The 57,671-nt window shown below is 33.1% G+C and carries 53 protein-coding genes (2 of these 53 cut by a window edge); 37 read left to right on the forward strand and 16 right to left on the reverse strand.

The window, feature by feature from the left end:
• From dnaK to ACT53I_RS01725, 16 genes are all read left to right on the forward strand, one after another.
• On the forward strand, positions 1-1,643 hold the 3' portion of the coding sequence (gene dnaK / locus ACT53I_RS01650; protein ID WP_476078142.1) for a molecular chaperone DnaK. 256 nt of this gene lie to the left of the window's left edge; the window shows 1,643 of its 1,899 coding nt (coding positions 257-1,899); the start codon falls outside the window, past its left edge; the stop codon is at positions 1,641-1,643.
• Positions 1,644-1,775: 132 nt separating this feature from the next.
• Positions 1,776-3,428, forward strand: a complete 1,653-nt coding sequence (locus ACT53I_RS01655) for an ATP-binding protein (protein ID WP_476078143.1) — start codon at positions 1,776-1,778, stop codon at positions 3,426-3,428.
• A gap of 91 nt (positions 3,429-3,519) precedes the next feature.
• Positions 3,520-3,750 carry a hypothetical protein gene (locus ACT53I_RS01660; RefSeq protein WP_124878727.1) on the forward strand — a complete coding sequence of 77 codons (231 nt, stop codon included), beginning with the start codon at positions 3,520-3,522 and terminating at the stop codon, positions 3,748-3,750.
• A gap of 20 nt (positions 3,751-3,770) precedes the next feature.
• Positions 3,771-3,992 (forward strand): hypothetical protein, encoded by a 222-nt coding sequence (locus ACT53I_RS01665; protein ID WP_476078144.1) that lies wholly within the window; start codon positions 3,771-3,773, stop codon positions 3,990-3,992.
• Positions 3,993-4,120: 128 nt separating this feature from the next.
• Positions 4,121-4,891 (forward strand): hypothetical protein, encoded by a 771-nt coding sequence (locus ACT53I_RS01670; RefSeq protein WP_476078145.1) that lies wholly within the window; start codon positions 4,121-4,123, stop codon positions 4,889-4,891.
• Positions 4,892-4,957: 66 nt separating this feature from the next.
• A complete protein-coding gene (locus ACT53I_RS01675; RefSeq protein WP_476078146.1) occupies positions 4,958-5,875 on the forward strand; it encodes a helix-turn-helix transcriptional regulator in 918 nt (305 codons plus the stop codon).
• Positions 5,876-5,920: 45 nt separating this feature from the next.
• Positions 5,921-7,396 (forward strand): DUF2779 domain-containing protein, encoded by a 1,476-nt coding sequence (locus tag ACT53I_RS01680; RefSeq protein ID WP_476078147.1) that lies wholly within the window; start codon positions 5,921-5,923, stop codon positions 7,394-7,396.
• Between the two features lie 284 nt (positions 7,397-7,680).
• Positions 7,681-8,547: a hypothetical protein gene (locus ACT53I_RS01685; RefSeq protein ID WP_476078148.1), complete on the forward strand. Its 867-nt coding sequence runs from the start codon at positions 7,681-7,683 to the stop codon at positions 8,545-8,547.
• A gap of 255 nt (positions 8,548-8,802) precedes the next feature.
• Positions 8,803-10,395 (forward strand): type I restriction-modification system subunit M, encoded by a 1,593-nt coding sequence (locus ACT53I_RS01690; protein WP_476078149.1) that lies wholly within the window; start codon positions 8,803-8,805, stop codon positions 10,393-10,395.
• The gene (locus ACT53I_RS01695; protein ID WP_476078150.1) at positions 10,392-11,564 is read left to right on the forward strand and encodes a restriction endonuclease subunit S; all 1,173 of its coding nucleotides are present in this window, start codon (positions 10,392-10,394) and stop codon (positions 11,562-11,564) included. The genes ACT53I_RS01690 and ACT53I_RS01695 overlap by 4 nt, the downstream gene beginning before the upstream one ends.
• Positions 11,565-11,596: 32 nt before the next feature.
• Positions 11,597-13,288, forward strand: a complete 1,692-nt coding sequence (locus ACT53I_RS01700) for an McrB family protein (RefSeq protein WP_476078151.1) — start codon at positions 11,597-11,599, stop codon at positions 13,286-13,288.
• Between the two features lies 1 nt (position 13,289).
• Entirely contained in the window at positions 13,290-14,684 is a 1,395-nt protein-coding gene (locus ACT53I_RS01705) for a 5-methylcytosine restriction system specificity protein McrC (protein WP_476078152.1), read from the forward strand.
• A gap of 1 nt (position 14,685) precedes the next feature.
• Entirely contained in the window at positions 14,686-17,865 is a 3,180-nt protein-coding gene (locus ACT53I_RS01710) for a type I restriction endonuclease subunit R (RefSeq protein WP_476078153.1), read from the forward strand.
• Between the two features lie 11 nt (positions 17,866-17,876).
• Positions 17,877-18,305 carry a hypothetical protein gene (locus tag ACT53I_RS01715; protein WP_476078154.1) on the forward strand — a complete coding sequence of 143 codons (429 nt, stop codon included), beginning with the start codon at positions 17,877-17,879 and terminating at the stop codon, positions 18,303-18,305.
• A 407-nt stretch (positions 18,306-18,712) separates the two neighbouring features.
• A complete protein-coding gene (locus tag ACT53I_RS01720; RefSeq protein WP_476078155.1) occupies positions 18,713-22,624 on the forward strand; it encodes an Ig-like domain-containing protein in 3,912 nt (1,303 codons plus the stop codon).
• A gap of 236 nt (positions 22,625-22,860) precedes the next feature.
• Positions 22,861-23,916 carry a nucleoid-associated protein gene (locus ACT53I_RS01725; RefSeq protein WP_476078156.1) on the forward strand — a complete coding sequence of 352 codons (1,056 nt, stop codon included), beginning with the start codon at positions 22,861-22,863 and terminating at the stop codon, positions 23,914-23,916.
• A gap of 500 nt (positions 23,917-24,416) precedes the next feature.
• Here the strand turns inward: ACT53I_RS01725 and cysK are convergent, their stop codons facing one another.
• Positions 24,417-25,352 (reverse strand): cysteine synthase A, encoded by a 936-nt coding sequence (gene cysK, locus ACT53I_RS01730; RefSeq protein WP_069798709.1) that lies wholly within the window; start codon positions 25,350-25,352, stop codon positions 24,417-24,419.
• Between the two features lie 327 nt (positions 25,353-25,679).
• A complete protein-coding gene (epsC, locus tag ACT53I_RS01735) occupies positions 25,680-26,504 on the reverse strand; it encodes a serine O-acetyltransferase EpsC (protein WP_476078157.1) in 825 nt (274 codons plus the stop codon).
• Positions 26,505-26,694: 190 nt separating this feature from the next.
• On the opposite strand from epsC, the gene ACT53I_RS01740 reads away from it, so the two are divergent.
• From ACT53I_RS01740 to pafA, 3 genes are all read left to right on the forward strand, one after another.
• Entirely contained in the window at positions 26,695-27,621 is a 927-nt protein-coding gene (locus ACT53I_RS01740; RefSeq protein WP_213188556.1) for a malate dehydrogenase, read from the forward strand.
• 77 nt (positions 27,622-27,698) lie between these two features.
• Positions 27,699-28,214: a hypothetical protein gene (locus ACT53I_RS01745; RefSeq protein ID WP_476078158.1), complete on the forward strand. Its 516-nt coding sequence runs from the start codon at positions 27,699-27,701 to the stop codon at positions 28,212-28,214.
• 33 nt (positions 28,215-28,247) lie between these two features.
• Positions 28,248-29,906: an alkaline phosphatase PafA gene (gene pafA, locus ACT53I_RS01750; RefSeq protein ID WP_476078159.1), complete on the forward strand. Its 1,659-nt coding sequence runs from the start codon at positions 28,248-28,250 to the stop codon at positions 29,904-29,906.
• Between the two features lie 124 nt (positions 29,907-30,030).
• Here pafA and ACT53I_RS01755 read toward each other — a convergent pair whose 3' ends face one another.
• Positions 30,031-30,558: a DUF4136 domain-containing protein gene (locus ACT53I_RS01755; RefSeq protein ID WP_476078160.1), complete on the reverse strand. Its 528-nt coding sequence runs from the start codon at positions 30,556-30,558 to the stop codon at positions 30,031-30,033.
• Positions 30,559-30,561: 3 nt separating this feature from the next.
• Positions 30,562-30,753 (reverse strand): DUF5522 domain-containing protein, encoded by a 192-nt coding sequence (locus ACT53I_RS01760; protein WP_104792305.1) that lies wholly within the window; start codon positions 30,751-30,753, stop codon positions 30,562-30,564.
• Positions 30,754-30,834: 81 nt separating this feature from the next.
• Between ACT53I_RS01760 and ACT53I_RS01765 the strand changes: the two genes are divergently transcribed.
• The 4 genes from ACT53I_RS01765 to hemL all read left to right on the forward strand — a co-directional run bounded on the left by ACT53I_RS01765 (position 30,835) and on the right by hemL (position 34,556).
• Positions 30,835-31,164, forward strand: coding sequence for a hypothetical protein (locus ACT53I_RS01765; protein WP_476078161.1), 330 nt, complete (start codon positions 30,835-30,837; stop codon positions 31,162-31,164).
• Positions 31,165-31,186: 22 nt separating this feature from the next.
• A complete protein-coding gene (locus ACT53I_RS01770) occupies positions 31,187-32,095 on the forward strand; it encodes a 1-aminocyclopropane-1-carboxylate deaminase/D-cysteine desulfhydrase (protein ID WP_476078162.1) in 909 nt (302 codons plus the stop codon).
• Positions 32,096-32,175: 80 nt separating this feature from the next.
• The gene (locus ACT53I_RS01775; protein ID WP_476078165.1) at positions 32,176-33,216 is read left to right on the forward strand and encodes a glucosaminidase domain-containing protein; all 1,041 of its coding nucleotides are present in this window, start codon (positions 32,176-32,178) and stop codon (positions 33,214-33,216) included.
• Positions 33,217-33,257: 41 nt separating this feature from the next.
• Positions 33,258-34,556, forward strand: coding sequence for a glutamate-1-semialdehyde 2,1-aminomutase (gene hemL / locus ACT53I_RS01780; RefSeq protein ID WP_476078168.1), 1,299 nt, complete (start codon positions 33,258-33,260; stop codon positions 34,554-34,556).
• A 152-nt stretch (positions 34,557-34,708) separates the two neighbouring features.
• On the opposite strand, the gene ACT53I_RS01785 is transcribed toward hemL, so the two are convergent.
• The 10 genes from ACT53I_RS01785 to gldB form a co-directional block, all read right to left on the reverse strand.
• On the reverse strand, positions 34,709-36,127 hold the full coding sequence (locus ACT53I_RS01785) for a CCA tRNA nucleotidyltransferase (protein WP_476078170.1): 1,419 nt from the start codon (positions 36,125-36,127) through the stop codon (positions 34,709-34,711).
• Positions 36,128-36,228: 101 nt separating this feature from the next.
• The gene (locus ACT53I_RS01790) at positions 36,229-36,519 is read right to left on the reverse strand and encodes a hypothetical protein (RefSeq protein ID WP_476078172.1); all 291 of its coding nucleotides are present in this window, start codon (positions 36,517-36,519) and stop codon (positions 36,229-36,231) included.
• Entirely contained in the window at positions 36,519-37,067 is a 549-nt protein-coding gene (locus ACT53I_RS01795) for an L-threonylcarbamoyladenylate synthase (RefSeq protein WP_476078174.1), read from the reverse strand. The genes ACT53I_RS01790 and ACT53I_RS01795 overlap by 1 nt, the downstream gene beginning before the upstream one ends.
• Positions 37,052-37,357, reverse strand: coding sequence for a hypothetical protein (locus ACT53I_RS01800; protein ID WP_476078176.1), 306 nt, complete (start codon positions 37,355-37,357; stop codon positions 37,052-37,054). Before ACT53I_RS01800 ends, ACT53I_RS01795 begins: the two co-directional genes overlap by 16 nt.
• Complete coding sequence (locus ACT53I_RS01805) at positions 37,354-37,860, reverse strand: DinB family protein (RefSeq protein ID WP_476078178.1); 507 nt, start codon at positions 37,858-37,860, stop codon at positions 37,354-37,356. The genes ACT53I_RS01800 and ACT53I_RS01805 overlap by 4 nt, the downstream gene beginning before the upstream one ends.
• A gap of 18 nt (positions 37,861-37,878) precedes the next feature.
• Positions 37,879-38,325, reverse strand: coding sequence for an N-acetyltransferase family protein (locus tag ACT53I_RS01810; protein WP_476078179.1), 447 nt, complete (start codon positions 38,323-38,325; stop codon positions 37,879-37,881).
• Positions 38,326-38,331: 6 nt separating this feature from the next.
• The gene (locus tag ACT53I_RS01815) at positions 38,332-39,471 is read right to left on the reverse strand and encodes a trans-sulfuration enzyme family protein (protein WP_476078181.1); all 1,140 of its coding nucleotides are present in this window, start codon (positions 39,469-39,471) and stop codon (positions 38,332-38,334) included.
• 40 nt (positions 39,472-39,511) lie between these two features.
• Complete coding sequence (locus tag ACT53I_RS01820) at positions 39,512-39,859, reverse strand: four helix bundle protein (protein ID WP_476078183.1); 348 nt, start codon at positions 39,857-39,859, stop codon at positions 39,512-39,514.
• 66 nt (positions 39,860-39,925) lie between these two features.
• Positions 39,926-40,249 (reverse strand): gliding motility protein GldC, encoded by a 324-nt coding sequence (gene gldC, locus ACT53I_RS01825; protein ID WP_476078184.1) that lies wholly within the window; start codon positions 40,247-40,249, stop codon positions 39,926-39,928.
• A gap of 94 nt (positions 40,250-40,343) precedes the next feature.
• Positions 40,344-41,324 (reverse strand): gliding motility lipoprotein GldB, encoded by a 981-nt coding sequence (gene gldB, locus ACT53I_RS01830; RefSeq protein ID WP_476078186.1) that lies wholly within the window; start codon positions 41,322-41,324, stop codon positions 40,344-40,346.
• An 89-nt stretch (positions 41,325-41,413) separates the two neighbouring features.
• On the opposite strand from gldB, the gene nadE reads away from it, so the two are divergent.
• From nadE to ACT53I_RS01850, 4 genes are read left to right on the forward strand one after another with little or no spacing between them, the layout of a single operon-like run.
• The gene (gene nadE / locus ACT53I_RS01835; RefSeq protein WP_476078187.1) at positions 41,414-42,205 is read left to right on the forward strand and encodes an NAD(+) synthase; all 792 of its coding nucleotides are present in this window, start codon (positions 41,414-41,416) and stop codon (positions 42,203-42,205) included.
• Between the two features lie 27 nt (positions 42,206-42,232).
• Positions 42,233-42,826 carry a hypothetical protein gene (locus tag ACT53I_RS01840; RefSeq protein WP_476078188.1) on the forward strand — a complete coding sequence of 198 codons (594 nt, stop codon included), beginning with the start codon at positions 42,233-42,235 and terminating at the stop codon, positions 42,824-42,826.
• Positions 42,827-42,832: 6 nt separating this feature from the next.
• Complete coding sequence (locus ACT53I_RS01845) at positions 42,833-43,414, forward strand: ribonuclease domain-containing protein (RefSeq protein ID WP_476078189.1); 582 nt, start codon at positions 42,833-42,835, stop codon at positions 43,412-43,414.
• A gap of 60 nt (positions 43,415-43,474) precedes the next feature.
• Positions 43,475-43,762, forward strand: a complete 288-nt coding sequence (locus ACT53I_RS01850; protein WP_124878722.1) for a barstar family protein — start codon at positions 43,475-43,477, stop codon at positions 43,760-43,762.
• Between the two features lie 95 nt (positions 43,763-43,857).
• Here the strand turns inward: ACT53I_RS01850 and ACT53I_RS01855 are convergent, their stop codons facing one another.
• Together ACT53I_RS01855 and ACT53I_RS01860 are read right to left on the reverse strand one after the other, a co-directional pair.
• Entirely contained in the window at positions 43,858-45,081 is a 1,224-nt protein-coding gene (locus tag ACT53I_RS01855; protein ID WP_476078190.1) for a hypothetical protein, read from the reverse strand.
• 32 nt (positions 45,082-45,113) lie between these two features.
• Entirely contained in the window at positions 45,114-47,714 is a 2,601-nt protein-coding gene (locus ACT53I_RS01860; RefSeq protein ID WP_476078191.1) for a TonB-dependent receptor plug domain-containing protein, read from the reverse strand.
• A gap of 182 nt (positions 47,715-47,896) precedes the next feature.
• On the opposite strand from ACT53I_RS01860, the gene ACT53I_RS01865 reads away from it, so the two are divergent.
• The 10 genes from ACT53I_RS01865 to ACT53I_RS01910 all read left to right on the forward strand — a co-directional run.
• Positions 47,897-48,574 (forward strand): response regulator transcription factor, encoded by a 678-nt coding sequence (locus ACT53I_RS01865; protein ID WP_069797791.1) that lies wholly within the window; start codon positions 47,897-47,899, stop codon positions 48,572-48,574.
• A 27-nt stretch (positions 48,575-48,601) separates the two neighbouring features.
• Positions 48,602-49,621: a sensor histidine kinase gene (locus tag ACT53I_RS01870; RefSeq protein ID WP_476078192.1), complete on the forward strand. Its 1,020-nt coding sequence runs from the start codon at positions 48,602-48,604 to the stop codon at positions 49,619-49,621.
• Positions 49,622-49,810: 189 nt separating this feature from the next.
• Positions 49,811-50,392, forward strand: a complete 582-nt coding sequence (locus ACT53I_RS01875; RefSeq protein WP_476078193.1) for an IS1096 element passenger TnpR family protein — start codon at positions 49,811-49,813, stop codon at positions 50,390-50,392.
• Positions 50,393-50,491: 99 nt separating this feature from the next.
• Positions 50,492-51,841, forward strand: a complete 1,350-nt coding sequence (locus ACT53I_RS01880) for an alpha-amylase family glycosyl hydrolase (protein WP_104792322.1) — start codon at positions 50,492-50,494, stop codon at positions 51,839-51,841.
• Positions 51,842-51,957: 116 nt separating this feature from the next.
• A complete protein-coding gene (locus ACT53I_RS01885) occupies positions 51,958-52,398 on the forward strand; it encodes a hypothetical protein (protein ID WP_476078194.1) in 441 nt (146 codons plus the stop codon).
• A 56-nt stretch (positions 52,399-52,454) separates the two neighbouring features.
• Positions 52,455-53,249: a thymidylate synthase gene (locus ACT53I_RS01890; RefSeq protein ID WP_476078195.1), complete on the forward strand. Its 795-nt coding sequence runs from the start codon at positions 52,455-52,457 to the stop codon at positions 53,247-53,249.
• 184 nt (positions 53,250-53,433) lie between these two features.
• Positions 53,434-55,935: a M1 family metallopeptidase gene (locus ACT53I_RS01895; RefSeq protein ID WP_476078196.1), complete on the forward strand. Its 2,502-nt coding sequence runs from the start codon at positions 53,434-53,436 to the stop codon at positions 55,933-55,935.
• A gap of 131 nt (positions 55,936-56,066) precedes the next feature.
• Complete coding sequence (locus ACT53I_RS01900) at positions 56,067-56,645, forward strand: Crp/Fnr family transcriptional regulator (RefSeq protein WP_476078197.1); 579 nt, start codon at positions 56,067-56,069, stop codon at positions 56,643-56,645.
• A 117-nt stretch (positions 56,646-56,762) separates the two neighbouring features.
• Entirely contained in the window at positions 56,763-57,347 is a 585-nt protein-coding gene (locus ACT53I_RS01905) for a Riean_0653 family protein (protein ID WP_476078198.1), read from the forward strand.
• A gap of 196 nt (positions 57,348-57,543) precedes the next feature.
• A protein-coding gene (locus ACT53I_RS01910; protein WP_476079363.1) for a hydroxymethylglutaryl-CoA synthase family protein crosses the window boundary here: on the forward strand, positions 57,544-57,671 show its 5' end (the start). Its footprint extends 1,198 nt past the window's final position; the window shows 128 of its 1,326 coding nt (coding positions 1-128); it begins with the start codon at positions 57,544-57,546; the stop codon falls past the right edge of the window.

The following is a 57,671-nucleotide window of genomic DNA, read 5'->3' on the forward strand; positions in this document are numbered from 1 at the left end:
GAGTTCCTTATGCTGTAGTAGCTGGACCAAATGATACTGTAAAAGTAAAAATAGACGATAGAGAATATACAGCACAAGAAATTTCTGCAATGATTCTTCAAAAAATGAAGAAAACGGCTGAAGATTTCTTAGGTCAAGAAGTAACCAGAGCAGTAATTACGGTTCCTGCATACTTTAACGATGCGCAAAGACAAGCTACCAAAGAAGCTGGTGAAATCGCTGGTCTTAAAGTAGAAAGAATCATCAACGAACCTACTGCTGCAGCTTTAGCTTACGGTTTAGATAAAGTAGGTAAAAAAGACCTAAATGTAGTTGTTTTCGACTGTGGTGGTGGTACTCATGACGTTTCTGTACTAGAAATGTACGAAGTAGATGGTAACGCATCTTTCGAAGTGAAAGCAACTGATGGTGATACACACCTTGGTGGAGACGACTTTGATAACGTAATCATCGATTGGATGGCAGATGAATTCAAATCTGAAGAAGGAGTAGACCTTAAATCTGATGCAATTGCACTTCAACGTTTAAAAGAAGCTGCTGAAAAAGCAAAAATTGAATTGTCTTCTTCTACTCAAACTGAAATCAATTTACCATATATCACTGCTACTGCAACTGGTCCTAAACACTTAGTGAAAACATTGACCAGAGCTAAATTTGAGCAATTGGCACATGATTTAATTCAAAGAACCATTGAGCCATGTAAAACGGCTCTTAGAAATGCTGGAATGAGCACTTCTGATATTGACGAAATCATCTTAGTGGGTGGTTCTACCAGAATTCCTGCAATTCAAGAAGCGGTAGAGAAATTCTTCGGAAAATCACCTTCAAAAGGAGTAAATCCAGACGAAGTAGTAGCAATTGGTGCTGCAATTCAAGGGGGAGTTTTAACGGGTGATGTAAAAGACGTTCTTTTATTAGACGTAACTCCACTTTCTTTAGGTATCGAAACAATGGGTTCAGTTTTCACTAAATTAATTGAAGCGAATACTACCATTCCTACTAAAAAATCAGAAGTTTTCTCTACAGCAAGTGATAATCAGCCTGCAGTAACCATCAGAGTAGGACAAGGGGAAAGACCAATGTTTAATGATAACAAAGAAATTGGTAGATTTGATTTAGTAGATATTCCACCTGCACCAAGAGGAGTTCCACAAATTGAGGTAACTTTTGACATTGATGCAAACGGTATTCTACACGTTTCTGCGAAAGATAAAGGAACTGGTAAAGAACAATCTATCAAAATCCAAGCATCTTCTGGACTTTCTGATGCAGAAATCGAAAGAATGAAAAAAGAAGCAGAAGAAAATGCAGCAGCAGACGCGAAGAGAAAAGAAGATGTAGAAACCATCAATAAAGCTGATGGAATGATTTTCCAAACAGAAAAACAATTAAAAGAATTTGGAGAAAAATTATCTGCTGATAAAAAAGCAGCAATCGAAGCAGCTCACACAGAATTGAAAGCTGCTTATGAAACCAAAGACGCAGATGCGATTAAACCTAAGTTAGAAGCATTAGACGCAGCTTGGATGGCAGCTTCAGAAGAATTGTACAAAGCGACTCAAGAAGCACAACCACAACCTGAACAAACACAAGGTAACGCTGGCGAAAATGTACAAGATGCAGATTTCGAAGAAGTGAAATAAATCACGATAAATATTAATATCAAATCCCAATCAGAAAAGGTTGGGATTTTTTTGTGAATTTTTTAAATAGATTTTAGGACGTCTTAATTTGGCATTAGCAACTATCAATTTTGTTTTCATAAAAATAGTATCATGAAAACTCAACTTGATTTTAATGTCTTAGATTATTTGGAAAAAATACATCACTCCTCAAAAAATTCTCAACTGCTAGAAACTTCGCTCAATGAAGTTTCAGAGGAGATTTCTGAAATTTCTAATTATTTAATGGTAAACAAAATAGAAGCGGTTCTGTTTGCCAATGCTTTTGTGATGTGGTTTGAAAACAGCACTTTTAAAAATGTTTTTCAACATCTTGGGCTCAAGGAATTTCATGTTTTAAAATATAGAGAAGCCATAGAAAATCTATACGCTAGAAACCTTCTTTACAATAAAGACAAGAAAAAAATCATGAAATATGAAGTTCCGCAATCTATAATTTTTGCCATTTCTAAAGGTAAAATGTTAACCCAAATTCCTCAGACTACTCGTAAAACCTTTGGTTTAATAGATGCTTTAGAAGAATTTGACACCAAGAGCGATGAATTGTTTTCAGAAGTAATTGGCTTTTTTGAATTTAAAAATTACATAGAAGAATTGGTTTCTGAAAATCTTTCTTTTCCTCTTTTTGCCGAAATAAAAAAACTAAAATTAGATGTTTTTGAGACTTATCTTTTATTAGATGTAATTTGGGATGCCATAACTAGAGGTGATAATTTTTTTAATACCAATGTTCAGATAACGATAGATGAATTTTTTCCTAGAAAAAGCAATAGTATCCAAAAATTTAATGAAGTAATTAAAGGCGAAACCAAATTAACCCAACTCCATTTAATAGAACTTTCCAATGAACAGTTTGCAAACAGAACCTTAGCAAAACTTTCCAATGAAATGACAAAATTTCTTTCTGAAAAAGAAGGAATTACCATTGATAATTTTTCTGAAGGGAACAAAAAATTAATTCAGTTTAACCAGATTAAAACCAAAGAACTATTTTATAATCCTAAAGAAATTGCCCAACTCAACATTATAGAAAATGCTTTGCAGATAGATGCTTTTGCACAAATGCAAAAACGATTGGAAGAAAGAGCTTTACCTAAAGGAATGGCGGTTTTATTACACGGATTGCCTGGAACTGGAAAAACAGAAACGGTATATCAACTGGCTAAAAAAACGCATAGAAATATTTATAAAGTAGACATTTCTGAAACCAAAAGCATGTGGTTTGGTGAAAGCCAAAAATTGATCAAAAAAGTCTTTAACGACTACCATCAAATGATGAAAACCGAGAGCAATTGCCCGATTTTACTTTTTAACGAAGCAGATGGAATCATTTCTAAAAGAAAAGAATTAGGAAACAGCAATACAGCGGAAACCGAAAATGCCATCCAAAATATTATTTTAGAAGAAATGGAAAACTTCGAAGGAATTCTCTTTGCTACTACCAATTTGGTGAAAAATATGGATGCAGCATTCGAAAGACGATTTCTTTTTAAAGTACAATTTGATCAGCCTAGTTTAGAAAATGCTGCTAAAATATGGAAAAGCAAACTCTCTTTTCTTACAGATGAAGAAGCTAGAAGATTAGCAGAGCGTTTTCCGTTTTCTGGTGGAGAAATAGAAAATATAACAAGAAAATGCTTCATGCACGAACTTTTAAACAATACTTCCTGTACTTTTTATGAAGTGATGCAGTTTTGCGGTCAAGAAAAATGGAACAATACGGATAAGAGAAAAATTGGATTCTAGATTTTAAAATTTTATTAAAATTAAACGCCATGAATTTTCAAACGACTTCTTTTGACTTTTCTTCACGCTTTCTTTGTTTAAAAAAAAAGTTATGGCACAAATTGTAGAATTTAACGGATTTACGTTTAAGATTAATCCAGAAAACAGAAAAGAATTATTGATTAAAAGAACTACAGCAAAGAACTTTACTTCATTTAAAAGTTTCGAAGCTACCATGCATTATTTGTTGAGTTCTAAAAATCTGATGGTAATTTTTACCGATAATGGTTTTTATGATTCACTGAATCCACTTTCGGGAAATTGGATCAATTTCAGAGTTTAAGAACTGTTTTTATTCAAAATATGCCACAATATCGATTCACTACAATAAGAGATTTGAATACTTTTTCTACGATTCTTCAGAAGAATTGGGTGGTAGAAGTGGAGTGCATTGCGCAAAATAATCCTCTACTTTTATTAGAAGACAGGATTAAAATAGCTGTTGCGGTTGAGCAAAAATATGATACAGTTGGCAGTCCAATTTCCATTAATCTTCATAATTTTAAAATAGAGAAATTGGAATGAAAAATTAAACGCTAATTAAAATTATTGTTCATAAATAAAAATTTTTCTCCAAGTCTTACTTTGTCTGAGTAAGGCTTTTTCTTTGCCAAGAAATATAGACTTCATTAAAATTATAAAAATCCAATACCATGAATTTTTTCAACTATCATCACTTAGATATTTTAGAATATGAGCCATATTTTCAGATAGATGAAGTTCTGCAAATTTCAGAACGTTTAACCTATTATAAAGATGATTTTCGGGAGGTTTGGCTAGATAGAAACCAAAAAATCGTCAAAGAAAAACGATTTGAAAATGGAAATATTTTTTATTTTTTTGAATCCAATAAAATAGAAAATGAAACAGAAGATTACACCATTACCCTCTTTGATGAAAAAGGAAAAGTGACAAATTGTGAGACTTATAAAAGACCAAAATCTCTGTTTTTCCAAAACAGTATTTTCTTTGAACAAACCTTTCATCATTTTACATTAGAGGAAAAAGGTCAGTTGTGTTTTTATAAATATTTTTGGAAAGGTCAGCTTCCCGATGGTTGGTTGAAGACTTCTTTTATCAAAAAAGAAAATGATTTTGAAGAAATCATCATCACAGATAAAAAACAGAATGTAAAAGCTCAAATTTTGAAAATCAATGACTGTGTCTATTCCGAAAGAAGATTTTCTCATTCATTTGATTGTGATTTTTATTTTCTAGGAGCTAAAAAAAGAAAAGCGTTTAAAAATTTCGATGAAGAAGGGAAATTGTTACTCCAAGAATTTGATGACGAAAAAGGATTTAACAGTCAGTTATTTCAATATAGATTTCTGACTGATGGTTATACGGAAGCCAATAAGAAGTGTTTTTTGAATGATAAACTCGTGGAAGAGAAAAAAATCACAATTTGCATTAAAACGACTTAAATTGACGTTCTGTTTGCTTAACTTTGGTTCATAGAAAAAAAATAATGAACCTAAAAACCAAATCTCATGGCCAAAAATGAACAAATGCTTCGCTTAGTTTTAATAGAACAATTATTAAGAAGAAGAAAAGATAGAGGCGCATCTTATGAAGAAATTTCTGATTTTTTAGAAGATAAATTTCAAGAAAAAGGTCTCACGCTTAAATTTACAGAACGCACTTTTCAGCGAGACAAAGTTGCCATTGCAGATGTTTTTGGGATACAGATTTCATTTTCTAGAAAGCGAAATGTACATTTTATAGAGCAAGAAGAACTAGAACTTTCTCAGGAAAGTGTTTTTGACCAATTGCTTTTGGTACAAGCCTATCGTGAAACGCAAGATAAAACAGACGTCATGTTCTTCGAGCCAAGAAGAGCCAGAGGTTTTGAATATTTAAACGGAATTGTGCATGCCATTACTCAGAAAAAAGTCATCACCTTCAGTTACCAAAAATTTTGGGAAAATGAAAAATCTTCCAAAGTAGTAACACCTTATGCATTGAAAGAATTTAAAAACAGATGGTATCTTTTGGCTGCAGATTACAAATCAAAAGATGGTTCTTTTTTCTTGAAAACCTTTGGTTTAGACCGTATTTCTGACCTAGATATTACCACAGCAAGTTTTACAAGAGAAGAAATTAATATTGAAGAAGCATACAAAAATTCTTTCGGTATCATCAGTGCAGACGGAGCTTTGCCTCAAGAAATTCTATTGAAGTTTGATAATGAACAAGCCAATTATGTAAAAGCTTTGCCACTGCATCATTCACAAGCCGTCATTTCTGAAGATGAAAACGAGACGGTTTTTAAAGTTTTTGTAGTGCCTACTTATGATTTCCAAAGAGAAATTCTCTCTTACGGAAAACGGGTGCAAATTCTGGCTCCAGAATCTTTCAAAAAAGAAATGAAAGAAGAAGTAGAAATCATGCTCAAGAATTTTTTGTAATTGCTAAAAAATAAAAAATTAATTATCCAACATTTACCAATAACCATGAAAACACTTTCTAAATCTCGTTTCGTTTCTGGCGTACAATGCGAAAAAAAACTTTGGTATTCCTATTACCGAAAAGACTTACAACTGCCTACTGATGAGCAAACTCAAGCAATTTTTGACCTAGGACATCAGATAGGAAATTTGGCACAAAATAGATTTCCTAATGGTAAAGATGCCACTCCAGAAGATTTTTCGGATTTTTCTCCTTCCATTGAAAAAACCAAACTATGGATTGCAGAAGAGGTAGAAACCATCTACGAAGCTACTTTCACCGCTAAAAATGCACTTTGTATGCTTGATATTTTACATCGAATGAATAGTGAAGTCTGGGCAATAGAAGTAAAAAACAGTACTTCTGTCAAAGATTATCATCTTACCGATGCATCATTGCAATATTTTGTGATGAAAGAAGCGGGTTATGCACCAGATAAGTTTTTTCTGATGCATGTGAACAATCAATACATTAAAAATGGTGAGTTAACAGATGAATTTTTTCATTTGGAAGATATTACAGATAAAGTTTTGTCTAAACAAACTTGGGTAGAAGAGAATTTGGAAAGATTACTTGTAATGTTAGAAAATAAACAGGAACCCAATGTTTCCATCGGTGCACATTGTTCGTCTCCTTTTGCTTGTGATTTCGTACATCATTGTTGGAAACACATTCCCGAAAATTCTGTTTTTGAATTGTATCGTGGTGGCAATAAAGCATGGGAATTGTATGAGCAAGGAATTCTAAAAATTGAAGACATAGAAGATGATTTTCCGCTTACGCATTTTCAACATTTACAAAGAAAAGGATTGAGAAATCAAGAGCAGTACATCAATAAAGAAGCCATCAAGAATATGATTTCTTCTTGGCAGTTTCCCTTGTATTTCTTTGATTTTGAAACTGTTTTTCCTGCCATTCCTGTTCTGGACGGAACGAGACCTTATCAGCAAGTTCCGTTTCAGTATTCCTTGCATATTTTAGAAGAAGATGGCAAACTTTCACACAAAGAATTTTTAGCGCGTCCTGAAGATTTTTCTAATGGTAAAAATCCTCTGAAATTATTGGTTGAGCAACTCAAACAAGATTTCGGAACCGAAGGAAATATTGTAACTTATAATCAGAGTTTTGAAGTAGCAAGATTAAATGAATTGGCAAATATGTTTCCCGAAGACGCTCCGTTTTTAAAAAATTTAGTGAGTAGAGTAGTAGATTTGTTGCCGGTTTTTCAAGGGGGATTTTGTTATTTTCCAGAGATGAAAAATTCTGCTTCTATTAAATCTGTTTTACCAGCGGTTGCGCCAGATTTTACCTATCGAAATTTGGTGATTCAAGAAGGAGGAACCGCCAGTTCGCTTTATCATCAATCAATTCTTCAACAAAAGTTTGTAGAAGAAGATCTTGTAATTCATTTGCTAAAATATTGTGAACTAGATACTTATGCGATGGTGGTTATTTATCAGTTTTTATTAAGTGTAGTCTGAGGAAAGAGCCGAGAATAAAAAGCCAAGAATCAAGTAAAAAGAATCAAGAATCAAGTAAAAAGATTCAAGATTTAAGAGCCAAGAATCGAGATTTAATATACTCGAGATTTAAGATTTTTAATTTTATCAATAGGAACGGGCTTTTTTATGCTGAGTTTAGTCGAAGTAAGCCCGTTTTTTATGGTTATGGAATGAGGTTTTAGCCAAAATTTAATATCCATAATTCGTCATCCATCATCAATAGCCATTCTTCACAAAAATCAGCGAGAATCATCGGTAGAAATTTGCGAAAATCAGCGAGAAACTCCACATCCATCACCACATCAGCACATCATCACATCATCACATCACCACATCATCAAATCATCACATTATTTCTCCACCGCCATATTTTGTCCGTGTACAAACCTACCTTTGATGTACAAAATTTAAAAAAAGACAACATCATGGAAAGAGAAATTGTTTTTGAAGTCCTTACAGAAGACGGAAGCATCAGTATTGAAAGAGCCGAAAATCCAGAAATAGGATTTGACTATTTTCTAAAAACTCAAGAAGTAGAAATTTTTGAGGATGAGACACCAGTAAATCAAACAAACGTTTTTGATAGTTTCTACGAACCTTTTGACGAAATCAATCAAAAATATGCTTGGTATAATTTGCATTTGAACTACATAGATGAAGATTTTAGTGAATATGCAACAGAAGAATTGGTGAAAGTTCTTAATCAAAAACAAATAAAGACTTTGAAAAATCAAGAACTGTTGGAAGAAAAACTCCAATGCTTTTTTAATTGTAATGAAATTCCCGAGAAAAATGGCTTAAAGAGGATGAAAATCAGCAGTTTGGTAAAGGTAACCGAACATGAATTTATAGAGCGCTATTTTGAGGAAGACCAAGAAATTGATAAAAAATATCAATTGAAAGGAACGTATGAAATGTGGACTGAAGAGCAACCTTATTATCTAAAAAATACAGAACTCATCAATTCTAGAAATTCCTTCAAGTTTTTGGGTTACCTAGAAATTTCGGGCAATAGCATTATTCTAAAAGACGAATGGGAAGAAATTTGTTGCGTTTTGCCTTCGGATAAATATTTTATCTCGTTACAACCAGCGCAGATGATTAGAGAATGGGTTGTAATCACCTACTAGTCAAATTCGGGTTTTCTGTGGGGTTTGTTCGTGGTTTCTTCGTGTTTCCTTCGAATCAGCCTCGGAAAAGTACCATAAATTACGAACAAACCACGAACAAACCTAAAACTTGAGTAGAACTTGACCCAAAGAAAACTGCTAAAAAATACCTCTTTTTACGGTTTTCCTTAAGTGAGGAAATAGAGATTTTCATTATATTTACCATTCGTATAAATATTGATTAAAGAAAGAACAAAAACGTTCTATAATGATGTTATGACACAGACCGATATTAAGAAGTTAGAGATAGAACTTTGGGAAGCTGCAGATGAATTGCGTGCCAATTCTAAACTGACGGCATCAGAATATAAAGACCCTCTTTTAGGATTAATCCTCTTGCGTTTTGCACAAAATAAATATGAGGAAGCCAAAGAAAATTTAGAAAAAAATCTTCCTATAAATCCTAGAACAGGACAGAGAAGAACCGCTACTAAAGATGATTATGCAGCAGCTGGAGCCATGATGCTTCCAGAAAAAGCACAATATGATTATCTGGCGAATTTGCCAGAAAGCGAAAACCTTGCCGAAGCCATCAATGAAGCCATGAAGCTTATAGAAGCAGATTATGAAGAATTGGCAGGGATACTTCCTAAAAATTACCAAGACCTTACTCCAGAAGATGATACGGATAATAATCTATTGCCCAATTTGGTAAGGATTTTTAACAGTGATGCAGTAAAAAAAGCGAGAGGAGATGTTTTCGGGAGGATTTATGAATATTTTCTGATGAAATTCTCTATGCAAGGAGCCGGCGCTCAAGAAGGAGGAGAGTTCTTTACACCACCTTCTTTGGTACAACTGATTGTGAATTTTATACAGCCTAACCACGGTATTATTCATGATCCAGCTTGTGGTTCTGGTGGAATGTTTGTGCAGACTGCACATTTTATCAAAAATCACGAAAACAAAAGCGTAAACCAAGCCATCACTGTTTATGGCACCGAATACAAATCTAGCACGGTAAAACTGGCCAAAATGAATTTGGCCATTCATGGCATAGAAGGTAAAATAGCCAATAACAACTCTTTTTACTCAGACCCGTTTGATTTGGTGGGGAAATGTGATTTTGTAATGGCTAATCCTCCGTTTAATGTAGATAAAGTAGATGCTAAAAATAAATTTTTGACAGAAGATAAGCGTTTGCCTTTTGGTGCGCCATTGACGGGGAAAGGTACTATAGGAAATGGCAACTATCTCTGGATACAGTATTTCTTGTCTTACCTTAATGAAACGGGGAGAGCTGGTTTTGTAATGGCTTCTTCTGCTACTGATGCAGGAAATGCCGAAAAAAGAATACGCGAAGAACTTATAAAAACAGGAGCGGTAGAATGTATAGTTTCTGTGGGAAATAATTTTTTCTATACCAGAAGTTTGCCTTGTCATCTTTGGTTTTTTAACAAAGCCAAAAAAGAAAAGAACCAAATTCTGATGATAGATGCCCGAAATGTGTACCGCAAAGTAAGCACTACGATTAATGATTTTTCTGAAGAGCAGTTAGAAGGATTGACGGCGATGCTGCAACTCTACCGTGGCGAAAAGCCAGAACTCAGTGCAGATAATGCTTGGTTTAAGGAGCATTTCCCAGACGGAACCTATCGTGATATTGAAGGTTTGTGTAAGATTGTGACTTTAGACGAAGTTGCCGAGCAAGATTACAGCTTAACACCAGGACGTTATGTAGGGGTGAATATAGACATTGATATGGATTTTGATTACCAAAGCCGTATGCAAGAACTCCACAGCGAATTAGCCACCTTGAACGATGAGGCCAACCAATTGATGAACCAAATTCAAGCGGTGAAATTATGAGAGAGGGTTGGAAACAAGTGAGATTAGACGAAATTGCTAGTGTAACGATGGGTTTATCTCCGAAAGGAGAAACGTATAATGATCAAGGGATTGGATTACCGTTATTGAATGGACCAACTGAATTTGGTGAAACTTATCCAAATTGTACAATATTTACAAATGATTCTAAAAGAGTCTGTTTAGCTGGAGATTTAATTTTTTGTGTTAGAGGTTCTACTACTGGAAGAATGAATTGGGCGGATAGAGTCTATTCATTAGGGCGAGGTGTTTGTTCAATTTCTGGTACGACTAAATTTGATACTATATTTATAAAACACTACCTAACCTATAATTTAGATAAATTATTAAAAATTACAGGTGGAGGTACATTTCCTAATCTTAGAACAGAGGATATTAAGGGATTTCAAATAGTTCTTCCTAAGGAATATAAGAAAATAGCTTCGATCTTATCGGGTTATGATGATTTGATCGAGAACAACCTAAAGCGCATCAAAATTTTGGAAGAAATGGCACAGCAAACCTACGAAGAATGGTTTGTGCGTATGCGTTTTCCTGGGCACGAATCCGCAACGATAAATCCTGAAACGGGATTGCCGGAGGGGTGGGAGAAGGTGAAGTTGGGAGAGGTTTGTAATTTTAGTCAGGGTCTTCAAGTTCCTATTGAAAAGCAGTTTACTCAATTTTCAAATGAATTAATTAGGTTTATTAGAATCGTTGACGTTACTCAAAATACAAATGATATTAGATATATAGAATCTCCAAAGAGTTTAAATCAATTTGTACATTTTAAGGATGTTTTTATGGTGCGTTATGGAGCACCTCAAGTAGTCACGAATTATCATGGTATAATTGCAAATAATTTTTTTAGAATTAATATAAATGATGAAAATAAATTAAAAAGAAAATTTTTATTCTCCTTTCTAAATAGAAATGAAATAAAAGAAAATTTACTAGCAATGTCAGTTTCTGCTACAATGCCTGCAATTTCTTTTAAATCTTTTTCGACTTTAGATATTATCTTGCCTGAAATTGAAGTTCAAGCTAAATTTCATAAATATGTAGATACAACTTATGATTTAATATTAAATCTTCAAAACCAAAACCAACGTTTACGCGAGGCGCGGGATATTTTATTGCCACGCTTGATGATGGGGATGGTGGAGGTGTAGAAAATTAACCAACCAAAAAACTAATATTACTTATGAATAATATAAAAACACTATACAAATATTTAATGCTTGATTTACAAGCAAGCAGATCTTACTGGTATAAAGATTATAAAAAAATCACAATTGCAATAAATGAATTGAAGAATAAATTATCTTCTGATCCTAGTTTAAAGCTAAATGATGAAGCGTGCTATCAAGGCAATTCTTATTTTAAAAATTGGGATGACTTTTTAAGTAAAATGTTTGCTAACACCGGTAATGGAATTGCTAGTAATGGTCAATCGGTTTTTAGTACTGAAATGAAAAATAAAGCACTAACTAATTCAAGCTTTATTGATTCGCTAACTAATCTTGTAAAGGATTCTAGTATTATAAATCATAATTATTTCGCTTCTGAATGGTTCCAAGTGTTTCAAAAAAAGAACCCGGTTCAGACTAATAGAGCAAGCGCAGCTTGTAATATTAAATTATCAAGTACAGTTGATGAAGGAAAATTTAATGTGATCTTTGATTGGTTTATTAAAAATAATTACGTAACTACTTACTCTGGTGATAATAATTGGTATGATAAAAATATTTTTTTAGTAGAAGAAATACGTAATGGATTAAAAGAAAATGACTCTTATATAGATTTCAAAACGAGTGATAATCTCGAGATAGATGACTATTGGGTTAATATATTTATTTGGATGGCTTATGAAAACATAGCTAATCCTTTCAATTTAAATAAACAGCTAATAAAATATGGAGCGCCAGGAACAGGCAAAACTTATTTGTCAAAACAAGTTTGTAAGCTACAATTTGATATTTGGAAAAATACGTTTGGTGCACAAAGTAGTTTTGTTATTCATGAACATTTAGAACTAGTTCAATTTCATCCAACCTATTCCTATGAAGATTTTGTTGAAGGTTTAAGGCCAACCCATAATAATGGTACAATTCAGTTACAACTAAAAAATGGGATATTTAAGCAGTTTTGTAAAAATGCTGCGAAATGGGAAAGGGATTTGTATTTGATTGATCACTCAAAATCATTTTGTGAATGGACTGTTAACGATGTTAAAACATCCGATCATAAATGTTTTGAATCTGATTACTGGACTTATATAAAAGAGTTAGATGATAATTTAAAAATAGAAGATGTAATTCCTCCTTACTTTTTAATTATTGATGAAATCAATAGAGCAGAATTAAGTGCCGTTTTTGGAGAGCTAATGTTTTGTTTGGAATATAGAGGGGCTACTAATTCAATAAAAACACAGTATAGCGAATTGAATACTAAAGAAACAGCGATAATAGAATTTCAAGATAAATATAAGTTTTTTGTTCCACACAATGTTTATATTATTGGTACAATGAATACTATAGATCGTAGTGTAGATTCGTTTGATTTCGCATTAAGAAGACGTTTTAGATGGGAAAAAGTAAGGCCTGATATGGATTTATTACGTGTACATATTACTTCCATTAATAAAGAATGGATTGGTCTCGTAGAAAATGTAAAAGCCTTAAATGAATTGATTAAAAATGAAGAGCTTTTAGGTGAAGATTATCAACTAGGGCATGCTTACTTCTGGAATTTAAAATATTCAAGAGATTTATCTCTAAAGCAATTAAAAAATCAAATTTGGGATGATAGACTTGGTTCCTTGGTTGAAGAATATCTACGTGGTAGTGGTCGTCAAGATTTAGTTTCTAATTTGAAGAAAAAATTCATTGGTTAATATGTCTGTTTGGCTATATGATATTATTAAAGGTTATGATGAAAGTTATTGCTTAAAAGATAACCAACAGTATGCTATTGAAGATGCAAAGTTCAGAAATTTATCAAGACCTATAAATGATACGATTGTTTTAAATTCCAAATCCAAAAGGAATCATTTTAACAACGATCGAGTTTTTACTTTTTTAAGAAACATAGAAAAGAATCTCAATCAACAGGTTAAAAATTCCAACTTAATTTTATTTAACGAAAAAGAATATGAAAACAATACAGATCAAAGGTTTATAACGTTGCGTGGTAATCGATGGGATAATTTTGGCTTAGAAACAGGTAATATTATCGGACACTTAAGTTATAAAGACCATCATATAAATATTGGTAGTCGATTTGGTGATGAATTTCTAAAGTATATTATTGCTGATGCAGATGGATTTCTTGAAATTGATAATTTAGGTGCCATAAATAAGCAAGGAAATAATCATTGGTTATTACAATATTATTGGGTGATAAAATTAAAAAAAGCATTTAGATTAGGATTACCTAAAGTATATGAAAAACACACCGCGATTAGTTCAAAAGTAAAAGGTAAGATCGATGTTGTGCATTTCGAATTAAATAAAACTATAGCGAAATATAAAACCACATCCCGAAATCACAGCTTTTTTTGTAATCAAAACCTCTTAATATTAGAAGCATTTAAAAAAGTTAATAAAGAATTTTTATCAAAAGATTTATTCGTTATAAAACAGGCTTTTAGTGTTGTTGGTAGAGGAGAAAAAAGAAATAAAAAAGAGCTTTTAAATGTTAAAAAGTTTACGAATCCTTTCTATTCAGATTATAATGAGGTGCTGTCGATTTCAAAAATGTTGTTAGAAAATGGAACTGTAGACATTGGAACAAATGCGAAAATGAGTGGCTTTTTATTTGATGTTTCTATGCTTTTTGAATATTTTATCAGAAAACTTTTAAAAAGAAATGGATTTGAAATTCATTCAAAAAATGAAAATATCTATAAAATTCCAACAGGAACAAACTATACAAGAAATTTGTTTCCAGATTTAATAGCAACTTTTGGAAATAAAACGTTTCTCCTAGATGTGAAATATAAATCATTTGATAATCGATACGGCGTAAAAAGAGAAGATTTATTTCAACTTTATACCTATTTGGGCCAAATTTCAAATAATATTAATGTTGATTACATTGGATTTGTATATCCTACAAATGACAAAACAAAAGAAACCATAACAAATGAATCAGTGACTGTTTTCGGAAAGAAAATAAGTTTTATTGTTGTATTTTTATATGTACCTAAAGGTAGTAAGAACTTCTATTTAGATTTTTCCACTTCAATTTCTCTTTTTATAAAGGATTTAAAGAATTTAAAAACCAACTAACATGTCCTACGAATACTCAGAAGATCAATTGATAGAACAAGCTACAGAAGATGTGCTAAAAGAATTAGGCTGGACGGTGGTAACCGCTTGGCAAAATGAGACTTTTGGCGAACTGGGCTTATTAGGCAGGGATAATAAAACAGAAGTGGTGCTAGAGCGTGATTTGTATGCTGCACTAAAAAAATATAATCCTCATCTTCCAGAACAAGCATATAAAAAAGCTGTAGAGAAAATTACGCAAAAAGAAGCAGATAAATCTTTAGCCCAACTTAATAAAGCCAAATATGCACTGCTCAAAAACGGAGTAGAAGTAACCTATACCAATCAAGAAGGAAAAACAGAAAAGAAAACACTTAAAGTATTTGATTTTAACGATTTTAAAAACAATACTTTTCTAGCGGTTCGTCAGTTAGAGGTTTCTGGGGAGTTGTACAATCGCAGGCCAGATGTAATAGGATTTGTGAATGGTTTACCCTTGGTATTTTTTGAGTTAAAAGCACATGCGGTAGATTTACGTGCAGCGTATGAAGATAATCTAAAAGATTATAAAGAAAGCATTCCTCATCTTTTTTATCATAATGCTTTTATTATTTTGTCTAATGGTACAGATGCAAAAGTAGGAACGGTTACAAGTTCATACAAATATTTTCTAGATTGGAAACGTATCACGGAGGAAGAAGAAGGCATCGTAAGTTTAGATACATTATTGAGAGGGACTTGTTCACCAAAATATTTGATGGATATTTTTGAGAACTTTTTGCTTTTTGATGAAGGTGGAGGTGATCCAGTGAAGTTAATGGCAAAAAATCACCAGTTCATCGGAGTAAATAGAGTTTTAGAAAATGTAAACAATATAGAAGACTTAGAAGGGAAATTAGGGGTGTATTGGCATACCCAAGGTTCTGGTAAAACGTATTCTATGGTTTTTCTATGCGAAAAAATTCATCGTAAACTAGGAGGTAGTTATACGTTCTTGATTGTGGTAGATAGAACAGAGCTTGAAAATCAAGCGTATGATACTTTTTCTGGAGTAGGAATCGTAAATAATAAAAATATTATTGCAGGAAAGAAAGTAGGTATTTCTGGTAGAGAGCATCTTAGAGAATTGTTGAGTGACAATCACCGTTATGTATTTTCTTTGATTCATAAATTTTCAATTGATCCAGAGGTAGAATCAGAATATCCTTTAATTACAGATAGGAAAAACATTATTGTAATTTCAGATGAGGCACATCGTACTCAAGGAGGTAAATATGCTAGGAATATGCGTTTTTATGGCTTGCCAAATGCTTCTTATCTAGGTTTTACAGGTACGCCAATCATTAAAGAGGAGGAAGAAATTACCAAGAATATTTTTGGGGAGTATGTTTCGGTGTATGATTTTAAAAGAGCGATAGAAGATGAGGCAACTTTACCATTAAAATATCTGAATCGTGGCGAGAAGTTAGATATTCAGAATCCAGAAATTGATGAGGTAATGGCAGACATTCTAGAGAATGAAAACTTAGATGATGACCAACGCAGAAAACTCACCTATCATTTTCAGAAAGAATATCCTATCCTCACCGCAGAACCTCGTTTGAGAACGATTGCCAAAGATTTGGTATGGCATTTTAACGAGAGAGGGTATCAGGGTAAAGCCATGTTGGTAACCTTAGATAAACCTACTGCGGTAAAAATGCATCTTTATATTTCGGAATATTGGCAGGAATATTTGTCAGAACTTAAACAGCAAATAGAGATAGCCAAAGATTTACAAGAAGTGCAAGAACTCAAAAGAAAATACCAAAAAGCAGAGGAAACCGAAATTTGTGTAGTGGTAAGTTCTGAACAGAATGAAATAGATAAATTCCGAAATTTAAACTTAGATATAGAACCTCACCGCAGAAAAATTGTAGACCGTGATTTAGAAAAGCAATTTAAAGATGAGGAACATCCTTTTCGTTTAGCTATAGTCTGTGCAATGTGGATTACAGGTTTTGATGCACCATGTGTTTCCACCGTTTATTTGGATAAACCGATTAAAGGACATACCTTGATGCAAACAATAGCTAGAGCAAATAGGGTGTATGATGACGAAAAAGAAAATGGTTTAATTGTAGATTACGGAAATGTTTATAAACAATTAGAAAAGGCTTATTCTATATACGGTGAGGGCTCTAAAGGGCATGGTAAGAATAATGGAACACTTCAAGAAAAACCACTAGAATTATTAGAAGGTATGGTAGTAGAGCTAAGAGAAGCCATTAATCAAGTCACACAATTATTAGAAGAGCTCAATTTTGATCTTAAAACCTTAATAGATTCTTCGCCGATGCAAAAAATTGCCGCCATAAGAAATGGAGTAAATGCAGTTTGTCTCAATGAAGAAACACGGACTAAATTTGAAATGGCAGCAAGAATTGTATTCAGAAAATATAAAGCTCTGTATCCAGAAAGATTGGTGATGAGGTACACCAGAAAATACAATGCAATTGATGCCATGTACAATGCCCTAAATCAAAAAACCAAATCAGCAGATATTTCTGAGGTAATGGGTAGGCTACAAATGGTGGTTGATGAAAATGTGATTGTCAAAAGAGTAGAAGAACCTTCTCAATACGAAATAGATTTATCTAATCTGGATTTTGATAAACTAAGAAAAGCATTTCAAAAAGTACCGCGCAAAAATGAACTAGTTTATGACCTAAATGAGGCAGTAGAAAAAAAACTAGAAAAAATGCTTCAAGAAAATCCATTGAGGATGGAGTTTTATGAGCGTTATAAAGAAATCGTAGAAGAATATAATAAAGGTAAGAATGAAGTAGAGTTACAGAGAAGTTTTGAAAAACTTACTGCTTTTATTCAAGATTTAAGTCATGAAGAAAAAAGAGCATATCTAGAAAACTTAGATGAGCAGACGCTTTCTATTTTCGATTTATTAGTTCAAAATAAAGATTTGACAAATAATGAAAGAGAGAAAGTAAAAAAAGTAGCAAAAGAAACATTAGATGTTTTAATTAAAGAAAAACTCAATGTGCCCAATTGGAAAGAAAGTAGGGAGCTAAAAGCCAGTATAAAATCTACTATTTATAACCATCTATTGTATCTTCCTGAAGAGAAATATAATGATGAAGAGGTAAGTATGAAAAGTATTGCGGTCTATCAGCATGTGTATTCTTATTCGGGATTCAGATACTAAAAGTCGATCTAATGTCTCAAAATTATTACATGCTTAACATGCAAAAACTTCTTTTTATGATTGAAGACTTACATAAAAGAGGATACGAAAGCCTTAAAGCAATTCCTTCTTTATCTCCTTCTGGAATGGGTTGGCATTTAGAGTTGTTTAATGCAGATTGGAGTCAGAAAGAATCAGCATCTAAGTGGTTAGAGCATAATTTAAACATTGAAGAAAAAGAAATAACAGAATCTAATGTAGAATTAGCCGATCTTTTTGAAAGAGAATTTCTGAATTTTCTCAAAGACTGCAAAATAAAAAATCAGAAATATGTACAATGGTATGTTTGTATGCTTAGTCAATTGGATAGAGAAGAATTGCCTTATGCTTTTTCTGATTACTACAATGATAGGGATTTTTGGCAAATTTCTCAAGGAAAAAAGATTAAGTCTTTTAGATAGAAAGAATACAATAATTATTGTTAAACCGCGCCCAATTGGGCGCGGTTTTTTGTTTTTTAATGGGCTTTAAAAGGTCTTATTATGGCTTATTTTTTTAAAGTTTTGACATTCATAAATGTAAATTACGCATTTTGTATTAGTGTATCCTATGGTGATTGTTATAATTTTGTAATGCAAAAAACAACCATAAACTAAAATACACATGATGAAGAAAAAACATTTACTAATCTAACACAAAACCGAAATGTTAATTTATATGATATCATTAAATAGAACATTTCAAGAGTGATGGGTCGCTTAAATGAGTTGGTTTTAAAAAATACTTTAAGGTAAGAATCATTTCATTTTTGAAAGTTTTTTAGGGAAATAACCCCGAGGATTATTGTTAATCAAAAAAAACTTTTGTTATGAGTTTAAAAAATTATTTTCTCAAAAGACTCTGTTATTTCTTAGTGATACTCACGTCTTTTTATGGATTTATTTTCGCGCAGACTATTACGGTAGATGGAGATCCAAGTGATTGGCCTGCAGCGCTTAATGGAAATGTGGTCAAAGCTTTTGTGCATGATCGTGCAAACGTAAGTGATGACAATAAATTTGATGCTTCCAAAGATACGGAGGATACACCTTTGTGGGATTGGTCGATAGGTCAAGTTAACGATAAAGGTGATATAACCAATGCTGGTGCAGTGCTTATTAATGGTGATGAACTCTATTTCTTTGGAGATAGAACTGCTATTAATGGTGATGCTCAGATTGGTTTTTGGTTCTTTCAAAATGGTACTCGTCCAGTAGGAACTACTTCTGGGAATTTTGCGCCAGAACATGCTATCGGTGATTTACTTATTTTAAGTAACTTTACCAATGGAGGCGGTCAGGTAACTATCAGAGTTTATCGTTGGGTAGGTTCTGGAGGTTCAGAAGGTTCCCTCGATTTGGTGACTAGAACGAGTAAAGCCGTGGTTAATACGCAATATGTTTCGGCGCCAAGTTACCCTGGTTGGACTTATCAAGGAAAAAACGTGCCTTCTGTAGGTACGCCTCCACCTAATACTTATGCTACAGGTTCTTTCTTTGAAGGTTATGTGAAATTAGAAAGATTAATTGAAACCTGTTATGCCAGTTTCTTAATGGAAACAAGAAATTCTGCTAGTGTAGATGCTGCATTAGAGGATTTTGCATTTGGTGAATATAATGGAAAACCACAAGCGCCTAAAGTAACTGCAGGTTCTATTTGCGGACCAGGAGTTGTACAGCTTTCAGCGGAATGTTCTAGTACAGATAATGCTGTAGTAAGATGGTACGATGCGCCAACTGGTGGTAATTTATTATTTACAGGATCTAATTATGCTCCAAATATCACTCAAACAACTACCTATTATGTTGCTTGTTTCAGAAGCGATGGATTAGGTTGTGAAAGCGCTAGAACTCCAGTTGTGGCAACTGTCAATCCAAAACCAGAGGTCTCCTTATCTTTTGATCCTATTAAATGTAATGGAGATAATACTACTTTAGTTGCAAATGTGACTTCTGGAACTGCTCCATATACCTATTTATGGAGTAATGGAGAAAAGGCTTCTAGTATTTCTGTAAAAGCGGGAACTTATAGTGTGGTAGTAACTGATTCTAAAGGTTGCGAAGTTTCAAAAGAAATTACGATTTCAGAACCTAGCAAACTATCCATGGAAGTTTCTTATACTCCAATTTTATGTAACGGCGGCAAATCAACCGTAACAGTATCAGCCAACGGTGGAACAGCACCATACACAGGAACCGGAAGCTGGGAAGTTTCAGCAGGAACTTACACTTACACAGTAAAAGATGCTAATGGCTGCGAAGTTTCAAAAGAAATTATGATTTCAGAACCAAGCAAACTATCCATGGAAGTATCTTACACTCCAATCTTATGTAACGGAGGCAAATCAACCGTAACTGTAACAGCTAACGGTGGAACAGCACCATATACAGGAACAGCAAGTTGGGAAGTATCAGCAGGAACTTATACTTACACAGTAAAAGATGCTAATGGTTGCGAAGTTTCAAAAGAAATTATGATTTCAGAACCAAGCAAACTATCCATGGAAGTATCTTACACTCCAATATTATGTAACGGAGGCAAATCAACCGTAACAGTAACAGCAGACGGTGGAACAGCACCATACACAGGAACAGGAAGTTGGGAAGTATCAGCAGGAACTTATACTTACACAGTAAAAGATGCTAATGGTTGCGAAGTTTCAAAAGAAATCACGATTTCAGAACCAAGCAAACTCTCAATGGAAGTTTCTTACACTCCAATCTTATGTAACGGAGGCAAATCAACCGTAACAGTATCAGCAGACGGTGGAACAGCACCATACACAGGAACAGGAAGTTGGGAAGTATCAGCAGGAACTTATACTTACACAGTAAAAGATGCTAATGGTTGCGAAGTTTCAAAAGAAATCACGATTTCAGAACCAAGCAAACTCTCAATGGAAGTTTCTTACACTCCAATCTTATGTAACGGAGGCAAATCAACCGTAACAGTATCAGCAGACGGTGGAACAGCACCATACACAGGAACAGGAAGTTGGGAATTATCAGCAGGAACTTATACTTACACAGTAAAAGATGCCAATGGATGCGAAGTTTCAAAAGAAATCACGATTTCAGAACCGAGCAAACTCTCAATGGAAGTTTCTTACACTCCAATCTTATGTAACGGAGGCAAATCAACCGTAACAGTATCAGCTAACGGTGGAACAGCACCATACACAGGAACCGGAAGTTGGGAAGTTTCAGCAGGAACTTATACTTACACAGTAAAAGATGCCAATGGTTGCGAAGTTTCAAAAGAAATTACGATTTCAGAACCGAGCAAACTCTCAATGGAAGTATCTTACACACCAATCTTATGTAACGGAGGTAAATCTACCGTAACGGTAACAGCTAACGGTGGAACAGCACCATACACAGGAACAGGAAGTTGGGAAGTATCAGCAGGAACTTATACTTATACTGTAAAAGATGCCAATGGTTGCGAAGTTTCAAAAGAAATCACGATTTCAGAACCGAGCAAACTATCTATGGAAGTATCTTACACTCCAATCTTATGTAACGGAGGCAAATCAACCGTAACAGTATCAGCAAACGGTGGAACAGCACCATACACAGGAACAGGAAGTTGGGAAGTATCAGCAGGAACTTATACTTACACAGTAAAAGATGCCAATGGTTGCGAAGTTTCTAGAGAAATTACCATTACTCAACCTACACCTCTAGAGCTTACTATAGTTGCAGAAAAATTAGTTTGCTATGATGGCAAAGTTCAACTTACTGCTAATGTAAGTGGTGGAACTTCACCTTACACTTATTCTTGGTCTAATGGTGAAACTACTCAAATGATTACAGTAGGAGCAGGTTCTTACACCGTAACTGTAAAAGACGCCAATGGTTGTATGATTTCTAAAAATGTAGAAGTTAAAGTACCAACTTGTGACGGATTCACTACTGTTACTCAAGGAGGTTGGGGTGCCAAAGCCGCTGGTAAAAACTGGGGTGCTTATAGAGATGCTAATTTTGCAGCAGCATTCCCTACTGGTTTAATGGTAGGAACAGCCCTTAGAAATCTTAAACTTTCTTCTGCAAAAGCAGTAGATGATTTCTTACCAAGTGGTTCTTCACCTAGAGCATTAGAAAATTCATATGTGAATCCAGGTCAAACTTATCAAAACGTATTTGCTGGTCAAGTAGTAGCACTTACTTTGAGCGTAAGATTTGATGAATGGGATGCTAATTTCTCTTCTAACAGTATTAAACTAGGAGATTTAATTGTAAACTCTGGAACATTTGCAGGCTGGACAGTTTATCAAATTCTAGCTGAAGCCAATAAAGTTCTCGCAGGCGAAGCGTCTATGTATTCTGCAAGCCAATTGAATGCAATAGTAGATGCCATCAACAATAATTATGACAATGGAAAAGTAAATCTAGGTTTATTATCTTGCCCTTGTCCTACTGTTGAAAAACCTGTCGCTAAAGTGGCTGCTTCAGCTAAATATACACCAGATGTAATCGCAAATCAAGAAGCAGTTCTTTATCCTAACCCTTCTTCTGGTGAATTTAATTTAAGATTTGATGCTCCTAAAGACAGTAAAATTTTAGTTCAAATCTACAATGCTCAAGGAACGCTAGTTGCCGACTATAGCAGCAAAGTAGTAAGAAATAATAATAAAGCTTCTCTTCATGTTAACAATTCTAATTTAGCCGCTGGTCTATATCTAGTAAAAGTGAAAACTTCTACCCAAGAGAAAACCATCAAGCTAATCATTAGAAAATAAGTCTAATTTTTTAAAATGGAAAGTCCCGCAGCAATGCGGGATTTTTTTATTTTTATTTGGGCGGCATTTCCGTCTACAGCTCCCGCTTTTTTTCTGTCATAACGAGCAGAATAAACCTAAAGAGCAGTAATTCTTTCAAAATTTCTAGAAATTTGAAACCACCATCATACAGAAAAAAGAGCTCCGCTTTCGCCGGGCCGCAAAAAAATCTCCGTAAATTTCCCTATTTTCGCAGTATGATTTTCACAGAAGAAACTACACTAGAACATCTTTGCATCAATTACGTGGGAAACCAAACGCATCAAGAAGCTTTGGTAACCACAGATTCAGAAGTTTTCATCACAGATGAGATGAAAGCATTGCTCAAAGATTATTTCCTTAAAAATTTTAAACCCGAAATCTTTTTCGAGTTTTTCCATAGTTCTAATATCGAAAATAACGAAGTGTTTACTTACGTTTCAGAGATTTTTGAACAACCAGAATTGTTAGAAAACCAATCCAAAAAATTGGCAAAACTGCTGTACGAACATTCTACCAATCCTAGAACCAAAGGTGGAGAATTTTATGTTTGCTTTTTCAAAGATTGCATCGTAAAAGGAGAAAGATATGACGCAGTCGGACTTTTTAAATCCGAAAACAAAGACACTTTCTTGAAAGTTTCTACCAAAAACGATGTCACACTGAGCGGAGTCGAAGTGTTTGAATTGGAGACTTTACAAGGAATCAATTTGAATAAAGTAGACAAAGGTTGCTTAATTTACAATACCAATAAAGAACAAGGCTATCTCATGTCTATTATTGACGGTACTTCTAGAGCCGAAACCAGTTATTGGATGGATGATTTCTTGCAAGTTCGTCAGCGACAAGACGAATATTTCGAGACGCAAGAAACGCTTACACTTTACAAAGAATACATCACGAAACAGCTTCCGCAGGAATTTGAAATCACCAAAGCAGACCAAGCAGATTTCTTGAACAAATCGCTTACATTTTTCAAAGAAAAAGAAGAATTTAAGATGGAAGAATTCACAGGAGAAGTTTTGGGAGACCAAGAAGTTATTCAAAGTTTCAATGCCTTCAAAACACAATACGAAGACGAAAGAGATTATGCTTTGTCAGATGAATTCGCCATCAATGATGCGGCAGTTAAGAAAAACGCTAGAATTTTTAAAAGCGTCATCAAACTAGACAAAAACTTCCATATTTATATTCACGGAGACAGAAAACTGATCCAACAAGGACAAGACGAAAACGGAAAATATTATATGCTCTATTTCGAAGAAGAAAACTAAAAAAAATATCTCGCTGATTTAGCAAATTTAGCAGATTTTAAAAAAAAATGTTCATCAGTATAATAAGCTAGAGTTTAAAAAATAAAGGACAAAAATTTACTTTTTTGTCCTTTTGAATTTCTTATTTTCAATCTTTTCTTTTGTCTCTTTTGCGGTTAATTAATTTAAAAAAAAAACATCGGCTTAATCTGCACAATCAGCGAGAGACAAAAAAACGAGGAAAAAAATACTTTTTTTTCCTTTTGAATTTCTTATTTTTCAATTTTTTCTTTTGTCTCTTTTGCGGTTAATTAATTTAAAAAAAACATCGGCTTAATCTGCAAAATCAGCGAGAGACAAAAAAACGAGGAAAAAAATACTTTTTTGTCCTTTTGAACTTCTTATTTTCAATTTTTTCTTTTGTCTCTTTCGCGGTTAATTAATTTAAAAAAAACATCGGCTTAATCTGCAAAATCAGCGAGAAACAAAAAAACGCTCCAAATTTTTGGAGCGTTTTCAATTTATTTCAATTCAGATTCATTTTCTTGAAACAAATCTGGAACTGACCAATATCTTTCGCCAGTGTCATAATTAAAGGTCAAAACTTTAGCGCCTTTTGGTAATTCTGGTAATTTTTTCGCAATTGCAGCAAGAGAAGCACCGGTAGAAATTCCTGCTAAAATTCCTTCTTGAGCAGCTAATTTTCTAGCAAAATCAAAAGCTTCTGCTTTTTCTACTTGAATTACACCGTCTAGAATTTCAGAATTCAGCACTTTTGGCACGAAACCAGCACCAATTCCTTGCAAAGGATGTGGACCGGGATTTCCACCGCTTAAAACTGGTGAATCTGTAGGTTCTACGGCATAACTTTTCAGATTCGGGAATTTCTCTTTTAGTACTTCTGTTACGCCGGTAATGTGACCGCCAGTTCCTACACCTGTAATCACGTAGTCAAATCCTTCTGGGAAATCTGCCAAAATTTCTTGAGCAGTAGTATTTTTATGAATTTCTGGATTTGCATCATTTTCAAATTGCTGTGGAATCCATGAATTTTCAATTGTAGAAGCTAGTTCGTAGGCTTTTTTCACCGCACCATTGGTTCCCAATTCTCTAGGAGTTAAAACAAATTCAGCGCCATACGCAGACATTAATTTTCTGCGTTCCACAGACATAGATTCTGGCATTACCAAAACTAATTTGTAACCTTTAACCGCGCAAACCATTGCTAAACCAACACCTGTGTTTCCCGAAGTAGGTTCTATAATCAGGGTATCTTTATTAATTTTTCCTTCTTTTTCCGCCGTTTCTATCATCGCAAGAGCAATTCTGTCTTTGATGCTTCCACCAGGATTTTGGCGTTCTAGTTTCATCCACACTTCTACATCACTCCCGAAAATCTTATTTAATTTTACCAAAGGAGTGTTGCCAATCACTTCTAGTACATTATTAACTTTCATATTTTTTAAATTTTAAATATTATTAATTTGGGCAGCTAGAACTTCGTTCGTAAATTTCAATAAAAGCATTCGCTCTTATTTCATTTATGCCTTCCACTCCCGCTTTTTTAAAATTTTTTCCTCACTAACTCTCCTAAAGGAGAGAACCAAAAAATTTTAAAAAGAGCTCCGTTCAAGTCGGGCTGCAAGTTTCGTTATCTTAATTAAATTCAGTTTTTTATTTGCCTCAACCTCTATATTTACCTCTACCACAACCTCAACTTCAACCTCTACCTCAACCTCAACCTTTACCTTTACCTTTACCTTTACCTCAACCTTAGCCTTTACCTAAATAAAGTAGTTAATTGGTTCATCACCCGGAAATTTGTTTCTCACCGTCACTTGACCTTTATGAAAAACCACCGAATTTTTCGGTAGACTGTCTGTAATCCAAACGTTTCCACCGATGATGCTGTTCTCGCCAATCACAGTTTCTCCTCCTAAAATAGTAGCATTCGCATAAATAACTACACCATTTTCTATGGTAGGATGTCTTTTGGTATTGGCAATTTCTTTAGAAACAGAAAGCGCTCCCAATGTGACTCCTTGATAAATTTTGACACCATTTCCAATTTCTGAGGTTTCACCAATTACAATTCCCGTACCATGATCGATGAAGAATGGCGAACCAATGGTAGCACCAGGATGAATGTCTATTCCTGTTTTGCTGTGCGCCAACTCTGTCCAAATTCTAGGAATCAACGGAATTTTTTCCAGTTGCAATTCGTGAGCTAATCTGTAAATTGCAATCGCATAAAAACCGGGATAGGAAAAAGTGACTTCTTCTACAGAGGTTGCAGCTGGGTCATTTTCTAGTGCAAAAGCGGCGTCTTGTTCTAAAGTTTTATAAATTTCTGGAAATTTGGTGAAAAAATATTCTCCACATGCTGTGGCTTTTTCTTTGTCATCAAAAACAGAATACAAAATCTTGATAAAATCTATTTTAAATTGCTGTAATCTATTGGCAATTTCATTTTCTGAAGCACATCTTTGAAGCTCTAGAAAAAACACGAATCTGAAAAAATCATCGATAAAGGTTTCGATTTTCTTTTTATCTAAATCATATTTTCTGTTAGAATATCCGTCTTGTAAATGCTTCAAAAAATTTTCCATCCTTCAAAATTTAAAACAAAGGTAAGCAATGTCTCTGTTTTTGTCCTTGATTTATGGTAATTTTTACATCTATTTACACGATTGAAAAATTTTAAAATTAGGATGTAATTCATATCAAGAAAATTGTCTAATCCTCAAATAATCATTAAATTTGAGCAACTTAATTTTAAACTTTAAAAAAATAAAAAAAATGAAAGTAACTGTAGTTGGAGCAGGAGCTGTAGGTGCATCTTGCGCAGAATATATTGCTATGAAAAACTTCTGTTCAGAAGTAGTTTTAGTAGATATTAAAGAAGGTTTTGCTGAAGGTAAAGCAATGGATTTAATGCAAACTGCTTCTTTAAATGGTTTTGATACTAAAATTACGGGAACAACTGGTGATTATAGTAAAACTGCCGGTTCAGATGTAGCGGTAATCACTTCTGGTATTCCTAGAAAACCAGGAATGACTAGAGAAGAGTTAATCGGTATCAATGCAGGAATTGTAAAAGATGTAACGGCTAATTTAGTAAAACATTCTCCTAATGTAACCATTATCGTGGTTTCTAACCCAATGGATACTATGGCTTACCTAGTTCACAAAACTTCTGGTTTACCAAAACATAAAATCATTGGAATGGGAGGTGCTCTAGATTCTGCAAGATTCAAATACAGATTAGCAGAAGCTTTAGAAGCTCCAATTTCTGATGTAGATGGAATGGTAATTGCAGCACACTCAGATACTGGTATGCTTCCTTTATTATCTAAAGCAACTAGAAACGGTGTTCCTGTAACTTCTTTCTTATCTGAAGAACAACAAGCTTATGTAGTAGAAGAAACCAAAGTAGGTGGAGCTACATTAACTAAATTATTAGGAACTTCAGCTTGGTATGCACCAGGTGCAGCAGTTTCTGTAATGGTTCAGGCAATTGCTTGTGACCAAAAGAAAATGATTCCTTGTTCACTTATGTTAGACGGAGAATACGGACAATCTGATATTTGCTTAGGTGTTCCTGCGATTATCGGGAAAAATGGAGTAGAAAAAATCGTAGAAATCGAATTAACTGAAGCAGAAAAAGAAAAATTTGCAACTGCTGCAGCAGCAGTAAGAGAAGTAAATGGAGATTTAAAATTCTAAAAAATCTTTTTTTGAAATAAATAAAACGCATCTTTTAGGTGCGTTTTTTTATTGTAATTTTGAGAAAAACTAATTTTATGAAAAAAGAGTTCATCGTTTTCTTTTTCTTTATTTTATTCGGAAGCTTTTCAGCGCAAGATGATTGTGTTTTTAATGATGATTATGAAGGCTTAACCAGAGAAGTTCTTACAAATTATAATAAAAATTTGAAGATAAAATTTAATCCCAAAAATAAAATAACCACAACTCAACTTAATACTGGAGAAATTCTTAATTTATCAATTGGAGGTTGTGACCATTTTAATTATTTTGGGGAAATTACAAGTGAGATTGATTTTAAAAATCAAAAACAACTTCAAGAGAAACTTATTTGGATGGTAAATCATTTTTTCGGAAAGAAATTTGGTGATGATTACCAAAAAATCATTAAGAATCATCAATTTAAATTATCTCAAAATTCTACTTCTACTAAAAAGATTTTTGAAATAGAATTTAAAGACCAAAAAGAATCTAATATCATTTACGAAACTTTTATTTTTGAAAAAATTAACTCAAAAAAAACTAAAATTTCAACTTCAGTTTACATGAACTAAGTATCTTTGTCACAATTAAAAATTTCTAGAAAAATGCTTAGAAAAATTAGCACTCTTGCATTGGTAACATTGGCTTTGTTATCTGTAGATGCACAAAAAAATAAAAATACTCAATACAATGATGGTGTAGAAAGACCAAAATTGGTGGTAGGAATTGTGGTAGACCAAATGCGTTGGGATTTCTTGTATAAATATCAAGCAAAATATGGAAACGGTGGCTTCAAAAGATTATTAAATGAAGGCTACAGTTTTAATAATGTGATGATAGATTACATTCCTACGGTTACTGCATTAGGTCATACTTCTATTTATACAGGTTCTGTTCCATCGATTCACGGAATTGCTGGAAACGATTGGACTGATAAAGAAACAGGTAAAAATGTTTACTGTACCACAGATGAAACGGTAAATGCTGTAGGAACAGAAGCTAAAAAAATAGGTCAGCATTCCCCTAGAAATCTTTGGAGTAGTACCATTACAGACCAGTTAGGAATTGCAACCAATTTTCGTTCAAAAGTAGTGGGCGTTTCATTAAAAGACAGAGCTTCTATTTTACCAGCAGGTCATAATCCTACTGCGGCTTTTTGGTTTGATGAAACCACAGGGAATTTCATTACTTCTGATTATTATTTGAAAGAATTACCACAGTGGTTGAATGAATTTAACAAAGAAGAAAACGGTAAAAAATTAGTTGCAAAAGGTTGGAAAACATTACTTCCTATCTCAGAATATTTCGAAAGTACAGAGGATAATGTTGCATGGGAAAGCCTTTTAGGAAGTGCTAAAACACCTACTTTTCCTTATGAAAATTTAGCGAAAGATTATGATGCAAAAAAAGGAGTCATCAGAACCACACCTTTTGGAAATTCTTTAACCCTAAAAATGGCAGAAGCTTCTATCGATGGTTACGGAATGGGTGAAGACCAAATTACAGATTTCTTAACAATTAATATCGCTTCTACAGATTATGTAGGTCATGCTTTTGGCCCCAATTCTATAGAAATAGAAGATACATATTTAAGATTAGATCAAGACTTAGAAGCGTTTTTCCAACAGTTAGATAAAAAAGTAGGAAAAGGAAACTATTTAGTATTCTTATCTGCAGATCATGGTGCTGCACATTCAGAAGGTTATATGCAAGCCAATAAAATGGCAACAGGTTTCTTTGGTGAAGGTTTAGAAAAAACACTTAATGATGAACTTGAAAAAAAATATGCAGGAAGTAAATTGATTTTAGGAATTGATAATTACCAAGTTTATCTTAACCAAAATGTTATCAAGGAAAAAGGATTAGAAGCAGATGAGGTAAAGAAAACCATTCTTGGTTTGCTGAATAAAGATAAAAGAGTATTGTATGCAGTAGATTTAGAAGAAGTAGCAGAAGCCGCAATTCCTGAACCGATTAAAACCAGAATCATCAATGGTTATAACTGGCAAAGAAGTGGAGATATTCAAATCATTACACATGACAGCATGTTGCCAACTTATGCTAAAAAAGGAACTACTCACAGTGTTTGGAATTCATACGATGCTCACATTCCATTAATTTTTATGGGTTGGAAAGTTAAAAATGGACAAAGTGCAAAACCATATCACATGACAGATATTGCACCAACTCTAGCTCAAATGCTAAAAGTTGAAAATCCAAGTGGGAACATAGGAAATCCTATTACAGAAGTTTTAGAGAAATAATAGATTTTCATCTAATACTATATTTTAAAATCGGGAACTCTTCTTTAAAATAAGAAAAAACCTACGGCGCGAGCAAAGCTCGCGCCGTAGGTTTTTGAATAATAATATTAAAGTGAAAAGGATTTTACTTTTTTACAGGCGGATAATTGGCCATAATCTCTGCTACAATCGCTGGAATTTGTTTTTGTTTAGATTTAGGAGAATCTACATTGATTCCGCTTCCTACACCTTGCCAAACTAATTTTCCAGTTTTAGCATCTACGATGTCAATAATCAAACTTCCTCTGTTGTAGTCGGTAGTCCAAGCTCTGCTCATTCCAACTCCCCAACCAAAAGGTCTTCCCCAACCGTAAACACCGAAACTAGGTTCTATTCTAGTATCTTCTATTTTTTTATGAGAAGCTTTTAGGTTTACAACTAAATCAGGAGTTTGAGAGGCTGATAAACCTTTCATTTGTAGGTTTTTAGCTACTTCGTTTAAAACACGGTCTTTGTCTAAATCATTCAGTTTTAAATCATCTACTCTAAACTGATATGTTTTATAAGAACTAAAATTGGCAGTTTCAGCATAATCTGTTCTCACATTAAATGGTGAACAAGACGTAATAAAAAGTGCTGCTGAAGCCAACAAAAGGAAAAAATATTTCTTCATTTTTTATGATTTATGTGGTTTTTTCTCAATTTTTTTAAAAGAATCAGTCTTTTTATCATAACCATAAGGACAATGTTTACAACCACTTTTACAGCAATAACCGCGTTTTAAGTGGTATCTTTCGGTGAAAACTTTGTAGCCTAATTCATTATAATAAAAATCTTCGCCTTCTACTAATTCTTTATCAAATTTCATTCCATAAAATTACAAAAAATTCAATCATATTTTTAAATCATTGTGATAATTGCTCCTTTTAACTTTTCATATCTTTGTTCTATGATTATTTTGAGTTTACGCCTTCTCCGAAAGACTAGAATCAACGGAATTACCATTTTTCCGTTCATTTTTCTTCGTGAATCATCGTTTAAGGAAAATAAAATACTCATTAATCACGAAAAAATACACATTCGTCAGCAATTAGAACTCCTCATTATTTTCTTTTATTTGTGGTATGTAATAGAATATTACTATTGGTATTTTAAGTTAAAAGACAAACATTTGGCTTACCGAAATATCAGTTTCGAAAGAGAAGCTTACGCTATGGAAGAAGATTTAAATTACCTCGAAACAAGAAAAATTTGGAGCTTTTGGAAATACAGAGTGTGATTTTTAATGAAAGCATAAAAACATGAATTTACCCAAAAATAAAATTCCTATTGTAGAAATTCCTATCGGAAAAAAAGTAAGACTTTTCATCAAAAGAGAAGACCTTACTCATCCCGAAATTTCAGGAAATAAATATTGGAAAATGTTCTATAACGTCAAAAAATATTTAGAAAAAGAAGTTTCAGAAAGGAAAATCATCACTTTCGGAGGGGCTTTTTCTAATCATATTGCAGCAGCTGCAGCTTTGGGAAAAGAATTTGGCATCGAAACTCTAGGAATTATCAGAGGAGATGAATTAGAAAACTCTTGGCAAGAAAATCCCACCCTTTCTTTAGCGCACAAAAACGGAATGACTTTCAGATTTGTAACCCGAGAAACTTATAGAGACAAGGAAACTTTGATGAAAAACCTTCAAGAAGAATTTCCCGAAAGTTTGGTAGTTCCAGAAGGCGGGACTAATGAAAATGCGGTGGAAGGAATTCAGTTTATGCTCAATGAAGAAACTCAAGATTTTGACTATCTTTGCAGCGCTATAGGAACAGGAGGAACCCTTTCAGGAATTTCTAAATTTGCTGAAGAACATCAAAAAGTGTTAGGTTTCAAAGCGGTAAAAGATGAATCTTTAGAAAAAAGGATTTTAAATTTTTCTAAAAGACAAAATTTCACCATTTTTGATGCATCAGATGGAGGTTTTGGCAAAATAACAGACGAAAATATACGTTTTATAAATAAATTTTATCAAGATTTTGGCATTATTTTAGAGCCTGTTTACACTGGAAAAATGCTGAGGAAGATTTTTGAACTCATAGAAGAAGATTATTTCCCAGAATATAGCAAGATTTTAGCTTTTCATACAGGAGGTTTGCAAGGAATAAAAGGCGCAAACGAAATGTTGAAAAAGAAAAACAGAAATTTAATAAAAGTTTTATAGATATTGAGTTCAGTAGGAACGAAAGGTTTGTAGAAAAACATCATTATCAATAGGAAGTTCCGTAGGAACGACACATAAATATGAAGAAACTCATTTTAATATTTTCAATTGCCTTGTTTTCAAATATCCAAGCCCAAACTTGGAAAACCGAAGACCAATACATTCAGCGATTTGCACAATATGCTGTAGAAGAAATGGAATTATACAATATTCCCGCTTCTATTACTTTGGCGCAAGGACTTTTAGAAACAGGTGGTGGCCAGTCTAGATTGGCACAAGAAGGGAAAAATCACTTCGGGATTAAGTGTAAAGAAAACTGGACGGGCAAAACTATGAGTCATACTGATGACGCACCAAATGAATGTTTCCGTGTCTATGAAGATCCTAGAGAATCTTACAGAGACCATTCTTTGTTTTTGGTGAATCGTCCTTTTTACAAAAATTTATTTCAACTTGACCCTAAAGATTATAACGCTTGGGCTCATGGATTGAAAAAAGCAGGTTATGCGACCAATCCTAGATACGCTTATATTTTGATCGATAAAATTCAGAAATATAAACTTTTTGAATTTGACTATATCAAGAAGGAACAAGTGACCGAAAAACTTTTGGCTTTGTATCCCGATTTGGTGAATGATAAAGAGTTTTTAGCGAAAAATTTACCAACTCCTAAAAAAGAAGAGGCTCCAAAAGTCGTAATCGATGCTCCAGAACCTGTAAAATTGACCAAAGAAGAAGTTTTATTATCGGTTCTGATGAAAGCACATCCTAATGAAGCTTTGAGATATATTGTAATTCCGATGGAACCAGATTATGACGATGCTTCGGAAGTAAACTTACAAGATATTTCTAAAAAATATGGCGTTTCTACTTCTAAATTAATGAAATGGAACGAGCTTTCTTCTCAAACTTTGAAAGAAGGACAAATTCTCTTCCTCGAAAAGAAAAATTCTAGCGGAAGTGTAGAAACTTATCGCGCCGAAAAAGGAGATAATATGTATTCTATCGCTCAGAAATTTGCAATAAGACTCGATAAACTTTATGACAAAAACCGCATGGAATATGGAGATAAAGTAAAAGAAGGTCAATTAATTTATCTTAAAAATAGAAAACCTAGATAAAATCATTTAACTCATAATTTATAACTCATAACTTTCAAAAAATGTTATATCAAAGAAGTTCGGCTTTATTTGAAGAGGCGTACAAATATATTCCAGGAGGTGTTAATTCGCCAGTTCGTGCATTCAAATCTGTAGGAGGAGTTCCTATTTTTATGAAATCTGCGAAAGGTGCTTATTTAACAGATGCAGATGACAGAACGTATGTAGATTACATCAATTCTTGGGGACCAGCAATTGTAGGTCACGCTCATGATGAGGTAGTAGAAGCGGTAAAATTACAAGCAGAAAAAGGCTTTTCTTTTGGTGCGCCTACAGAATTAGAAACCGAAATTGCAAAATTTATCATCGAAAATGTTCCGAATATTGACCAAATCAGAATGGTTTCTTCGGGTACGGAAGCTTGTATGAGCGCCATCAGATTAGCAAGAGGTTATACAGGAAGAGAGAAAATTATCAAATTTGAAGGTTGCTATCATGGTCATTCAGATTCATTTTTGATTAAAGCAGGAAGTGGAGCTGCCACTTTTGGGAACCCAAATTCTCCAGGAGTAACTTCTGGAACGGCAAAAGATACACTTTTAGCAAAATACAATGATATAGAACAAGTTCAGGATTTGTTTCGTCATAATCAAGGTGAAATTGCCGCGATAATTGTAGAACCAGTTGCTGGAAATATGGGTTGCGTTTTGCCAGAAAATAATTTCCTTCAAAATCTAAGAAAAGTTTGTGATGAAAATGGCGCTTTATTGATTTTTGATGAAGTAATGACGGGTTTCAGATTGGCTTTTGGTGGCGCACAAGAATTGTACAATGTAAAAGCAGATATCGTGACTTACGGAAAAGTTATTGGCGGCGGAATGCCAGTTGGTGCTTTTGCTGCAAGAAACGAAATCATGAATAAACTTTCGCCAAGAGGTGATGTTTACCAAGCGGGAACTTTAAGTGGAAATCCTCTCGCAATGAGAGCAGGTTTAACTACACTTCAATTGATCAAAAACAATCCTAATTTCTACGAAAAACTCAATAAAACTACAGAAACGCTTGATTTTGAAATTGGCAAAATTCTCAATGAGAAAGGGATTGCCCATAAAATCAATAGAAAAGGAAGTATGATGAGTATTTTCTTCCATACGAATAGGGTTTCTAATTTTGAGGAAGTTGCAGATTCTAACCATTCACTTTTCAATAATTTCTTCCATCAATTGTTGGCTCAGGGAATTTATCTTCCGCCAAGTGGTTATGAAACGTGGTTTATTTCAGACGCAATAAACGATGTAGAAATTGATAAAACGCTTGAAGCCGTTAGAAATTTTGATTATTCTGATAAAGTAGAAGACTAAAATAAAATCCCTCAAATTTTTGAGGGATTTCTCTTAATATTCTTAATACCTTAATTGAAAACTTAATGGTAAAATATTTTTTTTCTCGCAGATTAAGCAGATCAAGCAGATTTTTTTAATTATAAACTAAATCAGCGCAATCAGCGAGAGATTTATAATTCCAAGCCTAAAAAAAGTTTCGCTTCGTTAATCACGAAATTTCTAGCTTCATCTTTATCATTGGCAATTTCACCTTCTAAAATCGCTTCTTTCACTTTTTCTTTTAAAATTCCAATTTCACGACCAGGTTTCAATTGGAACATTTCCATAATTTCTTCACCAGAAATCGGCGGTTGAAAATTTCTAACGTGGTCTTTTTCTTCCACTTCTTTGATTTTCTTCGCTACATATTCAAAATTTTTCTTAAATTTTTCTTGTTTCGAAGCATTTTTCGTGGTGATGTCTGCTTTACATAGCGTGAACAGATCTTCTAAATCTTCACCAGCATCAAAAAGCAATCTTCTCAAGGCAGAATCCGAAGTTCCATCATCAATCAAAGCAATCGGTCTGGATGAAAGTTTTACCATTTTTTGAACATATTTCATATCAGTTCCTAATGGTAATTTTAGTCTTGTAAATAGATTTTTCACCATCTTAGAACCTAGAAATTCGTGTCCGTGGAAAGTCCAACCAATTTTTTCTACAAATTTTTTAGTCGGAGCTTTTCCGATATCGTGCAATAAAGCAGCCCATCTCAACCAAAGATTATCGGTGTTTTTAGAAATATTGTCCACCACTTCCAAAGTATGCCAAAAATTATCTTTGTGCGTTTGTCCTTCTACTTCTTCAATGCCTCTTAAAGCGGTCAATTCAGGAATAATTTTTTCTAAAAGGGTAGTTTCTTCCATCAATTTTAAACCAACCGAAGGTTTTTCGCTCAACATAATTTTGTTGAATTCTACCATAATCCTTTCCATCGAAACAATTTTGATGCGTTCCGCTTCTTGTTTAATGGCTTCGAGAGAATTTTCTTCAATATTGAAATGTAAAACCGATGCAAATCTGATGGCTCTCATCATTCTCAGCGGATCATCAGAATACGTTTGTGCAGGTTCTAGAGGCGTTTTCAGAATTTTATTCTGCATGTCTTCTCTTCCGTTAAAAGGATCAATCAGTTCTCCAAAATTTTCAGCATTCAGAGAAATTGCGAGAGCATTTACGGTAAAATCTCTGCGTTTTTGGTCGTCTTCTAAAGTTCCGGTTTCTACCGCCGGTTTTCTGGAATCTTCGGAATAACTTTCTTTTCTGGCACCTACAAATTCTAAATCCAAATCTTGGTATTTAATCATTGCGGTTCCATACGTTTTGAACACAGAAACCTTCAAATCTCCGAGTTCTTTTCCTACCGCTTTTGCAAGTTCTATTCCGCTTTGTTCGGTTACGAAATCGATGTCTGTTGGTGCTTTTCTTTGCATCAACAAATCACGAACGTAACCGCCAACAATATAAACCGTTTGGTTATTTTCTTGAGCGACTTTAGAAATGATTTTAAAAAGTTTGAAATTTTTATTTTGGGTTAAATTGATTTTCATTTTTGTATAAAAACTCTCGCAGATTGAGCCGATTTTGCAGGTTTAATCTGCGGTTTCTGCTAAATCTGCGAGAAATTAATTTTTTGCAAAGATAGTGTTTTTTACTTTTTTGATTCTCTATATTGAAATTTGTTATTTCTAAAAACTAGAAAATAATTCATATCTAAAGCATCATAAGAATTTTTGATTTCTGTAACCTCAAACATTTTTTCGTTATCAGAAATTTTTATTGGATGTTCCCAATCTATAATAACATAGTTTGGTTGAGATTTTTTTACATTTTCAATTGATGAATTTTCAGGCAAATTGTCTGCCCAATTGATAAATTTATTTTGATTTCCATTACAAGAAATCAATAAAACTAAAATCAATAAAATTTTTAAATATTTCATCACTCTCTTAAAACTTTCACTCTTCCGTCACTCCAAACTTTTATCACTGATGAACCAGAATATTTAGAAACGATTTCGCGGTTTTCTTCTACTGCGTAATCTACCGCATCAATCAGTTCTTGCGAAATGTCAGAAAATTTCAATGGCGATTTGTCTCCGCTAAAATTGGCAGAAGTAGAAACCAAAGGTTTATTGAGTTTAGAAATCAATTTTTTACAAAAATCATCTTTCACCAATCTAATGCCAATACTTCCATCTTCAGCTAAAATTTCTTTAGGCAGATTTTTAGGATTTTCATAAACAATGGTAACTGGTTTTTCAGACAAATCAATAATTTGCCACGCCATTTCTGGAACATCTACCAAATTTTGTAATCGGCGTTCGTTTTCCACCAAAATAATCATGGATTTGGTTTTCTCACGCTTTTTGATTTCAAAAATTTTGTTGATGGCTTCTACGTTGGTTGCGTCACAGCCAATTCCCCAAATCGTATCAGTAGGATAGAGGATAACGCCGCCGTTTTTCAATATTTCTAGTGCTTTTTCCATAATTTTTTAAACTCGTTCTTATTGATTTTTTTCAAATATTCATTTAAATAATAAATGCCAATACTTAGTACTAACGCAAATAAATAATCCCCAATAAAATTTCTGTTCCATTCATAATTAAAATCTGTATGTTCAACAAAAAATAACTTGTAATAAGTTAATGGATAGCCTAAACTTAAATTAGGAGCATTGTTTTTATATATTGATTGTGCTAAATCATCAAAAATTGATAAAAATGAAAATGTTGAAAACAACAAAATTGATAATATGAAAACCTTTATGTATTTCATTTTAAATTCGGCAAATATCTTTCTTCAACGATTTTTAAATGATGGAAATTGTGTCCCACGATTAATCTTCCGATGGTTTCTACAGAAATTTCGTTTCCATTAGCTTTCCCCGTGTTGGAAAGTGCTACATTTTGTAAATTTTCGAAGAAAATGATAGATGTTTGTCTCACAATTCTGAATTCTTCTAATAAACTTGCCAAAGTTCTCTCATTGGCAAAAGAATTCTCTACAAATAGATTCTCGTCAAAACCAGATAATTCGGTTTGGTCTTTTCTGGCAAAACGAAGCGCTCTGTATTGGAAAATTTTTTCGGTGTCTATTAAATGAAGAAGCAATTCCTTGAGAGTCCATTTTCCTTCTGCGTATGCAAAAAGTGATTTTTCGTTGTCTAAACCAGAAAAAATCTGAATCGTTTCTGCTCCAGAATTGATCATTTCTTCCAACCAATTATCAGATGGAATTTGGTCTAAATATCTTTGAATATATTTTTGAAATTCAGTCATAACTATGTTTTAATAAGGTTAAGATGGATTGGTCCATTCATAAAAATTGGCGTGAGTATATTGCTCAAAACCACAACTTGGATAAAGTTGGTTGCCAATTTCGTTGGTTTTATCGGTTTCTAAAAGAATTCCGCAAGCTTTTGTTTCTATGCAAATTTTTTTTGCGCTTTCTATCAAAGCTTTAGAATGACCTTTTCCTCTGTGATTTTCATTGACGAATAAATCATTTAAAAGCCAATATCTTTTCATTCTTGTAGAAGAAAACAATGGATACAATTGAGTAAAACCCGTCAAAATTCCGTTTTCTTCTGCTACGAAAATTTCAGAATCTTGGTTTTCTAATCTTTCTTTTAGAAAATTCTCAGCACCTTCAATATCACTTTCCTTGTGATAAAAATTTCTGTATTGGTCAAATAAATTCGACAGTTGAGGTAAATCTTCTAAAGTCGCTTTTCTCGTCAACATAGATTTTTAATTAAAAGCTTGTTCTATATCCGCAATTAAATCTTCTGCATCTTCAATTCCGCAACTTAAACGAACCAAATCATCGGTAATGCCTAATTCTGCACGTTTTTCTGCAGGAATGGAAGCGTGAGTCATGAGTGCAGGATGATTTGCCAAAGATTCTACACCTCCCAAACTTTCGGCTAACGTGAAGACTTTCAATTTTTCTAAAAATTTGATAGAATCTTCCTTTTTACCTGATTTGAAAGTAAAAGAAATCATTCCACCGAAAGTTTTCATTTGTTTTTTTGCCAATTCTAACTGAGGATTGCTCGTTAAATTTGGATAAAAAACTTGATCTACTTTCGGATGATTTTGCAAAAATTCTGCAATTTTTTGTCCGTTTTCAGAATGTCTTTGAACTCTTAAAGCCAAAGTTTTAATACCTCTCAAAACCAAATAAGAGTCGTGAGGTCCTAAAATTCCGCCACTTGCAAACTGGATGAAGTGTAATTTTTCTCCTAATTCTGGAGTTTTAGCAATTAACGCTCCTGCAATGACATCAGAATGTCCGCCTAAATATTTGGTAGCAGAATGCATCACAATATCTGCACCTAAATCCAAAGGCGTCTGAATATAAGGTGTTGCGAAAGTATTATCCACCGCTAAAAGAATGTCTTTTCCTTTGATGAGTTCTGCAACTTTTTGAATGTCAACTAATTTCATTAAAGGATTGGTAGGTGTTTCTAGCCAAACCAATTTGGTTTTTTCGTTGATGAGCGGAAGAATATTTTTAGGATTTTCAAGATTTACGAAGTGAAATTTCAGTTGATATTTCTCAAAAAGTCTTGTAAACATTCTATAACTTCCGCCGTATAAATCGTCTACAGCGATGATTTCGTCTCCTGGATTTAATAATTTCAAAACGCAATCTATTGCTGCTAAACCAGAACCAAAAGCCAAACCTCTAGCTCCGTTTTCTATGGAAGCGAGTGCGTCTTCTAGTGCTTGTCTGGTAGGATTTGCCGCTCTAGAATATTCGTAACCTGAGTGTTGACCAGGCGAAGATTGTGCAAATGTAGAAGTTAGAAAAACAGGAACATTTACAGAACCTGTCACTTTTTCGTGGCTTTGATTGCCGTGTATTACTTTGGTATTGAATTTCATATTCTTAATGAGATAATTTGTTAATTAGGTAATGAGATAATTAATCTCTTTTATTTTTTGAGGTAATGATTATCTTGTTTGTTATATTTTCAATTTCTTTCAAATCTGTAATTAATTGATCACAATTTGGATAAGTTTTTGAAAATTTACACAGCAATAACCAATAGCCTGTTTCTTCAATCTCTTTTGCAGAGATTTTAAATTTATGAATAAAATCATTTTTACTTTCCGCATTTTGTGCTTCCCTTATATTTGCTCCTATTGAAGTGCCGGATTTTAGAAGTTGATTAGAAATGACGTACTTTTTTAAATTTTCTAATTGTTCACAATAATTAATAATGTCTAAAGCGAACTGAAAAGATTTTTCTAAAATAATGTTTGTTTTCATGAGATAATTATTAGTTTAAATCTAAATTAACAAATTATCTAATTATCTCATTCACAAATTATCACATTATTTAATTTTACTCATAAAAGCGAAATCTTCCGCAAATTCTTGAATTTTTTCGGCTACATCATCTTCGCCAGTTGCTCTTTGATAAGTATGACCAAGAGAAACAAAAATTTGATGAAGGAACATTTTCATTTGATCTACAGGCATATCTTTAGTCCATAAATCGATACGTAATGCTTCCATTGCTTTTTCGTCCCAAACTGAAATCATGGTGGCTTTGGTTTCTTGATTTTCTACACCACCATCTTGTGCATTCCATGTCATTCTTTCTGGAACGTGGTTTTCGTCTAATTCTACGTTGATTGTTATCTGTGTTTGTCTCATTTTTGTAATGTTATAAAATTGTAAAGTTGTGAAGTCGTAAAGTTGAAATCTAAAAAAGCGATTTTACAACTTTACAAATCTTCGATATTACGAATTAATTTTTAGGTTTATAATTACTATTGTTAAAAATTTCTGTTGCTGGTAAATGCAAGAATTTTTGCAAAGTTACCTCAGGATTTTTTTCTAAATATTGTCTGCAAATCTGCCAACCGATAAAAGCGCCCACTCTTGGTGAAGATTTTGGGTCTATTTCGGTGTAAAATTTTGAAAATGGAGCTTTTGCCAAAAATCTTTCGTCTAATCTATTGTCATCGCTAAAAAGCAGATCGTTTTCTACAAAATAATTCCAAACATTTTCTTCATTAGAAATCGCCCAAGATTGTTGGTCTTTAGAATAATGCATTTTGAATTGATCCATCGTTTCAGGAAGAAAAGCGTCTTGGAGAATCATTAATTTTCCAAAATTGATGATTTTGTCCAAAAATTTATTGTGGTCTGGAGTTGCAGGAACATAATCTGCAGCGATGGTTTCTGCTACTTTTGGCAAAACGTTTTGAGGCGTCATTTCTTTTCTCATGTAAACATCTATCCCTTCATAAAACTCTGATTTTTCGCCTAAAAATGCAGATAAATCTATGAACAGTACACCTTCATTTGGAACATATAAAATAGGTTCTTCATACAATTCTGTTGCCGAAGAAAACACGTAAACTTGTGGGTTTTGAAATTCAGGAAAATAGTATTTTATATGTGCAAAAAGTGTAGCCAATTGTTTTTCTAAATTCGCCAGATTATTTTTATTTAAGGCGTCTTTATAGACTCTTTTTTCGATGGCATCTGAACGTTTTTTCTCGTAAGTAGCATCAGGAACTTGTGGCGCCAAGAAAAAACCGAAATCTTTTTTGAAATTCTGAAACGGAATTTTATCATTATAAAAAGCTGCAGAAATATCAGTGATTTTTACAGGTTCAGTAGTTTTGATTTCTACATTCCAACGGTTTTCTGCCTCTTTATTACAAGAAAAAAGAAGTAGGGAAAAACTGAAAAGAAGAGTGTATGCAATATATTTTTTCATGGGCTAAAACATTTGACCAAACTAATCTGTGAGTTCGGTAAAATTTTAATTATTTTTACAAAAAATTAGTTTCGCAAAAATACAATAAAATGCAATCAGAAAAAATAATTGAAAGAATAGTTTCTTGGCTGAAAGATTATGCCGAAAAAGCAGGTGTAAAAGGTTATGTAATTGGAGTTTCTGGTGGGGTAGATTCTGGTGTAGTTTCTACACTTTGTGCCATGACTGGATTGAAAGTTTTGGCAATAGAAATGCCGATTCGTCAACAAAAAGATCAAGTTTCTCGTGCTTTAGAGCATATAGAATTTCTGAAAAATAAATTTCCAAATGTGGAAGGTTTTTCGGTAGACTTAAATGAACCTTTCGCAGCGTTATACAAAACTTTTGATGTAAAAGATAATGAATTTCCAGCCGAAAAATTGGCTTTTGCTAATACCAGAAGCAGATTGAGAATGCTGACGCTGTATTATTACGGACAAATCAATGGACTTCTCGTTTGTGGAACTGGAAATAAAGTAGAAGATTTCGGGATTGGTTTTTACACGAAATACGGAGATGGTGGAGTAGATGTTTCGCCGATTGCTGATTTATACAAAACCGAAGTGTACGCTTTGGCAAGAGCTTTAGATTTGCCAGAATCCATCAAAAATGCGATTCCTACAGATGGACTTTGGGATGTGGATAGAACTGATGAGCAACAAATTGGGGCAACGTATCCTGAATTGGAGAAAATCCAAAAAGAATGGGGAACGAAAACCGAAGCAGATTATTCTGGAAGAGACTTGGAAGTTTATAAAATTTTCAGCAGAATGCACAAAGCAGCACAACATAAAATGAATCCAATTCCTGTTTGTGATATTCCTGAAGAATGGAGAGATTAATTGAAAATTGATAGTTGAAAATTGAAAATGAATTTTCTCAAAACCAAATATTTTACGCCTATTGCTTTTCTGATTTTCTTTATGCCTTTTTTGGAAAGATGTATGAAAAAAGAGGTTGTTGAATTTGATGAAAATATTGATTCCGTTGCTATATTTCAAAATACGGATAAAGTTTCTAGTATAAGTAAGTTGTCAAAAATTGATTCTACAAGAATTAATTTAAATGAAAATAAAGAAATTGAAAACGAACTAATTTCAGAAAGTAGTAATAATTTAAATGCTTATGAAGTTGCGGAGTTTTTACCTTCTGAAGTTTTTAATAAAGAATTTGAAATTGGGAGTTTATTTTTTGGATATAGTTTCTACACCTATATTTTGTTACTTTCAATTTTAATGATTGTTTTTTCTTGGCGAAGAAAATTTTTGAGGGTTAGGAATTTGGCAGTTGCAAACATTATATTACTTGTTATTTCTACAATTTTATTAGTGAAATCAGGAGTAATTGATGAATTTGAAGATATAAAATACGGAACGTATGTTTTTATAATGTATTCAATATTAATAATATATATTTCAAATAAAGAAAATTTAGAACCAAAAAAACTTGAAACCATAAACTAAATATTTATGCAAAACAAAAAATCTTTTCTCTATATTTTTCTGGCATTTTTAGCTGGAATGTTGATTATGTATCTTTTCAATAACTACAAAATTGAGAAGAAAACAGAACAGAATAATCAAGAGATTTCTTACCAAAAATCTGAAAATCAGAATCAAGACAATTCTTATTCTTACGAAGATTCATCAAAGAAAAACAAAGACAATTTCGAAAGAGAAACTTCTGATTTTTCTAATGAAAATAATGATTCAAGTAATCATATTGATGAACTTACCAATGATGAATTAGTGGTGAAATATCTAAAAGAACACGGGGAATTACCCGATTATTACATCACAAAATCAGAAGCAAAATCTATGGGTTGGGTTCCAAGCAAAGGAAATCTTTGCGAAGTTGCTCCCGGAAAAGCTATTGGTGGTGATGTTTGGACGAACCGACAAAAATCGCTCCCAACAAAATCCGGAAGAAAATATTTCGAAGCAGATCTTAATTACAATTGTGGGAATAGAAATGCAGATAGAGTGGTTTTTTCTAATGATGGTTTGGTTTTCGTAACATTTGATCATTACAGAAGTTTCGAGGAAAAATAAATTTGCTGGAAGTTGGATGTTGGAAGCGAGATGTTTACTAACTTTGAAACTTGAAATAAAATTATGGAAGTATATATAGATTTTTTAGAAATTGGTGATTACGAGGATTTTTATGCTCAACTCAAAGAAAAATTGACTTTACCAGAGCATTTCGGGGATAATCTTGATGCGCTTTTTGATGTGATTACAGGCGAATTAGAAATGCCGCTACATTTAGAATTTGTAAATATGAGCGTAGAGCAATTAGAAATTTTCGAAGATTTACTCACTACTTTAGAAGATGCCGAAGATGAGGTAGAAGATTTTACTTTTGCCTATTATCTAGAGCAATACGAAGATGAAGAATAATTTTAATTAACATTTTGAGACATAATAAACTGCGCCCCGAAATTCTTCGGGGCGCGGTTATTTTTAATTCATTTGATATGAGATTGACTGCTAAATTATTTTAAAAGAGATGTTAAATCTACACCTTCTACAGTTGACCAATTTCCGCCAGTGATAGAAACTTTAGCTACTGCAGAATTGGTAATTGTTTTTGGAGCAGTAGAAGTGAATCCAGAATAACCCCAAACTCCTGCATTGTCAGAATTTACAACATTAATAGGAGTTACCGCAATTTTTCCAGCGATTACTTGGCTTACATCCGTTGGTGAATCTTGGATAAGAACTGGATATGCATTTTTACCACCCGTATTTTTGTAACCTTCTATGTAAACATTTGAAAATTTACCATTTCCATGTTTTTTAAATTGGATTGCTGAAATTTCAGAAGAACCAGCAACTTCTGGATTTGTACCTGCCGCTCTAATTAATGTAACACCTGCTACTTTAGGGAAGTTAGCATCAGCATTGTTAGAAGATTCTATTTCCATACCGAAGTTTCCTGTTCCTGTTTGGTAAGCGAACCAATTGCTGTTGTCTTGTCCGTACCAACCATCTTGCCAGTCAAAAGAATCATCAAAATTTCCGTAAGAAATGAAGTTTTTAGCAGAAACAGTTCCTCCGAAAAATTCTACGCCATCATCTGTACCTTTGTAAGAAACGATGTTTTCTACAATAGTTCCAGAACCTACAGCATAGAAAGTAATATTATTAAATTCTGAGGTTCCATCTCCAATTTTTTTACCACCATATTCTACTCTAATATATCTGTAAACACCTGAGTTAGAACCTACATCAGTACCTCCATAAATTTGATTTAATCCATCTTCAGAAGTTGCAGTAGAGCCACCTCCGTTAGCTTTGATAGGAGCATCACCGTAGATTGTGATGCCGCACCAATCTCCAGGTTTTTTAGATTCTGTAGTGAAAACGATAGGTTCAGTAGCTGTACCTTCCATATATGCTTTTGCACCTTTTAGGATAATTAAACCACTGGTTGTAGTAGTTTTAGCATAAAAAGTAGCTCCTGGTTCTATAGTAAGTTTTACTCCGTCTGTTATTCTTACCAATCCATCTATATAGTAAGTTCCTTTTTTGATGGTTAAGTCTTTAGTAATTGTTCCATTTAGTGTTCCAGAACCAGACATTACAGAACCAGTAGTAGTTCCTGAACCATCTGTAGTAGGTTTGTCTGAATCTTCTCTAATTTCTACAGTACAAGATTGCAATGAAATTGTGAAAACTGTAGCTAATGCTAATAATTTGAAAATGTTCTTTTTCATATTAATTGATAATTTTTATTTTTACTTATTTATTAAAATTTAATTCCGAAACTTAAGTTGTAAGAAATTCCTTTTTTATAGTCCTCCAACAATAAATTAGGAGTTGAGATATTAACGGTGCTTTCGTCGCCCATTTTTAGTTTGTAAGTTTGGTTAAGGATGTTGTAAACGCCTAATTTCACATCTACTTTTTTAGAAAGTTCAGATTGGAAAATGAAATCTAACTGATGAAAAGGTTGCTCGTAAACATGATCTAATCCTCCGAAACCAACTGCATAGATTTTTTCAGCAGAAGTATTGTAAACCAAAGAAGCGGTTCTCTTTAGATTTTTGGCATTTTTGAAATCATATTTTAAATCAACATTTAGCATCCATGGAGCTGCACCTTGTAATCCTCTTTTTTTGCTAAAATTGGTTTCAGATTTTTGAGCGTCAGATTTTTCTACATCAGAATAGATATATGTGAAGTTTGCTCCCAAGTTTAATCTATTCAGATTTTCTGAAATTCTGCCTAAGTTAAAAGAGCCTTCTAATTCTACTCCTGCAAGTTTTGCTTGTTTAGCATTAAAGAAAGTAGTAGTAGTTCCATTAGAGTTAGAAGAAGATATTAAACTTCTTTCGATGGCTCTGTCTACAACTTTTCCGAAAAAGTTAACTGCGAAAATTTCACTTGATTTAGGGAAAATCTCATACTTTAAGTCAAAGTTGTAGTTCTGACTATTATCTAGACCTTTAAAATCTTTGCCAAAACTGGTATTCGGAATATTATAGTTCCCCAAAATGGTATTATTATCTGGGTTAATATATTCAATAGGCATGGTTTCGATAAGAATAGGTCTGGTAATCGTTTTACTTACCGCAAGTCTTAAATTAGATTTGTTATTCAGCGCTTTTTTAACAGATAATGAAGGCAAGAAATAATTTTGATTCTTGGTAATGTTTCTGAAATTACCATTGATGTTATCTGTAATCAGTTTATATCTGGTAATGGTAATGTTATTTTCTGCTCTAATTCCCGCAAGAATATCCCAAGATTTATTAGGCTTGAAATTTAAATTCGCATATCCAGCATTTACAAACTGATAAAGGAAAGCTTTGTAGTTTGGTTGAGCACTTTCTTGCCATTGGAAATTCCCATTAGCATTTGCGGTGGCAAAACTACTGTCTGGAGAATCTATGTTGATAATATCTTGAACCCCAGTTGTTGTAGAATAAATAAAACGGTAAGACATGGTTCTGCTGTCTGCAAATCCATTATAACCAGCAGAAATGGTAACAGGGTAGTAATTGTCTTCTTGTTTTTTGCCAAGATTTACTTGGTATTCTGCCATTGCTGAAAAATAATTTACACCACTTAAATCCAGATATTGTCTGATGAGGTTGTTTCCACCGTAACTCATCAATAATTGATTGTCACCCGTTCTGAAACCATAAAAAGTTTTTCTGTCTGGCTGTTGGAACCAGTTATTTACCCAGCTTCCACCTGCTTTGAATTGATGTCTGTCTCCTAATTTTTGAGAAACTAACAACTGTACATCTGTTAACCTAGAAAGGTCTTGCTGGTTAGTACGGAAGAACATAATATCTTGGTCCTTATTATCTCTGTAGCCATCATAATCTTGAATTTGGTTAAAAGAGTTTTGTAAAAAAGTACCGTTTAAATCTACTTTAGTTCCAGCTTTTTTATAGCTTAAACCAATTAAAGCAGTAGATTGAATGTTGTAATTGTATTCTCTTTTGTAAAGTTTGTTTTTATAAACTCCGTTCGTGTCAAAAGTGTTATCGTTTCCTTCTTTGTAGTTATATTCACTACCTTGAGTAAGGTTAAAAAGGAATCCTAAATTTCCACCATTTTTGAATTTTAATCTCTGTGAAGTTGTAAATCCTATGGATGTATTAGGAAGAGATTTTACATTGTCTACATTCCAAGTATCTTTAAATGAAGTGTTAGGAATGTAAGCTCCACTTGGTCTGTAACCATTTACTTCTGCAGGAAGTTCTCTGTCTTCAGCATTTAAGCCCATGAAACCTGACATGTTATAAGCATTCTGATTAATTTTAAAATTATTTCTAAAAGTGCTTATAGAATTTACACCTACCGAAAAATCCATTTTAGTGAAAGAATTCTCGGGAACTAAAGTTTCTATGTCAAAAGTAGCTCCTGCGAAATCTCCATAAAGATTGGCGTTATAGGTTTTATAAACATCAAATTTCCCTACGATGTCAGTTGGGAATTGTTTTAATTCAATGATTTTCTGGAATGGGTTATTAGATGGAGTTGCTAATCCGTTAACTAATAATGAGTTATATCTTTCTTCTAATCCTCTCACGAATAAACCTCTAGATTCTACTGTGTTTATCCCTGTAATTTTGGTAAGTCCTTGTTCTAGGTTAGAAATCCCTTTTCTAGAAATTTCTTCTGCACCTATAGATTGCTTTTGTACTATAGCTTTTCTTTGTTCGCCTAAGATAGCGCTTTCAGATTTTTTATTGGTATTGCCTCTCAATTGAACTCCTTCTATTACTTTTTCGGCTTTCGTTTTGGTAGAATCCGTTTTAGTAACTTGAGAAAAAATCATTTGTTGCGATGCCATTAAAAATAGGGCTGCTAAACTTATTTTTCTATAATTCATTTTTTTACTTCTTATTTGGCGCAAAGAAATAAAGAAACACGTGCAAGTCTGGTTTAGCAAAAATTAATTTTGTTTTAAGAAATCTTTACCAAAAATTCTTTTATGTTAAATTATTGTGAAGTTTTAAATAATTATGTTTCCAATGTAAATTTTCATTAATTTTGAGAGGTTAAAATGTATAGATGAAAGGAAAAAAGATTCTTTTAATAGATGATGAACAAGATATTCTAGAGATCTTGTCATACAACCTCGAAAAAGAAGGATATCAGGTTTTTACAGCTAATAATGGCAATGAAGGCATCGTAAAAGCCAAAGAAATAATCCCAGATTTAATCTTACTAGATGTAATGATGCCAGAAAAAGATGGGATAGAAACGTGCCAAGAAATGCGTCAAATAAAAGAACTTCAAAAAACATTAATTGTTTTCTTGTCTGCTAGAAGCGAAGAATTTTCTCAGTTAGCAGGTTTTGATGCAGGAGCTAATGATTACATTGTAAAAATTATCAAGCCAAAAGTTCTTATTTCTAAAGTTAATGCACTTTTACAACTCACTACTCAAGTTGCAGAACAATCTAAATTAATAGAACTAGGCGACTTGGTGATTGATAAAGATAATTTTAAAGTCACCAAAAACGGCGAACATTTCCTACTCCCGAAAAAAGAATTTGATTTGTTGTATCTTCTAGCTTCTAACACCCAAAAAGTTTTTAAAAGAGAAGAAATTTTAGACAAAGTTTGGGGAAATGATGTGATTGTAGGAGAAAGAACCATAGATGTACACATCAGAAGATTGAGAGAAAAATTAGGAGATAATTCTATCCAAACCCTCAAAGGAATTGGCTACAAATTAGTAGTGTAATTCTACCTTTTTCTCAGAAAATGTAATATGAAAATCAATAGACTTTCACTTTTTGCAGCATGTATTCTTACTTGCGCTATGGCAATTGTAGCGTTGGTTTTCAATTACGTGCAAGAAAAAGTGATTGCAGACACTCATTCTTTTTACTTTTATTTAAGCATCAGTCTCGTTTTTATTGCATTGCTTAATTATTTCGTGTTAGAATTACTCTTTAATTCTTACGGAAAGAAACAAATTAAGCGAATTTCTGATATTCTCCCCGAAAATATTCTTCAAGAAGAGGAAAATGTAAATTTCCAACAATTAGGTGAGAGAATCCAAAAAAACGTTTCAGAAATCGACATGATGAAGGAAATGGAAGATTACCGAAAAGAATACATCGGGAATGTTTCTCATGAGCTTAAAACGCCTCTTTTTTCCATTCAAGGTTATGTAGAAACGCTGAAAGATGGTGCAGTAGAAAATCTCAACATCAGAGATAAATATCTAGAACGCATCGGGAATTCTGTAGAGCGATTACTGAACATCGTCACTGATTTAGACCAGATTTCTAAATACGAAGCCGCAGAAATTTCCATCAACTATTCTGTTTTTGATATCAATGCTTTGACAAAAGAAATCTTCGATTTATTAGAAATCGAAGCGCATAAAAAATCCGCAAAATTAGTTTTGCAGACCTCACAAACTGCGATTATGGTAAGAGCAGACAAGCAAAAAATTTCTCAAGTACTTACCAATCTTATTTCAAACGCCATTCATTATTCTAATAGGGAAGAAGCTTTGATTAAAGTAATCACCAAAACTGAGCAAGAAAAAGTGAAAATTATTGTGCAAGATAACGGAATGGGAATCAAGCCAGAAGTCTTGCCTAGAATTTTCGAAAGATTTTATAGGGTAGAAACCAGCAGAAACCGTAAAGACGGCGGTTCTGGGCTAGGTCTTGCCATCGTAAAACATATTCTAGAAGCTCACCATCAAAGCATTACTGTAGAAAGCAAATATCTAGAAGGAACGCTCTTTACTTTTTATCTAGAAAAAGCTTTGTAGTATTAATAATTTCTGTATATTGGCACCAGAAAACGCTGGGAATTTAATAAAAACTTTTTTGAATAAAAATTTATTTTTTTAGAAAGTCAAGTTTCTTTTGTTTTATCTTTGTAACCGAAATTTTAAACATCAAAATCAATAAAAATACTTTAATACAATTAGCTTCTAAATATTAGTAAAAAGTAAAATATGGTTTATAAAATTAGAGTAATTCTAGATTCAAAAGACAATATTTTTAGAGATATTGAAATTAAAGAAAAGCAAACCCTTTGGAATTTACATAACGGGATTAAAAGTGCTTTCAGTTTGCAAGGTGACGAATTGTCTATGTTCACTATTCTAGACGAAGAAGGAATGGAAGTAAAAACCGTTCCACTAGAAGACATGAGCGATGATGGTGACGGAGAAATCATGTCAGATGTTTACCTGATGGAAGCCTTCGAAGAAGTAGGGGATAAAGTGCAGTTTCAGTATGGTCTAATCGATTTATGGGAGTTTTTCTGCGAATTGGTAGAGATTATAGACGAGAAACCTGCCGTAAATTATCCTATTACCGTTTTTAGATTTGGTAACGTTCCATTAAAGGCTCCTGGGAAATCTGGTGGCGCTTCTGGTAAAGCATCAGTTGCGACAGCTTTCATGGATGATGATTTTGCAGATTTAGACGCAGACTTTAAAGATGATTTTGATGACGAGTTTGCTACGGAAGACGAAGACGAAGATGATGGTTTTGGCGATGATTTCATCGATGATGGAGGTGATGATGATTAAATAATATTGAAATTTATGATAAAAATCCGGAAAACTTTTCCGGATTTTTTATTGGTTTTAGCATACAATCACTACATTTGTTTCGCTAAAATTTCAACTATGAAAAAGCTATTTTTATCTGCAATGTTAGGCTTGTCACTAATCTCTTGCAGCGCTTTACAAAATCAGAAAACAATGACAACTGACTGGAAACACACCACCAACATTTATGAAGTAAACGTAAGACAATTTTCTAAAGAAGGAACCTTCAAAGCTGTAGAAAAAGAATTACCAAGACTTAAAAAAATGGGTGTAGAAACACTTTGGTTTATGCCAATTACACCTATTGCTCAAAAAAATAAAAAAGGAACACTTGGCAGTCAATATGCTGCACAAGATTATACCTCTATCAATCCAGAATTTGGAACTTTAGAAGATTTCAAAAGTGTAGTAAATGAAGCTCATAAAATGGGTTTTAAAGTCATCATCGATTGGGTGGCGAATCATACAGGTTGGGATCATGTTTGGACCAAAACCCATCCAGATTTTTATTTGATGGATCCTAAAACCAACGATTTCCAAATCGCTTCTGGAATGGATGATATCATAGAACTCAATTATCAAAACCCAAAAATGCGTGAAGCCATGATTGAAGCCATGAAATATTGGGTAAGAGAAACGGATATTGACGGATTCAGATGTGATTTAGCTTCTTGGGTAGAAGTAGATTTCTGGCAACAAGCAAAACCAGAAGTTGAAACCATAAAACCACTTTTTTGGTTAGGAGAATATGATGAATTAGACAATCCAGATTATGCAACAGTTTTTGATGCGAGTTACAGCTGGAAATGGATGCACCTAACCAAAGAATTTTATCAGAAAAAATTACCACTTACGGATTTAACAAATCTATTGGCGCAATATTCTGCCATCGGAAACAAAAGCATGAGAGCTTGGTTTACCACCAATCATGACGAAAATACTTGGAACGGAACAGAATATGAAAAGTATGGTGAAATGGCAAAAACTCTAGCCGTATTTTCTGCTACTTGGAATGGAGTCCCATTGATGTACAACGGTCAAGAATTACCATTGTTAAATAAGAGATTAGAATTTTTCGAGAAAGACCCAATTCCTTGGAATGGCGAAAATAAATTAGAAAATTTCTACAAAAAATTATTTGAACTTAAATCTAAAAATCCTGCTTTGAGAGGAGGCGATGATCAAGCAACTACACAAATTTTGAAAACCAGCGCTCCAGATCAAGTTCTTGCTTATCTTAGAAAAAATGGAAATGATGAAGTTTTGGTAATCCTTAATTTATCAGATGCTCAACATTTGAAAGTGCAGATTTTAGACGAAACGGTAAAAGGAAAATTCAAAAGTATTTTTTCTGGTTTAACCACAGATTTTGATACGAAGCCTACCATAGAAATGTACAAGTGGGAACATATTGTTTTTGAGAAATAAAAATTTGTCAGATGTCAGAAGATGGATGTTTGATGTGATAATAAAATCATTAGAGTCGGGCTTTAGCCCGACTTTTTAATAAATAATTCATTTAGACTTTAGTCAAAAATTATATTATGAACAAAGCTGAACTTTTAGAATTGGTAAAACAGAAAATTTCTGAAAAAATACAGAAATTAGAACAATTGATTGCCGAAACCAGAGCTTCTAATAATGATACCAAAAGTTCTATGGGAGACAAGTATGAAACTTCCCGAGAAATGCTTCAGCAAGAAATTAATAACCTTCAGCTTCAACTGAATGAACAACTTAAATCTCAACAGGTTCTTAAAAATATTCAGCCTATTTCTCATAAAAACGTCAATTTAGGAAGTTTAGTGGAAACAGATAAAGGCAAATTTTTCATTGCAGTTTCTTTAGGAGAATTGAGTTTTAACCAAGAAAAAATATTCATCATTTCAGCAGAATCTCCATTAGCAAAAGCCATGAATGGTAAAAAAGAAGGTGAAATTTTTAAACTGAATAATTTAACTCAAACCATTAAAAATATTTGGTAAAAATTTCATTAATTTGTAGAAGTCAACTCAGAACTTAGAACCTAGATTGAACCATTATGCAAAACTACCTCGATTTACTCCAGCATATTTTAGACCACGGAACCGATAAAACCGACAGAACAGGAACGGGAACCAGAAGCGTTTTTGGTTACCAACTGCGTTATAATTTGTCTAAAGGTTTTCCTTTGGTAACGACCAAAAAAGTGCATTTGAAGTCTATTATTTATGAATTGTTGTGGTTTCTAAAAGGTGATACCAATATTAAATATCTTACGGATAATGGGGTTTCTATTTGGAATGAATGGGCAGACGAAAACGGAAATCTTGGTCCAGTTTACGGAGCACAATGGAGAACTTGGGAAGGCAAAGATGGAAAAGTGGTAGACCAAATCGTAGAAGTAGTAGAGCAAATTAAGAAAAATCCAGATTCTAGAAGACTCATCGTTTCTGCTTGGAATGCAGCAGAAATTCCGAATATGGCTTTAGCGCCTTGTCACGCGTTGTTTCAGTTTTATGTAGCAGATGGAAAATTGTCACTACAATTGTATCAAAGAAGTGCTGATGTATTTTTAGGCGTTCCTTTTAACATTGCGAGTTATGCTTTGCTTTGTATGATGGTGGCGCAAGTTTGTGGTTTAGAAGTAGGAGATTATGTGCATACTTTCGGAGATGTTCATATTTATAACAACCATTTTGAGCAGGTAAAATTGCAACTTTCTCGTGAACCGAGAGCATTGCCAACTATGAAACTCAATCCAGAAATTAAAGATTTATTTGATTTCGATTTTGAAGATTTTACGTTAGAAAATTACAATCCACATCCTGGAATTAAAGCGCCAGTAGCGATTTAAAAGATAATTCATTAAATATTTGAGAATCAAAATTTATTTCCTCTAAGATTTAGAGAGTAAATTTTGATTTTTTTTTAGGATTTTGCCAAAGTTAATTTGAGAATAATTTTAACTTTGGCAAAGTTTTTATACGTAACAAAGAGTACATAAATGGGACTAATTAACCGAAATACAAAATTTTAAAATGAAGAAACTACTCATTGCAGCCTTTTTTTTAGGGCTTTTTTCTACTGACAATTTCACTTTTGCACAAACCGAAACTTCTGGCAGAACTGGTGTTTACAGAGCTACTCATACCAAATCTACAGAGTTGAAACACACCAAATTGCGTGTGAATTTCAATTTTGAAAAAGAACAAATGAACGGCGAAGCTTGGATTACTGCTTCTCCATTTTTTTATGCTTCTAATGAATTGGTTTTAGATGCTAAAGGAATGATTATTAATGAGGTAGCATTAGAAAAAAATGGTGCGAGAACACCTTTGAAATATGATTATAAAGAAGATATTCTAAAAATTTCTTTGGATAAAACTTACCAAAAAAATCAAGATTATACGGTTTATATCAAATATGTAGCGAGACCTAATGAAGTAAAACAAAAAGGTTCTGCTGCCATTAACGATGCGAAAGGACTTTATTTCATCAATGCTCAAGGAAAAGATGCAGATAAACCTACACAAATCTGGACTCAAGGCGAAACAGAATCTTCTTCTTGTTGGTTTCCTACTATAGATAAGCCCAATCAGAAAACTACGCAGGAAATTTACATGACGGTTCCTAAACAATATGTAACTCTTTCTAACGGAATTTTAAAAAGTTCTGAAAATTTAGGCGAAAACCTGAGAACGGATCATTGGGTAATGGACAAAAAACACGCTCCGTATTTATTTTTCATGGGAGTAGGAGAATATGCCGTGATTAAAGATAAATGGAGGAATATAGACGTAGATTATTATGTAGAAAAAGAATATGAGCCTTATGCAAAACAAATTTTTGGGAATACTCCAGAAATGATAGAGTTCTTTTCTAAAAAATTAAACTATGATTTTCCTTGGCAAAAATACGCACAGATTGTAGGTAGAGATTACGTTTCTGGTGCTATGGAAAATACTACTGCAGTGATTCACGAAGAATCTGCACAGCAAAAAGCAGGTGATTTAGCAGACGAAAACAAGTGGGAAGATGTAATCGCTCACGAATTATTCCACCATTGGTTTGGAGATTTGGTAACCGCAGAAAGTTGGAGTAATCTTACGGTAAATGAGAGTTTTGCAGATTATTCAGAATATCTTTGGAACGAATACAAATACGGAAAAGACGAAGCCGATTATAAAAGATTAAAATCACTCAGAAATTCTAAAGCAGACCCAAGAAATTTTGGAAAAGATTTAGTGAGATTTAATTATGAAAGCAGAGAAGACATGTTTGATGGCGTTTCTTATAATAAAGGAGGCGGAATTCTGCACATGTTAAGAAATTATTTGGGAGATGATGCATTTTTCGCTGGACTTTCAGATTATCTTAAAACCAATGAATACGGAACTGGAGAAGCGCATCAGCTGAGACTTTCTTTGGAAAAAGTTTCGGGAAAAGATTTAAATTGGTTCTTTAATCAATGGTATTTCGGGAAAGGTTATCCAAAGTTAGAGGTTAAATCTACTTTTGACCCAATGAAAAAACAAGTCACCGTAAATGTTGCTCAAACGCAAGAAGAAAAATTTGAGTTTCCATTGTCGATTGATGTTTTAGAAAATGGTAAAATTTCTAGAAAAGAAGTTTGGGTAACGGCAAAAGCGAAAAATGACTTCGTTTTTGATGTGACTAAAAATCCTGAATTGATTAATGCAAATCCTGAAGGTTTATTGCTGAGCGATATTAAACAAGACAAAACTCCAGAACAATTATTTTTACAATACACTACTGCTAAAGATTTGTACAGCAAATACACGGCTATAGAAGAAGCAAAAGACCAAGTTTCTAAAAATCCGTTTGCAGACAAATTATATGCAGCAGCTTTGAAAGATAAGTTTTACAGAAATAGATTGTTAGCATTAGAAGGTTTACCAGAAGATCCAAAATCATTTTTGGCAGATGTAGAAAAATTAGCGCAGAATGATGAGAAAAATTTGGTGAAAGGAGCTGCAATCGGAGTTTTAGCAAAAACTAAAAACCCTAAATATTTACCATTATTTGAAAAAGGAATCAATGCAATTTCTAATTCGGTGAAAGGAAATTCACTTTCTGGAATTGCACAAGTTGCTCCTGAAAAAGTAGTAAATTATGCCGAAAAAATAGATTTAGAAAGCGCTTCGGAAGATTTAGTGATGACTCTTTTGCCGGTGATTGTAAAAAATAAAATCACTGCTCAAATGCCAAATATTGCCTCTCTTGTAGCTTTTTATCCTTTTATTGGGTTTCAAAATCCTAAACTAGCAGCACCTGCAGAAGAAGGTTTCAATTGGATTATGGATTCTGATAATACAAAGGCAGTACACAATCTTACGAAAGTTTTAGGACAAGCGAAAAGTCAAATTGGCGATAATGTACAAGCCAAAATGATGATTGTTCAAATGCTGAAAAAAGGTTTAGAAAGAAAGATGAAACTATTCAGAGAGAATCCTTCAAGCACCAGTCTAAATACTCAAATAGAAATGTTGAATAAAGCGATTACTTCTTACAGTAATTAAGTTATTTGTTCTAATAAATTAAAGCCCTTTTTACATTTTTTGTAAAAAGGGCTTTTTGTATTTTGAGCATAATTTTTAATTTGTATATTTTATACATTTTCATATCTTAGAAGAAACAAACTAATAAAATCATGAGCCCCAAAACATCTTCTATTGTTAATTATTTTAGTAAAAGAAAACCAATTACCGATGATGAAATCTATTTTTTAGATAGTGTATTCACAGAAAAAAAATATTTTAAAAATGAAATAGTAGTAAAGAAGAATCAAGTATGTAATGATATATTTTTTATTGATAGAGGAGTTTTGAAAACATATTTTATAGATGAAAATAATAAAGAAGCTATCAACGGAATTGCTATAGATAATAATTTTTGTACATCAGTGTCTAGCTTTATGAATCAAACACCATCTTCTGAAATTATTGAGGCTTTAGAAGACACCATTCTTATTACAATTTCTTTTTCTGATTTTAAAGAATTGATCAATAGATATCCTGTTTATAAAGATATTTATGTGAAAATATTAGAAGATTATCTTACATTTATGACATGGAGAATAGAAAGTGTAATGCTTATGGATTCTGTAGAGAGGTATAAAACATTAATGAAAATATTTCCAAAACTCTTTTTACGAGTTTCTAATCATGATATAGCTAAGTATCTTGGGATGTCTCCTGAAACATTAAGTAGGATAAAATCAAAGAGATAATATTTTTATTCTATTGTTAAAAATGCAAATTCTACCTGAATTTGCATTTTTTGATTTGTATCAATCTTTTTATCAACTACATATTTTAATTTTACTTAAATCCTAAAATATTAAAAAATGAAAAACCTACTTTTTATTCTCATCGCATTTCTTATTGTAGGATGCAGAGACAGTTCAGATGACAATTCTCCTAAACTACCACCAGAAACACAAACAGGTGCAAATACTTTTGGCTGTTTGGTAAACGGCAGATTATTTTATCCTAGAGATGGTACTTTTGATATTATGGGAGCCAATAAAGCAGTTGTATATTCTGGAAATAATAAATTTGATGAGATTCTTGTGGCGAACTTCAAAGATGGAAAACCATTAAATTACATGTATTTTCATATCCATGATTTACCCACAAAAGGAGTAGGAGAATATGTTTGGAAGGAATCTAATTTCAATAAAGGGATAGATGGATTGATGCAAAATTACCTTTACGTAAGAGCTTTTGATTACACTACCAATACTTGGAAATGGTACACTTCTTATGAGAATTCTGGTAAAACGGTGATTACTAAATATGGCGGTCAACCAATAGTATCGGGTACATTTTCAGGTAAATTAAGAACAGCCGATGGCAAAGAGACCATAGAAATTACCAATGGTAGATTTGATATTAATACATCTACTATAGATTTGAAAGAATTTCCTTAAATAGATAAGAGGAGAACTGGCATTCTCCTCTCTAGTATAAACAATTAACTTCTTATTAATTATAAACAATTAACCATTTAATCTTTATTTTACTTTAAAATTATTTAGATTTAAAATAAAAAACAAAATTCTTAGCATAATTCTTTTGTCAGGAATTTTCAACTCGTTAAATTCGTACAAAAATTGAGGAATTATGATGAAAATCGGAATCGAAGCGGCAAGTTTTTTTGTGCCAAGTTTATATTTAGAAATTAAGGATTTAGCCGAAAAAAGAGGAATAGAACCTGCAAAATTAGAAAAAGGTTTAGGACTGAAGAGGATGGC

The sequence above is a fragment of the Cloacibacterium sp. DMC96 genome (assembly GCF_056313765.1).

Excerpts from the sequence above, each read along its gene's own strand:
- ACT53I_RS01725 (WP_476078156.1), top strand. The coding sequence starts at position 22,861 with ATGATTTTCACAGAAGAAACTACACTAGAACATCTTTGCATCAATTAC.
- ACT53I_RS01695 (WP_476078150.1), top strand. The coding sequence starts at position 10,392 with ATGAGAGAGGGTTGGAAACAAGTGAGATTAGACGAAATTGCTAGTGTA.
- ACT53I_RS01655 (WP_476078143.1), top strand. The coding sequence starts at position 1,776 with ATGAAAACTCAACTTGATTTTAATGTCTTAGATTATTTGGAAAAAATA.
- ACT53I_RS01740 (WP_213188556.1), top strand. The coding sequence starts at position 26,695 with ATGAAAGTAACTGTAGTTGGAGCAGGAGCTGTAGGTGCATCTTGCGCA.
- ACT53I_RS01820 (WP_476078183.1), bottom strand. The coding sequence starts at position 39,859 with ATGAAAACAAACATTATTTTAGAAAAATCTTTTCAGTTCGCTTTAGAC.
- ACT53I_RS01665 (WP_476078144.1), top strand. The coding sequence starts at position 3,771 with ATGCCACAATATCGATTCACTACAATAAGAGATTTGAATACTTTTTCT.
- ACT53I_RS01755 (WP_476078160.1), bottom strand. The coding sequence starts at position 30,558 with ATGAAGAAATATTTTTTCCTTTTGTTGGCTTCAGCAGCACTTTTTATT.
- ACT53I_RS01675 (WP_476078146.1), top strand. The coding sequence starts at position 4,958 with ATGGCCAAAAATGAACAAATGCTTCGCTTAGTTTTAATAGAACAATTA.
- ACT53I_RS01890 (WP_476078195.1), top strand. The coding sequence starts at position 52,455 with ATGCAAAACTACCTCGATTTACTCCAGCATATTTTAGACCACGGAACC.
- ACT53I_RS01680 (WP_476078147.1), top strand. The coding sequence starts at position 5,921 with ATGAAAACACTTTCTAAATCTCGTTTCGTTTCTGGCGTACAATGCGAA.
- ACT53I_RS01895 (WP_476078196.1), top strand. The coding sequence starts at position 53,434 with ATGAAGAAACTACTCATTGCAGCCTTTTTTTTAGGGCTTTTTTCTACT.
- ACT53I_RS01880 (WP_104792322.1), top strand. The coding sequence starts at position 50,492 with ATGAAAAAGCTATTTTTATCTGCAATGTTAGGCTTGTCACTAATCTCT.
- ACT53I_RS01660 (WP_124878727.1), top strand. The coding sequence starts at position 3,520 with ATGGCACAAATTGTAGAATTTAACGGATTTACGTTTAAGATTAATCCA.
- gldB (WP_476078186.1), bottom strand. The coding sequence starts at position 41,324 with ATGAAAAAATATATTGCATACACTCTTCTTTTCAGTTTTTCCCTACTT.
- ACT53I_RS01710 (WP_476078153.1), top strand. The coding sequence starts at position 14,686 with ATGTCCTACGAATACTCAGAAGATCAATTGATAGAACAAGCTACAGAA.
- ACT53I_RS01815 (WP_476078181.1), bottom strand. The coding sequence starts at position 39,471 with ATGAAATTCAATACCAAAGTAATACACGGCAATCAAAGCCACGAAAAA.
- ACT53I_RS01720 (WP_476078155.1), top strand. The coding sequence starts at position 18,713 with ATGAGTTTAAAAAATTATTTTCTCAAAAGACTCTGTTATTTCTTAGTG.
- ACT53I_RS01775 (WP_476078165.1), top strand. The coding sequence starts at position 32,176 with ATGAAGAAACTCATTTTAATATTTTCAATTGCCTTGTTTTCAAATATC.
- ACT53I_RS01845 (WP_476078189.1), top strand. The coding sequence starts at position 42,833 with ATGCAAAACAAAAAATCTTTTCTCTATATTTTTCTGGCATTTTTAGCT.
- gldC (WP_476078184.1), bottom strand. The coding sequence starts at position 40,249 with ATGAGACAAACACAGATAACAATCAACGTAGAATTAGACGAAAACCAC.
- ACT53I_RS01670 (WP_476078145.1), top strand. The coding sequence starts at position 4,121 with ATGAATTTTTTCAACTATCATCACTTAGATATTTTAGAATATGAGCCA.
- ACT53I_RS01865 (WP_069797791.1), top strand. The coding sequence starts at position 47,897 with ATGAAAGGAAAAAAGATTCTTTTAATAGATGATGAACAAGATATTCTA.
- ACT53I_RS01745 (WP_476078158.1), top strand. The coding sequence starts at position 27,699 with ATGAAAAAAGAGTTCATCGTTTTCTTTTTCTTTATTTTATTCGGAAGC.
- ACT53I_RS01690 (WP_476078149.1), top strand. The coding sequence starts at position 8,803 with ATGACACAGACCGATATTAAGAAGTTAGAGATAGAACTTTGGGAAGCT.
- ACT53I_RS01765 (WP_476078161.1), top strand. The coding sequence starts at position 30,835 with ATGATTATTTTGAGTTTACGCCTTCTCCGAAAGACTAGAATCAACGGA.
- ACT53I_RS01860 (WP_476078191.1), bottom strand. The coding sequence starts at position 47,714 with ATGAATTATAGAAAAATAAGTTTAGCAGCCCTATTTTTAATGGCATCG.
- ACT53I_RS01785 (WP_476078170.1), bottom strand. The coding sequence starts at position 36,127 with ATGAAAATCAATTTAACCCAAAATAAAAATTTCAAACTTTTTAAAATC.
- ACT53I_RS01790 (WP_476078172.1), bottom strand. The coding sequence starts at position 36,519 with ATGAAATATTTAAAAATTTTATTGATTTTAGTTTTATTGATTTCTTGT.
- ACT53I_RS01700 (WP_476078151.1), top strand. The coding sequence starts at position 11,597 with ATGAATAATATAAAAACACTATACAAATATTTAATGCTTGATTTACAA.
- ACT53I_RS01810 (WP_476078179.1), bottom strand. The coding sequence starts at position 38,325 with ATGTTGACGAGAAAAGCGACTTTAGAAGATTTACCTCAACTGTCGAAT.
- ACT53I_RS01870 (WP_476078192.1), top strand. The coding sequence starts at position 48,602 with ATGAAAATCAATAGACTTTCACTTTTTGCAGCATGTATTCTTACTTGC.
- ACT53I_RS01705 (WP_476078152.1), top strand. The coding sequence starts at position 13,290 with ATGTCTGTTTGGCTATATGATATTATTAAAGGTTATGATGAAAGTTAT.
- ACT53I_RS01715 (WP_476078154.1), top strand. The coding sequence starts at position 17,877 with ATGTCTCAAAATTATTACATGCTTAACATGCAAAAACTTCTTTTTATG.
- ACT53I_RS01760 (WP_104792305.1), bottom strand. The coding sequence starts at position 30,753 with ATGAAATTTGATAAAGAATTAGTAGAAGGCGAAGATTTTTATTATAAT.
- ACT53I_RS01770 (WP_476078162.1), top strand. The coding sequence starts at position 31,187 with ATGAATTTACCCAAAAATAAAATTCCTATTGTAGAAATTCCTATCGGA.
- cysK (WP_069798709.1), bottom strand. The coding sequence starts at position 25,352 with ATGAAAGTTAATAATGTACTAGAAGTGATTGGCAACACTCCTTTGGTA.
- ACT53I_RS01885 (WP_476078194.1), top strand. The coding sequence starts at position 51,958 with ATGAACAAAGCTGAACTTTTAGAATTGGTAAAACAGAAAATTTCTGAA.
- ACT53I_RS01805 (WP_476078178.1), bottom strand. The coding sequence starts at position 37,860 with ATGACTGAATTTCAAAAATATATTCAAAGATATTTAGACCAAATTCCA.
- ACT53I_RS01840 (WP_476078188.1), top strand. The coding sequence starts at position 42,233 with ATGAATTTTCTCAAAACCAAATATTTTACGCCTATTGCTTTTCTGATT.
- pafA (WP_476078159.1), top strand. The coding sequence starts at position 28,248 with ATGCTTAGAAAAATTAGCACTCTTGCATTGGTAACATTGGCTTTGTTA.
- epsC (WP_476078157.1), bottom strand. The coding sequence starts at position 26,504 with ATGGAAAATTTTTTGAAGCATTTACAAGACGGATATTCTAACAGAAAA.
- ACT53I_RS01800 (WP_476078176.1), bottom strand. The coding sequence starts at position 37,357 with ATGAAATACATAAAGGTTTTCATATTATCAATTTTGTTGTTTTCAACA.
- nadE (WP_476078187.1), top strand. The coding sequence starts at position 41,414 with ATGCAATCAGAAAAAATAATTGAAAGAATAGTTTCTTGGCTGAAAGAT.
- ACT53I_RS01855 (WP_476078190.1), bottom strand. The coding sequence starts at position 45,081 with ATGAAAAAGAACATTTTCAAATTATTAGCATTAGCTACAGTTTTCACA.
- ACT53I_RS01875 (WP_476078193.1), top strand. The coding sequence starts at position 49,811 with ATGGTTTATAAAATTAGAGTAATTCTAGATTCAAAAGACAATATTTTT.
- ACT53I_RS01900 (WP_476078197.1), top strand. The coding sequence starts at position 56,067 with ATGAGCCCCAAAACATCTTCTATTGTTAATTATTTTAGTAAAAGAAAA.
- hemL (WP_476078168.1), top strand. The coding sequence starts at position 33,258 with ATGTTATATCAAAGAAGTTCGGCTTTATTTGAAGAGGCGTACAAATAT.
- ACT53I_RS01905 (WP_476078198.1), top strand. The coding sequence starts at position 56,763 with ATGAAAAACCTACTTTTTATTCTCATCGCATTTCTTATTGTAGGATGC.
- ACT53I_RS01795 (WP_476078174.1), bottom strand. The coding sequence starts at position 37,067 with ATGGAAAAAGCACTAGAAATATTGAAAAACGGCGGCGTTATCCTCTAT.